We start from the raw sequence: 57671 nt of genomic DNA, 5'->3' as shown, positions 1-57671 counted from the left end.
TCTGGAACCTGCTCACCAGCCACAGCCAGCAAGGCGCCACGCGCCCGGTCAACGAAACCACCTCGCGCCTGCACGCCAGCATCCTGATGTCCGGCCAGTTCGCCGAAGCGCTGTAAGCCACCACTCAGGAGCCGGGCATGGCCACGAAAAGCATCCTCCAGGAAACGCAGCAGATCGAACGGGCCGTGAGCCTGATCCGCCTGGGCGCGCGTCTGCAGGTCCTTGAAAGCGAGACGGATCTTTCCTACGAACGCCTGCTCAAGCTCTACAAGGAAGTCGCAGGCCGTTCGCCGTCCAAGGGACAGTTGCCCTTCTCGACCGACTGGTTCCTGACCTGGCAGCCCAATATCCATTCGTCGCTGTTCCTCAATGTGCACGGTTACCTGTCCAAGACTTCGGACCTGGATGGCATTGATATCGTCATCAAGGCGTACAAGCTTTACAGCGAACAGATTTCCGCCTGCGGCCTGGAGCCGCAACTGTCCATCACCCGCGCGTGGCGCCTGGTGAAGTTCGTGGACAACAAGATGCTGCAGATGACCACCTGCTCGTGCTGCGGTGGCCATTTCGTCACCGAGCCGTACGAGAACGCGCGCCATTTCGTGTGCGGCCTGTGCCGCCCGCCGGCGCGTGCCGGCAAGGGTGCGTCGCTTGGTAACATCCAGATGCAGTAAGGCGTGACACTCAAGTCACCCCCCCTGCACGCCGATAACTAGCTATGTTCGTCATCATCGGTTACCTCGTCGCGATGGGTTGCATCTTCGGTGGATACATCATCCACGGGGGCAACATCATGGTGGTGATCCACGCGCTGCCCACCGAGCTGATGGTGATCGGCGGCGGCGCGCTGGGCGCGTTCATCGTGAACAACCAGCTCAAGGTGATCAAGGCCACGTTCAAGGCCATCCCGGCCGCGCTGAAGGGCTCCAAGTACACGAAGGCGCGCTACATGGAGCTGATGGCGCTGCTCTACGACATCCTGCAGAAGGCCCGCAAGGACGGGCTGATGGCCATCGAAAAGGATGTCGAGTCGCCCCACGAATCGCCGATCTTCCAGAAATACCCGACGGTGGGCAACGACCACCACGTGGTCGAGTTCATGACCGACTACCTGCGCATGATGGTCTCGGGCAACCTGAACGCCCACGAGATCGAGGCGCTGATGGACAGCGAGATCGAGACGCACCACCAGGAGGCGCACGGGCCGGTGGCCGCAGTGGCGCGCGTGGCCGGCGGTCTGCCGGCCTTCGGCATTGTGGCGGCCGTGCTGGGCGTGGTGAACACCATGGGCTCGGTGGGCCAGCCGCCTTCCGTGCTGGGCGCGATGATCGGCTCGGCGCTGGTCGGTACGTTCCTGGGCATTCTTCTTGCCTACGCCGTCGTGGAGCCGCTGGGCGGCCTGATGGAGCAGAAGATGGAAGACGCCGCCAAGGAATTGCAGTGCATCAAGACCACGCTGCTGGCCAGCATGCAGGGCTACAACCCCACCACGGCCATTGAATTCGGCCGCAAGGTACTCTTTTCCACCGAGCGTCCCACGTTCTCCGAACTCGAAGCGCACGTGCGCAAGAAGTGACCGGCCATGGCGACCGCCAAGAAGCTACAGCCCATCATCGTCAAGAAGGTCAAGAAGACCGCGCACGCCGCGCACGGCGGTGCGTGGAAGATCGCCTATGCCGACTTCGTGACGGCCATGATGGCTTTCTTCCTGCTGATGTGGCTGCTGGGTTCCACCACCAAGGGCGAACTGCAGGGCATTGCCTCGTACTTCAATTCGCCGCTGCAGGTGGCGCTGGGTGGCGGCAACGGCGCGGGCAACAGCTCCAGCGTCGTGCCCGGCGGCGGTACGGACTTGACGCGCTCGACCGGCCAGGTGCACAAGACCGACGGCAACGAGAAATCGGCGCGCCGCATCAGTGACGAAGCCGCGCGCGCGGAAGTGGCGCGGCAGGATGCTCGCCGCATCTCGAACCTGCGCCAGAAGATCGAAGTGCTGATCCGCGACAGCCCCAAGCTGTCGGAGTACCGCTCGCAGATCCGCCTGGACGTGACGCCCGACGGCCTGATGGTGCAGATCGTGGACGACCAGAACCGCCCGATGTTCGACACCGGTGCGGCCATGGTGAAACCCTACATGCGCGACATCCTCCACGAGATCGGCACCGCGCTCAACGGCATCGAGAACCGCGTCACGCTGGCCGGGCACACCGACGCCGCGCCCTACGGCAACGGTGTCCGTGGTTACTCGAACTGGGAACTGTCGGCCGACCGTGCGAACGCATCGCGGCGCGAACTGGTGGCCGCCGGCATGCCGGACGACAAGCTCATGCGCGTCGTCGGCCTGGCGGCCAGCGATTTGATCGACCCGGCGCATCCGCTCGCGCCGATCAACCGGCGCATCAGCATCACGGTGATGACGCGTGAAGCCGAGGAACGCCTGATGGGCTTTCCGCGCATGACGCCCAACGCCGCATTGCAGACCCTGGGCGGCCAGCCCATCGCCAACGGTGGCGACGTCGCGCCGCCCGTACCGCAGGCACCCGCCGTGGTACCCGCCGTCACGCCCGCCACGCCGAATGTGGTGGCCGGCGAAGCCGCGCGCAACGCGCCGGCGCCGCTTTCCCGTCCCTGATACCCGAAATAGGGGCTTTGCACCCCTCTTATCGGCCTTTAGCGCGAAGGGCCATTCCCGACAATCGTTGGACATTCACCGCCATTGAGCCATGGAGTCCAACAGTCAAGATCGCCAGTTGCCCGCATCGGCCCGCAAGCTGCTGCAGGCCCGCAAGGACGGGCAGGCCGCGCGTTCGCGCGACCTGTCACACCTGGCAGTTCTCGGCACGGGCGCGATCGGCGTGATGCTGCTGGCGCCCTGGATGATGAACACCTTCCATCAGGGCATCGTCGAGCAGTTCGCGTTCGATGCGACAACACTCGCGCAGCCCGGCGACATGGTCAAGCGCTTGCAGGGCATGGCGATGACCGGCTTGATGATCGCCGCCGCGTTCGCCGCTCTGGTGATCACCGCCGCCATCGTGAGCACCGTGGCCGCCGGCGGCTGGATCGCCAGCACCAAGCCCATCACGCCCGACCTGAACCGCATCAACCCGCTGTCGGGCCTGTCCAACCTTTTCTCCAAGCAGCAACTCGCCAACGTCGTGAAGCTGGTGTTCATGGCCCTCGCCATCGGTGCGCTCGGCTGGGTCTTCGTGTCGAACTCGCTGTCGTCTGTCGCTGCACTGGTGCTGCAGCCGTCGCCGGCAGCCATCCGCCAGCTGGCCGACTGGCTGGTCTCGGGTGTCGGCCTGCTGCTGCTCGTGGTGGTGGCGGCCGCGGTGATCGACGTGCCGCTGCAGCTGTATTTCCACCGCGCGAAACTGCGCATGTCGCACCAGGAACTGAAGCAGGAACACAAGGAATCGGACGGCAACCCGCAGCTCAAGAGCAAGCAGCGCAGCACGCAACGCGAAATCTCCCAGCGCGCCAGCGTGACCGCCGTGCCGCGCGCCGACTTCATCCTGATGAACCCGACCCACTTCGCCGTGGCGCTGCGCTACGACGACCAGACCATGAGCGCGCCGCAGGTCATCTCCAAGGGCGCCGACCTGCTGGCCATGAAGATCCGCGACATCGCGAAGGCGCACGACATCCCCGTCATCCAGTCGCCGATGCTCGCGCGTGCGCTCTACGCCCACGCAGAGATCGACCAGCCGATTCCCACGAGCCTGTACACCGCCGTCGCGCAGGTGCTGGCTTATGTGTACCGCCTGAAGGCCGCGCTGCGCGGCCAGGGCGCCTACCCGGGCGAGCCGCCTGAGACCTTCGTGCCGCCGGAGCTCGATCCGCTCCACAAGAAGATCGCCGCTGCATCGGCTCAAGGAGACGTCGCATGAGCGCGCTGGCTTCCGCACAGCAATGGCTCGGCCGCAACGGCCGGGTGATCGGCGGCATCGCCGCGCCGCTGCTGGTGGTGACCATCCTCGCGCTGATGGTGCTGCCGATTCCGCCGTGGCTGCTGGACGCCTTCTTCACGCTCAACATCGCCGTCGCGCTGATGGTGATGATGGTGGCCGCCTACATGGTGCGCCCGCTCGACTTTGCGGCCTTCCCGTCCGTGCTGCTGCTCACCACGCTGATGCGCCTGTCGCTCAACGTGGCATCCACCCGCGTGGTGCTGCTCGAAGGCCACACCGGCCCGGGCGCGGCCGGCGCGGTGATCGAGGCCTTCGGCCACTTCCTGATCGGCGGCAACTTCGCGGTCGGCCTGATCGTTTTCTCCATCCTCGTCGTCATCAACTTCGTCGTGGTGACCAAGGGCGCGGAGCGCATTGCCGAAGTGTCGGCGCGCTTCACCCTGGACGCGATGCCCGGCAAGCAGATGGCGGTGGATGCCGACCTGAGCGCCGGCAACATCGACGAGAAGGAAGCCCGCAAGCGCCGCTCGGAAATCGGGGAAGAAGCGAACTTCTTCGGCTCGATGGACGGCGCGTCCAAGTTCGTGCGTGGCGATGCGATCGCCGGCATCCTGATCCTGGTGATCTGCATCGTCGGCGGCTTCACCGTGGGCATGCTGCAACACGGCCTGTCGGCCGGCGAAGCCGCCAACAGCTACATCCTGCTGGCCGTGGGTGACGCGCTCGTGGCGCAGATTCCCGGCCTGCTGATCTCGGTCGCCGCGGCCATGGTGATTTCGCGCGTGGGCAAGGAACACGACGTCGGCCGCCAGATCGTCGGCCAGCTGTTCGCCTCGCCGCGCGTGCTGGGCCTCACCGCCGGCATCCTCGCGCTGCTGGGCGTGATTCCCGGCATGCCGCACATCGTCTTCCTGACGATGGCCGCCATCTTCGGCTACGCCGCCTGGTGGCTGCACAAGCGCCCCAAGCCGGACCCGAAGGCCGAAGTGCTGCCCCCGCCCGCTCCCGATGGCGAAGCGAGCTGGAACGATTTGCAGCCGGTGGACCTGCTGGGGCTCGAACTCGGCTACCGCCTCATCACGCTGGTGGACAAGAACCGCCAGGGCGACCTGCTCGCGCGCATCAAGGGCGTGCGCCGCAAGTTCGCGCAGGACGTGGGCTTCCTGCCGCCGGCCGTGCATGTGCGCGACAACCTGGACCTGAAGCCGAGCGGCTACCGCATCACGCTGCGTGGCGTGGTGGTGGGCGACGGCGAAGCTTTCCCCGGCATGTTCATGGCCATCAACCCGGGCGGCATCACCACGCCGCTGATCGGCACGCCCACGCGCGACCCGGCCTTCGACCTGCCCGCCCACTGGATCGAGGAACGCCAGAAGGAAGCCGCGCAGATGGCCGGCTACACCGTGGTCGATTCCGAAACCGTGCTGGCCACGCACCTGTCGCATGTGATGCAGGTGCAGGCCGCGCGCCTGCTCAGCCGCACCGAGACGCAACAACTGGTGGAACACGTCAGCCGCATGGCGCCCAAGCTCATCGAGGAAGTGGTGCCCAAGGTCATCTCGGTCGCGATCTTCCAGAAGGTGCTGCAACTGCTGCTGGAAGAAGGCGTGAACATCCGCGACATGCGCACCATCGTCGAGTCGCTCGCAGAAAACGCACCGACCACGACCGACCCGATCGAACTGGCGCGCCGCGTGCGCATTGCGCTGGCGCCGGCGATCGTGCAGCAGATCTACGGCCCCACGCGCGAACTCGATGTGATCGCCATCGAACCCGGCCTCGAACGCCTGCTGGTACAGGCGCTGGCCAACCCTTCCGGCCCCGCGCTCGATCCGGGTGTTGCCGACCTGCTGTCGCGCAGCGCCGCCGAAGTGGCGATGAAGCAGGAAGAGCGCGGCATGCCCGCCTGCCTGCTGGTGCCCGACGTCATCCGCAATTCCGTCGCCCGCCTCGTGCGGCGTGTCGCCCCGCGCCTGCAGGTGCTGGCGCACAGCGAGATCCCCGAAACCCATTCCATCCGCATTGGCCCCATTCTTAAAGGTGCAGCCACATGAACATCCAGCGCTTTACCGCCCCCACTTCCCGCGAAGCACTCGCCAAGGCGCGTGCCGTCTTCGGCGAAGGCACGCTCATCCTGTCCAACCGTCCCACGACGAACGGCGTCGAAGTCATGGCCACGGGTGAAGAGACGCTGGCTGAACTCGACGCTCAGGCCGCGGCCCAGGAACAGGCCCGCCAGGAAGAAGAAGCGGCGCGCCAGGAAGCCCGCCGCCAGCCCCGCAAGGAAGCGAAGCCCGCACCCGTTTCCACCGCGGCTGCTGTCGCGAAGGACACGGAACAACTGGCGATGAGCACGCTCTCGTTCCAGGACTATGTGCGCGAACGCATGCTGCGCCGCCGCCACGAGGCCATGCAGACCGTGCAGGCCGCAAGTCAGGCAGTGCAGGCACAACTGCTGGCCCCGAAGCAGGCGCAACCCGCCATCCCGGCGGCCTTCCAGTTCGCGCCGCCCATGGATGCCCGCGCCGAACCCCGCGTGGAGCCCCGCGCGGAACCGCGCTTCGAACCCCGCGGCGAACTGCAGATGGATCCCGCGCTCGACATGTTCCCGCGCATCGACCCCAGCCTGCTGCTGCAAGCCGTCCCACCCGAACCCGTGCAGCCCGCGCCCGTGCAAGTTGCACCTGCTGCCCCTGCGCAGGTCGCCCCCGTGCAAGCCGTTGCGCCTGTCGCAGCTCCTGTGGTTGCTCCCGTGGCCGTTGCTGTTGCTGCGCCGGCCGTCGTCGAGCAGCCCGTTGTGCAGGTTGCACCGGTTGCACAACCCGCTCCGGTCGCCCAAGCTATGGTGGCACCGGTCGCCGCAGCCGTCGCTGCAACAGTCGAAACCGCCGCCGAATCCGAAGCCAAGTCGCAGGGCATCGTCGATGAACTGCAGGCCATGAAGGCCATGATCGACGAGCGCTTCAACACACTCGCCTGGCTCGGCGAAACGCGCCAGGACCCGATCCGCGCCAACCTCATGCTCAAGCTGATCCGCGCCGGCTTCTCGCCGACGCTGGCGCGCACGGTGCTCGAGCACCTGCCCGAAGGCACCGCGCCTGCCGCCGCCGTCCGCTGGCTCACCGGCACGCTGCAGCGCAACCTGCGCACCGACGAACCCGGCCACCGCATGCTGGACGAAGGCGGCGTATTCGCCCTCGTCGGCGCGACCGGTGTGGGCAAGACGACCACGGTCGCCAAGCTCGCCGGCCTGTGCGCACGCGAGCACGGCAACGCGAGCGTCGGCCTGATCACGCTGGACACCTGGCGCATCGCCGCGCACGAACAGTTGCGCGCGCATGCAAGGCAGTTCGGCATCGTCGCGCACCAGGCGCATGACCGCGCCGCGCTGCAGGAGTTGCTGAACCTCTTCTCCAATCGCCACATGGTGCTGATCGACACCTCCGGCGTCGCGCCGACCGACCCGCGCATGCGCGGCATGCTCGACACGCTGGACCTGCCCGGCGTGAACCGCGTCGTCGTGCTCAACGCCGGCAGCCATGGCGACACGCTCGACCACGTGCTCTCGTCGTTCAAGGGCAGCGGCACGCAGAACGCGATCCTCTCCAAAATCGACGAGGCCGTGAAGCTCGGCCCGGCGCTGGACACGCTGATCCGCCACCAGTTCGTGCTGCGCGGCGTGACCAACGGCCAGCGCGTGCCGGAAGACTGGAACGCCGCCGACTCGGCCACGCTGATCAGCCAGTCGATGCGCGCACCGGCGCGCTCGGCGTTCGATCCGCGCGCGGCCGACCTCAACTTCTTCTTCTCGCCCGACGACGCAGCCAATGCGCCGCAACGCGCGGAAGCCGCACGGGCCTGAACGGGGACACGTCGATGTACACCCAGAAGGGCCAACTCGACCGCGATGCGATGATCCGGCAGTACGTGCCGCTGGTCCAGCGGCTTGCGCACCACATGATCGCGAAGCTGCCGCCCAACGTGGAGCTCGACGACCTGGTGCAGGTCGGCATGATCGGGCTGGCCGAGGCGCTGTCGCGTTTCGAAGCCAGCCAGGGCGTGCAGTTCGAGACGTTCGCCTCACAACGCATCCGCGGCGCGATGATCGACGAACTGCGTGAAGGCGACTGGATGTCCCGCGGCTCGCGCAAGAGCCAGAAGGACATCGAACACGCGGTGCACCGGCTCGAGCAGAAGCTCGGTCGCCCGCCGATCGAATCGGAAATTGCCGCCGACCTCAAGATGAGCCTGGCCGAATACCAGTCGCTCCTCGGCCGCGTGCGCGGCACTCAACTCGTGTATCTGGAAGACATGGCGAACACCGAGGAGGACGACAGCTTCCTCGACCGCCACGTGGCCGACGCCGAGGCCGACCCGCTAAGCGTGCTGCGCGACCAGCGCCTGCGCCAGGCGCTGGTGCATGCCATCAAGGGCCTGCCCGAGCGCGAGCAGCAGATCATGAGCATGTACTACGAGCGCGACATGAACCTGAAGGAAATCGCGCTCGTGCTCGGCGTCACCGAATCACGCGTGTGCCAGCTGCACAGCCAGTCGATCGCGCGGCTGCGCGCGAAGATGCGCAGCCATTGACAACTAACTCCATGGCCACCAGTAAGGCCATGCCCTGCGCGGCGCCTTTTTCTTCGTGTCCGGATGGTTGGGACGCAGATTGTCAGGGATCTCAAGTTGACCATCCCGCCCTGCGCGGTGGCAAAGATCCGCTTCAGGCCACCAAAAGACTTTTCTCTTTTCGCGGAGAAGTTCGACATCGCTTTCGGCCAGAAAGAGACCCGTCCTGTTGTCATGAAGCTTGACGAAGCCATAGTCGGGACCAGTAAAGTAGAAAGCCCTCCATAGTTCCATCCGGAAGCATTGACCAGGGTTGACTTCCTCGTAGAGGAGCCTGGCATAAACCTTGGGCGAGTAAATATTCCAGGTCAAAACGCAAAGGGCAATACCCACGAAAATTGAGAGCAGGATAACTCCTGCAGATGTTTGTCTGGTCATGTCGATCACCCACTCAGGACAGGGGCTTGGGTTGCGCAGTTGTGGCGCTGAGTGGCAGTTTCAGCTTGATGTCACGTCCCACACGAACGTATGGATCCTCGTCGAGTATCCAGAAAATCTGGCCACTCCCCATGAGGTCCACGACATCGCTTTCACCGAGAAAAGCACCAGTCTTGTTGTCGTACAGCATCACGAAGACATGGTCGATACTGGTGAAATAGAACGCTTGCCATGTTTCAAGGCGGAAGCGTTGGTCGGGGCTCACATCGTCGTAGAGGAACGTGGCGTACGCTTTGGGAGAGAAGACGACCCAGGTTGAGATGCATACGGCGATGCCGAGGAAAATCCCGGCCACCACCTTCCATGTCGTTGATATTCTTCTGATCATGGGATAAGGATCGGTTGGAGATCGCGCGTGGTCCATGTCACATCAGAGTAGACAACAAAGTCGGAGCCTGTCTTGTGATGCGCCTGCCATCGGCGGAAATCGTCGTTGTACACGGGCACAAAGCCGGGGAACTTCGTCGACAGTTGCCCGGGAGAGGTAAGCAGGGCGAAATCCGCTGTTTCGGCTTTGTTCAAGCACCGATCACGACTCCATATTCCGAGAGGAATATGTTTTTCGAAGCGAGTGTCAGTGAAGTCATAGGTGTCGCGCACATACACACCGAGCTTTGCCGGATGAAATGTGGTTCGCCTACTCAGGGGATTGAAGGTCGTGCGCCCCACGACCGCGGCGTGCAGTACCGCCTTACCCAGCGCGCCGTACAGGTCGTCCAGCACATCTGTCTTGGAGCCGATTGATCTGGCGTTCACTTGGCAGACGGCCGCAAGATCGCGTCCAGATGTCAGTCCTCGCCCGAGATCGAACGGCAGCAGTTGCCCGTTCTTCCACCCTGCATCAGTCAATCTAGTCGTCAACAATTCGATGCCTGCAGGCGACGCCCAGTTGCTCACGAGATCCGTGAACGCGGCATGCGTTCGAGGAAATCCGGCAACCCACTCCAGCTTGATGAGCTGATCTTCGTATTGAGCTTGACTCAACTGGCGGGGATCTGACTTCCCTTCGCGGACATCTCTCGGCATCACCCACGCCGGCTGCCTCGCAAACCAGCGCCGCATCATCCTGGCCGACACGGTCCAGCCCATGCGGTCCATCGCACCGGGAATCTCGTCCAGGTGCAGGGCTTTCATCAGGACCTGTTTTCCCTGCGTCTGGCTGTGGTGCGAGGTGACCGAGACAGCCAGCGGTGCCTTGATGCTCATTCCCTGATGCCCATGCGCGTTTGCACGGCGTGGGTCAGTTCGACTTTCCCGGGTGAGCTGCCAAAGGCGTGATCGGAGCGGCCGTCGGCGTCCGATCGTCCGTGATGGATGCCCGCGAGGCTGCTGAACTCGTAGGTAACTTCAGGCATGGGGCGGCCTGAGGTCTGATCCTTGAATTCGAAGTGTTCGTCATACGCGGTTTGTGCCGGGCTCTGGGCCGAGCGAACCGCAGCCGCGCTTGCACCGGGGTTCCCCTCGATGGAAACCGTGAATGTCCTGCAACTGGCGATAAGGCTTGCGCCGCAGGAGGTGCGGGCTCCTTCGTAAGCCATTGGCTTACCGTTGGCTCTTCGATTGTGTGCACCTTCGACTATGGCGTTGACGCCGTGGATCGGACAATCGAAGGAATCGCCCATGCAGGCGACCGGGACACCGTGCACCTTGAATGTCTCGATCCCACTGACAACCCGCCCTCCGTGATCTGACGTATCTCCGAGCCGAATGACTGGAAGCTGCATGACTGACTCCTTACTGATGAAGAGGAGTCAGAGTTTCAATTGAAGAGGAGGCGCGGAAATGTGTGAAGTTGAAACGCGTGGGCTGAGACGTGCCCACGCAAAGCAGCAGCTTTTCGATGTGTTACCGCGCGATCTTCCGCTCGATGCTTTCGACCACGCCCGCGCGCAGCGTGATGATCGTCATGGTCTGCGGATCGCGCGGGTGCGGGAAGTAGGTCCAGGTCTTCACTTCCGGCTGGCCCTTGATGTTGTTCACGAACGCTTCGTGATCGGGCTTGCCGATCTTGTACATGACCTCGCCTTCGGGCGTGCCGCGCGAGATGAATGCGCGGTCCCTGGGATCCACGGCGTGTGCGGCAAGTGAGCCCGCGGCGATGGCGGCGATGAACGACGCGCGGATCAGCGTCTTGATGTGTGGCATTGGAGAACCCCCTTCGACGTGGTGCCGGGCACCTGCGGCCGCCATCCTACCTGACCCCCGCCTGACCCGCCGGATACGCAATTCCACGCATCGCCAAAGGGGTTTTGCGGGCGCACCATACGTATCGGGAGACACCGTTTACTCCTCTTCCCTCCTTGTGTCTCCCGCGTGTCAAAACGCTTTCGCCCTCGCCAGTCGCGAGGGCGTTTTCTTTTCAGTTTTCAGGAACGGAGAAGGAAATCCGGCGAAGGGAAATCAGCTGCGCGCGTCGTAGATGCGCGCCACGTTGCCTCGCGATGCTCCGGCCGGGGCATAGACAGCATTGGCGGACATCGGGGCCTCGGGCAACACGGTGGACAGGGCGCGTTCCACCAGGGCGGAGCGGCGGGCGAGCTGCTCGCGCTGCAGTCCGATCAGGCGCACGGCCTGGTCCAGGCGCTGGGCGAGCGGCCTGGCCAGGTGCATGGCGGAGGGCGATGCGTCCAGCACGTGCGAGAGCGCCAGCGCTGCGTTGCGCAACTGGTGGCTGGCCATCTCGAGTTTTTCGGGTTCGCCGGTTCGCACGGCGTCGCCCACCACTTCGATTTGCTGTTCGACGCGGACCAGCGCCGACTCGGCGTCGGACAGGAGCGTGGAGGACGGAGTTGCAGTCTGGAGTGTCTGTTGCATGGGTTCAGCGTCGGGCGCGACTCAGGATTTCCTGCGCGTTGGCCAGCAGCTTGTCGGCAATCGCATCGGCATCCACCTTGAAGGTGCCGTTGGCAATTTCCTCGCGCACGGCCTGCACGCGTTCGATGTCCACGCCATCGCCGGCGGAGACGGATTCTTCGAGGGAGCGCACCTGGCTCGAGACGGTGACCTTGACCTGGGCAGGCGCGGCTGCACTCGACGCGGGCTGCGGGGTCGCAGCGGCCGGCGAGGCATCCTGTGCCGCCTTTCTGGTGCCGGAAGTCCCGGCCTGGGCAGCGATGTCTGGCAATTGATTGATCTTCATCGCGCTCTCCTGACCCCCAGGACGGGGATCACACCTGTCTATCGACCGTTTCGCTCTCCGACTTTAAATTAATTACATCTCCACCTGTACTGTGCGGGCATCCAGCACGGTACCGGAGGTTATTTTTCCGTTGTCCATGCGCACGCGGACCATCTGGCCGAGCACGCCTGCCGTCAGCGCCTGCCCTTCGGCGGCGATCTGGAACCCGGGGCCGCCCGCCATCACGCGCACCTGCGTGCCAGCAGCGAACATCTGGGGCGGCTTGACCATGGACTGGCGCAGCGGCTGCCCGCCCACCAGCGCGCGGGAAGCGGCCAGGCCCACCCACTGTTCGGTATCGGCCAGCACGGGCGAGTTGTCGGCGGCCCAGTCGGCCTCGACCTGCACGGCGTCGGCCTCGGTCAGCGTCTGGCCGGGCAGCACGTTGTCGCGCAGCACCCAGGCCGGGCCGTAGGCCTTGATGGTGATGGGAAGGAAGACGTTCCAGCGGGCATTGCCATCCACGCAGCGCAGGCCCAGGCGGGTACGGCCCCACAGACGGGTGCCGACGGGGATATGGGGTTCGACCCGCGCACAGGGCGCCAGGCGCAGGCGACTGTCCAGCGCGCCGACCGAGACTTCCATGCGCAGGGGCATGCCAGCGGTCTGCTGGGCGCGGGCCACGGCGTCGTTCAGCCAGCGCTGGGCTTCGGCGTCCAGCTGGAAGCTGCCCGAGCCGTCGTTGGGCATCTGGACCTGCGCCCAGGCGGCGGAGAAGGGAACGGCGAGCGCCACGCACAGCGAGGCCAACCACCTGCGCGCGCGCGCGGATGGCTGGAATGCAGTCGGTGATGTAGGGGCCATGCGATCTCCGCAGGAAAGGTTCGGAATGGGTTGCCGTCGTGGCCGCCAAGGCTTTGCCACGACCAAAACTATAAGGACGGCCAACGCAAGCGAAGCGTGGAACAAGCCGCCAATCACCCCTTTCTTCAGCGTTTAGAAAAGCGCCTGCGTTCCCATAATTTCCTCAAGCCGAAGGCCCCGCTGCCGACTACGGCGACGCCCTCGACACGACGCGACCGAACTGCAAGGAAATTTCGCGATGCTGGACAAGATGACGAACGGACTGGACTTCCACACCAAGGCGCTGGTCTTGCGTGCGGAGCGCCAGCGTGCGCTCGCCAGCAACATCGCGAATGCAGACACGCCCGGCTACAAGGCGCGCGACTTCAACTTCGCCCAGGCATTGAATCAGGCCTCGGGGGGTTCGTCGGTGTCCGCAGGCACCGGCTCCGTACCGCTGGCTGCGCCGCGTTCAGCGTCGCCCACGGCCGGCGCGACCCATCCGCAGCACATGCCCGTTGGCATGGCGGGCGGCGGCGCAGGCTACACGGTTCAGACCGCCGGCTACGCCACACAGGCACAGCCCAGCATGGACAACAACACGGTCGACCTGGACCGCGAGCGCGCCGCGTTCGTGGACAACGCCGTGCGCTACGAAGCCACGCTTCGCTTCATCAACGGCCAGTCCAAGACGCTGCTGGCCGCCATCACCGGCCAGTAAGCGGCCAGGCAAGGAACACCACCATGTCCATGTTCTCCATCTTCGGCATCTCCGGCAGCGCCGTGAGCGCCCAGTCACAACGGCTGAACGTGGTGGCCAGCAACCTGGCCAACGTGGACGCCGTGGCCGGCCCCGATGGCCAGGCCTACAAGGCGCGCCAGGTGGTCTTCCAGACGGTGCCGATCGGCGCCGAGAAGGCCCCGGGCGTGGCAGTGAGCAACATCACCGAAAACCAGGCCGAAGGCCGCCGCATCTACGACCCGAGCAGCCCCATGGCCAACACCGAAGGCTACGTCGTGCACTCGAACGTGAACCCGGTGGAGGAGATGGTCAACATGATCTCGGCCTCGCGCTCCTACCAGAACAACGTCGAAGTGATGAACACCACCAAGAACCTGCTGCTCAAGACGCTGCAGCTGGGCCAGTAAAGGGAGACACGCCATGGCCGCAGTCAACAACGGAACTTCCGCAGCTTCCACGTCCTACGTCTACCAGCCGACGTCGTCGCTCGACTCCAAGTCGGTCAGCGCCACGTCCAGCGACGGCGCGCAGGACCGGTTCCTCAAGCTGCTCGTCGCGCAGTTGAACAACCAGGACCCGATGAACCCGATGGACAACGCCGAGATGACCTCGCAGATCGCGCAGATCAACACGGTCACGGGCATCCAGCAGCTCAACACTACGGTGAAGGACATGGCCTCGCAGTTCGCCTCGCTGCAGATGCTGCAGGGCAGCGCGATGGTGGGCCGTGATGTCATCACCGAAGGCAACATCCTCTCGCGCGACGGCAACACCGCCACCGGCGTGTTCGAGCTCGAGGGCGCGACCACCGGCACCAAGGTGCAGGTCCTCACGCCCGGCGGCGTGGTGCTGGACACCATCCAGCTGGGCGCCAAGACGGCCGGCACGCACACCTTCGACTGGGACGCCACGGCGTATCCAAACACCGAGCTCACCTTCAAGGTCACGGCCAACAACGGCGCCGACACCGTCAAGTCCACCTCGTACATGCAGGACCGTGTGCTGTCCGTGGGCATGGTGGATGGCGCGCTCGCCGTCGAACTCGCCTCGCTGGGCACCGTGAGCTACAGCGCCATCAAGGCCATCCAGTAACCGCATCCTTCGCAGCCACCGCAACGCCATTCCGTCAGGAGCCAATCCATGAGTTTCCAGCAAGCCCTCTCAGGCCTCAACGCAGCAGCCCGCAACCTCGACGTGCTGGGCCACAACATCGCCAACGCCAACACCACCGGCATGAAGGCGCAACGCACGGAATTCCAGGAGGTGTATGCCAGCGCGGCCGGCATCGTCGGCGGCGTGAGTTCGGGCCTGGGCGTGCAGGTGGGCGGTGTGTCGCAGCAGTTCACGCAGGGCAACCTGAGCATCACCGGGAATGACCTGGACCTGGCCATCAACGGCAGCGGCTTCTACCAGCTGCAACTGACCGACGGCAGCACGGCCTACACCCGCGCCGGCGCCTTCAAGCTCGACCGCTCGGGCAACATCGTGGACATCAACGGCTCGCAACTCATGGGCTACACAACGGACGCGGTCGGCAATCGCACGAGCGCCACGCTGATTCCGCTGCAGTTGCCCACGGCCACGCCGATCGCCGCGCGCCAGACCACCACGCTCGAAACCTCGTTCACGCTCGACGCGACCGCCCCCGTGGCCGCCTCCGCCACGCCGCCCACGCCGGTCACCACCTATGGCACCTCGATCACCGCCTTCGACTCGCAGGGCATCGAGGTGCCGGTGGGCATCTACTTCAGCAAGACCGCCAACAACACCTGGGACGTCTACACCAGTGTGAACGGCAGCACGCCCACGCTGCACACCAACGTGACCTTCGCAGCCGACGGTTCGCTCAACGCATCGACCATCCCGCCGCTCACGCTGACCTCGCAGAACGGCTCGTTCAACGTCAACATCGACCTGGGCACCACGACGCAGCTGAACTCCAATTTCGGCGTGGACAAGCTCGAACAGGACGGCTATACGGCCGGCACGCTGACGGGCATCTCCATCGGCGGCAACGGCGTCATCACCGCGACCTATTCGAACGGCCAGACGCAGGCCGCCGGCCAGGTGGCGCTCGCGAACTTCCGCAATGTGCAGGGCCTGGCCACATCCAGTTCCAGCTACTGGAGCGAAACCTTCGAATCCGGCCAGCCGCTGATGGGCGCGCCTGGCGAAGGCCAGTTCGGCGTGCTGCGCTCCGGCACGCTGGAAGAGTCCAACGTCGACATCACCGCCGAGCTCGTGAACATGATGACGGCGCAGCGCGCTTACCAGGCCAATGCGCAGACCATCAAGACGCAGGACCAGGTGATGTCGACCCTGGTCAACCTGCGCTGAACCTGATTAACCGGACCGAGCTGCCATGGACCGCCTGATCTACACCGCGATGACCGGCGCCAACGCCGCCTCCCACAGGCAGGCGGTGCTGGCCAACAACCTCGCCAATGCCTCGAGCAACGGCTTTCGCGCCGAGCTGTCCACGTTCCGCGCGGTGCCGCTGAATGGCGACGGCGCGAGCACGCGCGTGTTCGCGCTCGAAGCCACGGCCGGCCACTCCAGCCTGCCCGGCGCGGTGCAGCGCACGGGTCGCCCGATGGACGCGATGGCCATGGGCAACGCCTGGTTCGCGGTGCAGGGCCTGGACGGCACCGAGTCCTACACGCGCAACGGTTCCTTCGAAGTCACGCCCGAAGGCCAGCTGGTGAACTCCAGCGGCCTGCCGGTGCTGAGCGACGGCGGCGCGCCGATCGACGTGCCGCCCAACGCGAACGTGATCCTCGGCTCCGACGGCCTGATCAGCGCACAGGTCGGCAACCAGCCGGCCACGACGCTCGGCCGCCTCAAGCTCGTGACGCCGACGGCCGACGACCCGCTCAAGCGCGGCGCCGACGGCCTGTTCCGCGCCACCTCCGAAGACCCGCTGCCGCAGGACGCCACCGCGCGCATCCAGACCGGCGCGGTGGAAGGCTCGAACGTGAACCCGGTGGAGACCATGGTCAGCATGATCCAGGCCGCCCGCCAGTTCGAAACCCAGATGCGCCTCATGCAGACCGCAGAGGCCAACGACAAGTCCGCCAGCCAGTTGCTGGGCAACGGCTGATACCCAGGACAGGAAGAACACGCCATGATCAATTCGCTCTGGATCTCCAAGACCGGCATGGAAGCCCAGCAAACGCAGCTGGACGTCATCTCGCACAACCTGGCCAACGTGTCGACCACGGGCTTCAAGCGCGCCAACGCCGTGTTCGAGGATCTGATGTACCAGAACCTTCGCCAGGTCGGCGCCTCGAGCACCGAACAGTCGACGCTGCCCACCGGCCTGCAGCTCGGCCTGGGCGTGCGCACCGTGGCCACCAGCCGCTCGTTCGCGCAGGGCAGCATGCAGCAGACCAACAACAACCTGGACGTGGCCATCAACGGCAACGGCTTCTTCCAGGTGACGATGCCCGACGGCACCATCGGCTACACGCGCGACGGCACCTTCCAGGTGAACGCACAGGGCCAGATGGTGAATTCCTCCGGCCTCGCGGTGGCCAACGGCATCACGGTGCCGGCCGGCGCCAAGAGCCTGTCCATCGCTGCCGACGGCACCGTGTCCGTGACGGTGGCCGGCAGTTCCACGCCGCAGACCGTGGGTACGCTGGCGATGGCGAGCTTCGTCAACCCGGCGGGCCTGGAGCCCAAGGGCCAGAACATCTTCGCGGAGACCGCAGCCTCGGGCCAGCCGAGCGGCGGCACGCCAGGCACCAATGGTCTCGGCGTCATCATGCAGGGCTTCCTGGAAACCTCGAACGTGAACGTGGTGCAGGAACTGGTCACCATGATCCAGACGCAGCGCGCCTACGAGATGAACTCCAAGGCGATCCAGACCTCGGACCAGATGCTGCAGAAGCTCGCGCAACTCTGAGGACGAAGCCGATGTTGTCCTCCGAATCCCTTTCGCGCATCGCCGGCGTCAGCCTGGTGGTCGGCGGCGTCGCGCTGCTCATCACCGGCTGCGAGACGCTCACGCGCACGCCGCAGGTGGATCTGTACAAGCCGGTCGCGACGACTGCACAGGCGCCCGTGCCGGTGCAGCAGGTCGCCACCGGGAGCCTCTACAGCAAGGCCACGTACCGCCCCGCCTTCGAAGACCGCCGCGCGCGCTTCGTCGGCGACACGGTGACCATCACCATCGTCGAGAACGTCACCGCCAAACAGACGCAGACCTCCACCATCGACAAGAGCAGTTCCACCTCGGCTTCGCTCACCGCGGTACCGCTTCTCTCGGCGTCCACGCTCGGCCGCCTGAGCACCGATGCCGGATCGACCAGCGCCTTCGAGGGCAAGGGCGGCACCGAGAGCGCCAACACCTTCACCGGCTCCATCACCGCCACCGTGGTGGAAGTGCTGCCCAATGGCCACCTCGTCGTCACCGGCGAGAAGCAGATCGGCGTGAACCAGAACGTGGACGTGCTGCGCTTTTCCGGCACCATCGACCCGCGCGCCATCCAGGCCAACAGCCTCGTGAGTTCGCAGCAGGTGGCCAACGTGCGCATCGAATCGCGCAGCCGCGGCCAGTCCGGCGAAGTGCAGGCGATGCCCTGGCTCGCCCGCTTCTTCATGACGCTGCTGCCCTTCTGATCATGAACATTCCATCGATCCGCTTCGGCGCATTCCTCCTCCTGCTGGCTTTCCTCGCGCCCGCGCATGCGCTGCGCGTGAAGGAAGTCGCCGCCGTGCAGGGCGTTCGCTCCAACCAGTTGACAGGTTATGGCCTGGTCGTCGGCCTCGATGGCACGGGCGACCAGACCACGCAGATGCCCTACACCACGCAGAGCATCTCCAACTACCTGCAGCAGATGGGCATCTCGCTGCCCGCGGCCAACCTGTCGCAGTTGCAACTGAAGAACGTGGCGGCCGTGATCGTCACCGCGCAACTGCCGCCCTTCGCACAGCCCGGCCAGGTGATCGACGTGAACGTGTCGTCCATCGGCAACGCCAAGTCGCTCAAGGGCGGCACGCTCGTCATGACGCCGCTCAAGGGCGTGGATGGCGAGGTGTATGCGCTCGCTCAGGGCAACATGGTCGTGGGCGGCGCAGGCGCGTCGGCCGGCGGCAGCAAGGTGCAGATCAACCATCTTTCGGCGGGTCGCATTCCCAACGGCGCCCAGGTCGAGCGCTCGGTGCCCACGCCGCTTCAGGAAGGCGAGTTCATCAACCTCGGCCTGAACGCGGTGGACTTCCAGACCGCGCATCGCGTGGCACAGGTCATCAACACGCGGCTGGGCTCGGGCCTTGCGCAGGCGCTGGACGGGCGTACCGTGCAGGTGCGCGCGCCGCTGAACCCGAGCTCGCGCGTGACCTTCATCGCAGCACTCGAAGAGCTGCCGCTCGAAGCGTCGATCCCCGCCGCGAAGGTGGTGATCAATTCGCGCACCGGCTCCATCGTGCTCAACCAGGCGGTGACGCTCGGCCCCTGCGCGATCGCGCACGGCAACCTCTCGGTCACCATCAGTTCGACGCCCGTCATCAGCCAGCCTGCCCCGCTCTCGCGCGGCGAGACGGTGGTGGCCCAGCGCTCGGACATCCAGATCAAGCAGGAGCCCGGGATCATGATCCAGATGGGCAACTCGCCGCAGCTGACCGATGTGGTGCGCGCGCTCAATGCACTGGGCGCGACACCGCAGGACCTGCTGGCGATCCTGCAGGCCATCAAGGCATCCGGCGCGCTCAACGCCGAACTGGAGATCATCTGACATGAGCTCGGCCAGCTTCGCCTCGATCAACGCACAGCTCGGCTCGATGGGCGCGACCTCCGGTGGGCTCGCTGCCGACGGCCGCTCGCTCAACGCGCTCAAGCTCGCGGCGAGCCAGGACGACCCGAAGGCGATCAAGGAAGCAGCCAAGCAGTTCGAATCGCTCTTCATGCGCGAGCTCATCAAGAGCATGCGCGAAGCGACGATGAAGTCCGGGCTGCTGGACAGTTCGGCAGGCGACCTGTCCACCGACATGCTGGACCAGCAACTGTCCGTCACCATGTCGGGTCTGCCCGGCGGCCTGTCGGACGCCATCGCGCAACAGCTCTCGCGCCAGATCGTGCGCCCCAACAACCTGCCCGGCACGAACGGGATGTCCAATGGCATGTCCATCACGCCGACGATCTCGCTGCCGCAGGTCACGCCTTCGGGCGACGGCGCCAATGTGTCGCCCAGCGAGCGGCAGTCCGACTTCGTGCAGAAACACAGCGCCGCCGCGCAGCGCGTGCAGCAGCAAAGCGGCATTCCCGCGAGCTTCATGATCGGCCAGGCCGGCCATGAGACCGGCTGGGGCCGCGGCGAGATCCGCAACAGCGACGGCAGCAATTCGTTCAACCTGTTCGGCATCAAGGCCGGCGGCAGCTGGACCGGCAAGGTCGCCGAGATCACCACCACCGAATACGTGGACGGCGAGCCGCGCAAGGTGACGGCGAAGTTCCGCGCCTATGACTCGTACGAGGATTCCTTCCGCGACTACGCGCGCCTGATCAACGAAAGCCCGCGCTATGCGCAGGCCCGCCAGCAGACCGGCTCGGTGCACGCGTATGCGAACGAGCTGCAGCGCGCCGGCTATGCGACCGACCCGGCCTACGCCTCCAAGCTGAGCCGCGCCATCAACGCCACGCTGCAGGCGCAGCGCACGCAGGCCTGAGCGACAGGACACAAAGCATGAGCGGCCTCCTCAACGTCGGAACCCGCGCGCTGCTGGCGAACCAGACGGCGCTGCAGACGGCCGGCAACAACATCGCCAACGTCAACACGCCGGGCTACTCGCGCCAGAGCGTGACGCTGGAGGCCGTCCTGGGCCAGAACATCGGTGGCGGCTATGTGGGCAAGGGCGTCAACGTCGCCGGCATCGAGCGCACCTACAACAGCTTCCTGACCAGGCAGGCGGCACTCACGCAATCCGTCGCGTCGATGGACGCCACGCGCGCCACGCGCATGCTGCAGCTGGAAGACCTCTTCCCCAGCGGCACCGCAGGCATCGGCTCTTCGCTCAACGACATGCTCAACGGCTTCTCGGACGCCGCGGCTTCGCCCGGCGACCTGACCGCGCGCAGCACGGTGCTGGCCAAAGCCGACGCCCTGGCCATGCGCTTCCGGGATGCATCGCAGCAACTGGACGATCTGGCCACCGGCACGCGCCAGGAACTGGGCGACTCGGTCAAGACCATCAACAGCCTGGCCACGCGCATCGCGACGCTCAACGATCAGATCGCACGTGTCGCATCCGGCACCGCCAGCCCCAACGATTTGCTGGATCAGCGCGACCAGTTGATCCAGGACCTGAACGGCTACGTGCAGACCACGACCGTGCCCGCGGCCGACGGCACGCTGGGCGTGTTCATCGGCAGCCAGCCGCTGGTGCTGGGCACCCGCACGTCCACCGTGTCATTGGCGGGCAACGAATACAACGACCTCTCGCAGCTCAAGCTGTCGATCAACAACGGCGGCCTGAGCGTCTCGCTCGACGAGAACCTGCTGGGCGGCGGATCGGTGGTCGGCCTGCTGCGCTTCAACAACGTGGATCTCGTCGACGGGCGCAACATGCTGGGTCGCATGGCGCTGGCCGTGACCACGGCCATGAACGCGCAGCACCATCTGGGCATCGACCAGGACGGCAATGCCGGCGGCGATTTCTTCACCGCGCAGACGCTCCCGCAAGGGCTGGCCGCCACCAGCAACCTGGGCACGGCCAACGTCAGCGCCGTGGTCGCCGATCCGTCCGCGATGGTGGCATCCAACTACCAGTTGCGTTTCGGCACCGGCGGCGCGGTGGAAATCGTGCGCCTGTCCGATGGCCAGTCGTCGACCTTCGCCAGCATGCCGGCCACGATGGACGGCCTGACGTTCAGCGCCACCGCCGGCGCGCAACCGGGCGACAGTTTCCTGGTCAAGCCTTTCGCGGCAGCAGCCGCCACGATCCAGACGGCCTTCACGTCCGCCCGCGGACTGGCCATCGCCAGCCCGGTGGAAGCGCGCGCCGGCACCGCCAACACGGGCACCGTGACCGTGCAGGGCGTGCAGGCCACTCAGGCCAATGCCAACCTCACCGCCACCGTGACGCTGACCTTCACCGGCGCCGGCACGTTCGACGTGACCGGCGCGGGCACCGGCAACCCCACGGGCGTGACCTACACGGCGGGCCAGCCCATCAGCTACAACGGCTGGGAAGTCACGCTCAAGGGCACGCCGCAGCCGGGCGACACGATCACGGTGCAGCTGTCCACGCCGGGCTTCCGCGCGCTGGACGGCGGCAACGCCACCGCGCTCATGAACCTGCGCGATGCCACGATGTTCGACGGCGCCAGCATGGCCGACGGTTACGCGGGCCTGATCGCGCAGATCGGCATCCGCTCGCAGGGTGTGCAGTACGCCGCGCAGGTGTCAGGCAACATCGCCGCGACCGCTGCGAGCGAGAAGTCCGCCGTGAGCGGCGTCAACCTGGACGAGGAAGCTGCCAAGCTGCTGCAATTCCAGCAGGCCTACCAGGCGTCGGCCAAGATGATCCAGATCGCGCAGAGCATCTTCGACACGCTGATCGACGGCCTCGGCCGATGAGCGCGACGCCATAGAAGAAAGAACCCTCCCGCATGGCCACCAACCTCACCCGCCTCTCCACTGCCGATGCCTACGATGCCGCGCTGCAGCGTTTGTCCACGCGCCAGCAGGAACTCTCCAGGATGCAGGAGAACCTGACGGCCGGCAAGCGCGTGCTGCGCGCGAGCGACGACCCGACAGCGGCCGCACAGGCCGAGCGCGCACGCACGCGCATGAGCCGCATCGCCACCGACCAGCGCGCACTGGACGTGCAGCGCAACGCGCTGTCCACCGCCGAATCGACGCTGGGCAACGCGGGCACGCTGATGCAGAGCCTGCGCGAACTGATCGTGAAGGCGGGCAACACCACCACCTATTCGGCCACCGACCGCGACGCGATGGCGCTGGAAATGCGCGGCCTGCGGGACCAGATCCTCGCGCTGGCCAATGAGAAGGACGGCAACGGCGCCCCGCTGTTCGCCGGCCTGGGCAGCACGGCCGCGCCCTTCGTGGACGCCGCCGGCGGTGTGGTCTTCCAGGGCATCCCCGGACAGGCGGCCGCGACGACGACGACCGTGCCGTCCACGCTGGACGGCTTCGCCACCTGGATGAACGTGCCCACGGGCAACGGCATCGTCACCATCACCCAGGCAGCCGGTACGTCGGCCGTGTGGTCCGACCAGAGCGTGATCGCCGACCCGGGTGCGCTCACCGGGCACGACTACAGCATCCAGTTCACCGTGACGGCGGGCGTCACCACCTACAGCGTGGTGGACAACACCAGCGCGACCACGGTCGTGTCCAACCAGCCTTACGTCGCCGGCAAGGACATCACCTTCGACGGCCTGAAAGTCACGTTGCAGGGCACGCCCGTCAACGGCGATTCGCTGTCCGTCGCGCCCAGCACGCGCAACAGCGTGTTCGACATCATCGACCGCGCCATCGCCATCGTGGACGGCAGCGCCGGCGGCCCGCTGGCGCACGATGTGGCGCGCTCGCTGTCCGAGGTGGACTCGGCGATGTCGCGCCTGCAATCGTCCCGCGCACAGGCTGGCGAGCTGCTCAACCGCGTGGACAACATCACCGACAGCAACAGCGCCCGCACGATCATCCAGGAGTCCGACCGCTCGCGCGCGGAAGACCTGGACATGGTGAAGGGCCTGTCCGACTTCAAGACGCAGGAAACCGCCTATTCCGCGGCCCTGGCGTCTTATGCTCAAATCCAGAAGCTGTCGCTGTTCAACTTCCTGTCCTGATCCGCCTCCGTGGTCCAGTCCGTTCTCGGCTCCATGACGTTGGGGTACCGGCCCCTTTGGAACCGGTCCCGCGAACTCGCGGGGGTACAGCTGTTCGTGCACGACAACCCCGAAACCACGCTCGATTCGCTGCATCTGCTGCGCACGCTGGAAGAACTCTGGTCCGCCGAATCCCCACCGCTGCTCCTGTCGGTCCAGTCACGCGCGCTGTTGTCCAGCCTTCTGGAGCAGGCCCCCGCAGGAGCGCCGTGGTTCGAAGTGCCCGGCGCCTGGGCCTCGAATGACGCCGGCCTGCGCGCCCGGGTGCTGGCCGCCCACAGGCGGGGCCTCAAGATGGTGTGGCGCGACGACGTCCGCCGCCAGCCGCCCCCGGATATCGCCCGCTGCTTCGAGCGACGCCTGCAGAGCCTGCAGACCGACGACACCCTGGCCGCGCTGCAGTCCATCGCGTCGCGGCGCGCCGGCCAGAACAATGCACGGCCCAGCCCGGTGCAGCCGGGGCAGATCTATGAAGGCATTGCCAGCCGTGCGCTGGCCGACCATTGCCTGGACCAGCAGGGCGCCTGGGCGCTCGCGGGCTGGCCGGCCGAAGACGTGCTGCACGCCTACCGCTACCAGGCGCTCCAGCCCTCGCACCGCGTGTGCACGCAGCTGCTGCTGGCCCTGGACACCGAACAACCCATGGAACGGCTGGAGCAGTTGGTCGGTGAAGAGCCCATCCTCGCCTACCGCTTGCTGACCTTCGTGAATTCGGCGGCGCTGGGCCTGCGAACCGGCATCGGCTCCATCCGCCACGCGCTGATGATGATGGGCGTGAACTCGCTCAAGACCTGGCTGGTGGAACAACTGCCCCACGCCAGCACGGATGCCGATCTGCAGCCGGTGCGGGCCGCGCTGGTGCTACGCGCCCGCTTGACGGAGAACCTGATGGACGCCGGCATCGAGGAAGACCTGCGGCGCGAGGTTTACCTGTGCGGGCTGTTCTCGCAACTCGACCTGCTGCTGGACGAACCGCTGCCCACCATCCTGCACCGCCTGCCGCTGTCGGACCGCATCCACTCCGCCACCGTGCTGCACACCGGGCCGTACGCCGGCAGCCTGCAGGTGGCCACTGCGCTGGAATCATCACAGGCCGGCCGCGTGCTGCAGATCGCCGCAGAGCACGAGATGGAAACGGAAGAGGTGAACCGCGCGCTGCTGCGCATGTTGTCGAACATGCGCAGGCCGACCTGACGATCAGTTCGCCGGCTGGTCGTTCGGCGCCGACACCATGGCCAGCCACGAACTGCTCATCGGCTGCGCGAGCGAGACGCGGCGTGCCGAAATCGGCGACTCGAACCACTTGCCATACAGCGTCACCAGCTCGCCCGACTTCGACAGCGAGCGGATCGTGTCGTCGGCCACCTGCTTGAGACCGGGGCGACCCTTGCGCATCATCACGGCGAGCGGCTCGATGTCGGTGCCGGCCAGCGTCACGCGGTTGAAATCCGTCGCCTTGCCGCCGCGACGCAGCACTTCACCCAGGAACACTTCGCCGGAGCCGACATAGGCCGCCGCCCTGCCCTCGGTCAGGTCGAAATAGGCGCGGCCCGCGTTGCGCACCGGCACCACTTCCCCGGCCACGCCGCTTTGTGCGCGCAACCATGATGCCGACGTACTGCCGCCGGCCACCAGCACCTTCTGTCCACCCAGTTGCGACAGTGCCGGAACCGGCTTGGCCTTGAGCGAAATCAGCTGCGCCTGCTCGACGCCATAAGCGACCGAGAAATCGAATTCCCCGGTACGCGCCCGCGTGTGCGACGTCGCACCGCATTCCAGGTCGACGACCTTCTCCCGCACCAGCAAGGCACGGGTGTTGATGGTGACGGTGTTGTAGCGCACGCGCAGGTCGGGCCGCTTCAGCGCCGTGCGCAGGTTCTGCGCGATGCGGTTGCAGATGTCCACCGAATAGCCCTTGGGCATGCCGTCCTGGTCGACGAATGCGAAAGGCAATGCGTCCTCGCGGACCCCGATCACGATCTCGCCGGCCTGGGCGATTTCCTGGAGGTCGGCGGACAGTGGCGCGGTCGACTGGGCCGATGCGGCGGCGACTGCGGACATGAAGACAGCGGCCAGCGACGCGCGCAGCCAGCGGGATTGGGTTTTTGCGATGGACAACATGTAAAGGATAGTAAGCGCCAGAAAAGAATCCGGGAAGTCTTGAAGAGAAAAGGTGAGCAAAGCAGTTACAAATTCGGATAATCGAACCCATCATGACTGCATCACCATCAAAAAAACTGCGTGTCTACTTGGTGGAGGACGATGTCGAGTTGCGGGAAGAGACGCTTTTCAGCCTCACCACGCTCGGCTTCGACGCCCACGGATTCGGCAACGCCACTGATTTCTACAAGGCCCAGGCCACCCGTCCCTGCGATGTGGCGGTGATCGACGTGGGGCTGCCGGGAGAAGACGGCTTCGCCATCGCGGCACACCTGCGCAACGGCAGCCAGGTCGGCATCGTGATGCTGACGGCGCGCGGCACGCTCCAGGACAAGCTGCACGGCCTGCAGCAGGGCGCGGACGCGTACCTCGTGAAGCCGGTCCACATGCTCGAACTCACTGCCGTGCTGCACAGCGTGACGCGGCGCATCACCGCGGCCGTCGACGCGACCCCCACCCCCTCCGACGAACCCTCGGGCTGGCAGCTCCTCGACGGCGGCTGGATCCTGAGCGATCCGCATGGCCAGACGATCCCGCTCACCACTTCCGAGCGTGCGTTCATGCAGTGCCTGTTCGAACGCATGGACACGCCGGTCAGCCGGGACCGGCTCATCATTGCCATGGGCGGCGATGCATACGACTTCGACCCCCATCGCATCGACTCGCTGGCCAGCCGCCTGCGCCGCAAGGCCGCCAATGCCGGCATCGCGCTGACCCTGCGCGCCGTGCGCGGCGCGGGCTACATCTTTCACGACATCGTCACGCCCAAGCGGCCGGAAATCTGACCCTCAAAATGTCGAAAGAAGGTCGCAAGACCGGCAAAAAGTCACGCTCGCCCACCCGTCCGTGAGGAATTGTGAGGAACGAAGAGGTAACTCACATGTTTGTAACGCGATTCTCAAGCCAAAATGTGAGTTGCAGTAACAAACCCGAGGTGGGATTCCCGTGTCTAGTACCCGTTCCGGACTCCCGCGCCGCCTGAAGCCGCGCGCACATCATTTCCCCCTTGAAGCCCGTCAACTGTTCGACGGCGCAGCCTTCGTCGAGGCCGCCAGCGCCGACGCGCCCGGCGCGCCTGCAGAAGTACCGCCGGAGGCCGCGGCCGATCACGGCGCAGCAGCGCCGGACGCGCACCCCGTCACGACACAACAGGACGTCGGCCCGGCGCACACGGAAACACCGCCCGTCCAGGTGTACGTGGTGGACGGGAGCGTGGCCGACCGGGAATCACTGGTCGCCAGCCTGCCCGCCGGCAGCCAGGTCATCGTGCTGGCGACCGATCGGTCAGGCACGGCGCAGATCGCCGAAGCGCTCGCCGGCCAAAGCAACATCGGCGCGCTGCACATCCTGAGCCACGGCACTGCCGAAGGCATCGTGCTGGGCAACCAGACGCTCGACGCGGCCACGCTGAGCGCCGCGCAGGCAGACCTCGACCGCATCGGCAGCGCACTCACCGCCGACGGCGACATCCTGCTCTACGGCTGCGACGTGGCCGCGAGCGACACCGCATTCATCGACCGACTGGCCACGCTGACGCAGGCCGATGTGGCCGCGTCGACCGACGCAACGGGCCATGCCGCGCGCGGCGGCAACTGGACGCTCGAGGCCTCGAGCGGCAGCATCGAGGCCACGGCGTTCGCCGCGATGGGCTACGACGCTTTGCTGGCCGCGCCGACCGTCAACGCGCCGGGCGCCGCCTACACCGTGGTCGAACCCAGCAGCATCAATGCGCCGGGCGCCAGCAGCGTGAACTTCAGCGGCTGGAGCCTTGCCGACGACGGCGCGGGCAACGTCACCGTGACCGTGCTGGTGGACAGCAATGGCGACCTGCTCGGCGACACGACGGTGGGCTCGCTCACCGTCGGCGGCGTCGGTGCCGGCGCAGGCACGCTCACCTTCACCGGCTCTGCCGCGGCGGCGGACGCCTGGCTCAAGAGCATCGTCTTCACGGCCTCGGACACCGAGCTCGGCGTGACGGCGGCCACGGCGACCATCCGCGTGACCGTCACCGACTCCGAAGCCACGCCGCTGTCCACGACGCGCACGCTGGGCGTGACCGTGACGCCGTCGAACGATCCCGTGTCGGTGGCCAACAACAGCCAGAACGTGGACGAGATCGTCAACACGGTCATCACCCCCGCCACGCTGGCGGCCATCGATGCCGAACTCGCACTCGGCACGCAGACGCCTGCGCAGATCATCTTCGGCGTGACGGGCCTGCCCCAACACGGCTACCTGATGCGCGACGGCACCCGGCTGGGCGTCGATTCGATCTTCACCTACCAGGACGTGCTCGACGGCAAGATCGTCTACGTGCACACCGCCACCGGCGCCGACCAGAACACGGCCGACGGCTTCTCGATCCGCGTGAACGACGGCGCCACGCCGACCGCACAGTCCGACACGGCGACCATCACGCTGAACATCACGCCCGTCAACCAGGGGCCGAGCGTCAGCGGCTCCGGCGTCATCCTCGAAGGCCAGCCGGCCAACGCGCTGGACGCGTCGAACAACCCGATCTCCGTCGTGGGCAACCTCATCGTGGCCGACGGCGGCGGTGACGACGACCTGTCCACGCTGATGGTGCGCCTGACCAGCCTGCCGACCGACGGCACGCTGTTCTTCACCGGCACGGCCATCGTCAACGGCGTGACGATGAACTTCACGAACGAGGCGATCACGCTCGCCTATGTGACGACGGGCACGGGCTTCCAGTTCTCCTACGCCGCGCGCGGCGGGCTCACCTACGGCAACACCGGCAACCGCGACGGCGACGGCAACCCCGCCACCGATTACGCCTACACCGACGGCTTCGGCGTCACGGTGACCGATGGCGGGGGCGGCACCGGCGTCGGTGCTTCGGCGTCGACCACCATCTCGCTGACCGTCCAGCCGGTAAACGACGACCCGGTGTGGGACGAAGGCTCCACACGTTCGGCGACGGTGACGGACAACGTCAGCTACACCGTGACGCTGACCGACACGATGCTCAATGCCTCCGATGTCGATTCGGGCGAAGAGCGGATGACCTTCGTCATCACGAGCGACACCACGCGCGGCGTCATCCTGCTCAATGGCGAGATCCTGCCGCTGGGCGGCAGCTTCACGCTGGACGACGTGCGCAACGGCCGTGTCGAATACGTGCAGGTGTCCGGGGCCGGCCCGGGCGAGTTCGACCAGTTCTCCTTCTCGCTGGTGGACAACTCGGTCAGCATCCGCTGGAACGCCGACGGCACGAGCATCGAGCGGCTGGGCGGTGTCTACGTGGACGGCGGCACGCCGGGCAATTTCGCCGATGACGCACTGCGCGTCTTCACCTTCGACATCGGCCTGCTGGAAACACCTGCGGGCAACGGCGGCGCCTTCCCGGACCGCGACCTCACGGTCACCGACGTCAGCTCCAATTTCGCCGGCACCGACAACCTCAACGAAACGCGCGGTGGCGGACTGGTCGAGGGCGGCTCGATCCTGCTGACGGGCAACACAGGTCCCGGCGACGCGGGCCTGCACTACTCGGTGGGCAACATCCCGGCCAACCAGACGGTCTACACCATCCTCGGCTTCGAAGGCGGGTCCGCCGCCGGCTGGAACGGCACGCTCGAACGCTTCACCGGCGGCAGCTGGGTGGCGATGAACGTGTACGACACCTTCACCCAGGACGACCTGGACAACAGCCGCGTGCGTTACACGCACGACGGCGGCGAGGACTTCGAATCGAGCGTGCGCCTGTCGGCATCGGCCGGCGTGAACATCGGCGGCGCGGTCGACCGCTGGGAGACGGAGTTCAAGTTCTTCGTCACCCCCGCCAACGACGCGCCGGTGATCGTGGGCTCATCGTCCTCCGTCATTCCCGAAGGCGGCACGGCCTACATCACCACCGGGCAACTGGGCATCTCGGACGCCGACGACGCGACCAGCGAGGCTTACTACGAAGCCGGCACCACGCTGGCCGGTGGCGGCGACAACTTCGCATACAACAACGATGCAACCGGCCCCGATGCCTTGCGCTTCGTGGTCTCCACACTGCCCACGGGCGGCACCCTGCAGTACTCGCTGGACGGCGGCAGTTCGTGGCAGAACGTGGTGGCAGGGGTGACCGTCATCCCCGCGAACGTGCTGACAGGCAACGCAGGCACCACCGGCCTGCGCTTCGTGAGCAGCGGCGACGAAACGCGCACGACCAGCTTCGACGTGTCGGCGCTCGACCGCTGGGACGCATCGTCCGGCACGGCCACGGTGACGATCCAGATCACCAACGTGAACGACGCGCCGCGCATCGCCACCGACCCGACGCAGGCCGACCCCGGCGCGCTGCCGGGCGAACCGGCGGGCACCGCCGTGAACGAGCCGCTGATCATTCCCGAAGGCACGCGCACGCAGATCACCACCGCGTTCCTGTCGGCCTACGACCCCGACAGCACCACCGCGCAGGTGCAGTTCCGCATCACCGGCACGCCGACCGAAGGCACGCTGCTGTACTCGACCGACGGCGTGACCTTCCGCCTGCTCGGCGTGGGCTCGTCGTTCACGCAGGCCGACGTGATGGCCGGGCGCGTCTACTACCAGCATGCGGGTGGCGAATCGGCGCCGGCCACCTACCCGGGCACGCCGAACGACAAATTCACTTTCACCATCTCCGATGGCGACAAGGAACAGAACAACAACGAGTTCTGGATCTACACGACCGAGACCAACGATGCACCGACCGTGTCGGTCTCCGGCCCGACCACGATCCACCTGGACAACGCCGGCGGGGCCGACCCGGTCGGCGGCTTCTCGGTGGGCGACGTGGACATCGCGGATGGCAACACCGACGTGATGCAGGTCGTCGTGCGCCTGCTGCAGGACGGTGGTACGCCGTTCACCGCAGCGCAGTACACCGGCGTGACGCTGGCGGCCTCCGTCGCAGGCGGCGGCGTTGCAACGGGGGGCACCAACGACTACCTCGTACTGCGCGGCACGCGCGAGCAGATCAACGATGCGTTGGAAACGCTGACCGTGACTTTCTCGAGCGACCGCGATGCGGCCTACCGCGTCCAGGTGATCGCCGACGATCGCGTGCGCGATGCCGGCACCGGCGCGCTGGTGGACAGCGTGCCCGGCGGTGCGGTCGACGCCACGGCCAACGGCGGCGCAAACAACCAGAACGGCGGTTCGCCCGCACTCGTGCCGAACACCGACGGCTTCAACTGGTACGGCGACGGCGCAGGCAGCGTGGGCAGCACCGGCATACCCCCGGGCATGGCCGGCAACATCGGTGCCAACACCGTGCGTGTGTTCGCCTCGTCGGAGAACGACGTGCCGACCTTCACCGGCCCACCCGATCTCGAGGTCTATGAAGACCAGAGCCTGTTCATCGGCGGCAACTTCACCATCGGTGACGCGGAGTCCGAGGCCTTCGGCACCTCGGTGTCCGTGAGCTTCAGCATTCCCGTCGGCCAGGGCACGCTGTCCATCGGCGCGCTCGGCGGCGTGACGGTGGATTCGTCCGTGGTCGGCGGCAACCAGGTGCTCACGCTCACCGGTCGCGCCGACCTGATCGAAAGCCTGGTCACCAACCCGGCGAGCGGCCTGCGCTATACAACGCCGGCGGGCGGCAACATCGATTACAACGGCACCGGCACGTCCGGCAGCGTCACGCTGACGGTGCAATTCAACGAAGGCGCATCGGCCATCGGCGACGCGCCCGGCGGCGGCGCGAGTGTCCCCAATGTCGTCGCACCGCTGGTGATCCCCATCACCATCGTGCCGGTCAATGACGCACCCACGGTCTCGGCCGGTTCCGGCGCACAACCCCTCGTGGGCACCACGCCGGTCGGCGGCTTCGTCGTCGGCGACGTGGACATCAACGGCGACATCGACGCCGACCCCGGCACGCTGGACGTGGCGGCGGGCGAGACCGACTTCGTGCAGGTCACCGTGCGCATCCTCGACGACGCGACGGGCAACCCGCTGGTGGCGGGCGACTACGTGGACATGACCGATCCGCTCGCGCCCGTGGACAACATCGTCATCAGCTCGTCGGCACCCGGCAACGGCGGCGTCACCGTGGACACCACCTTCGACGGCACCGGCAGCGCGCTCGTGATCCGCGGCACGCTGGCCGAGGTGAACGCCTACCTCGCCGGCCTGCAGGTGAAGATCGAAGGCCCACTGGCCAACATCGACGCCAATTACCGCGTGCAGGTGATCGCCGACGACCGCGTGCGCGACCGCACGACCGGTGCGCTCGGCGTCACGGCCAACGGCGGCGACAACCCGGCGACGGGTGGCGGCGTGCAGTTGCCGTCCACCGGCGAAATCGATCCCTATCTGACCGCCGGCATTCCCGCGCCGCTGGCGCCCAACGTGAACGTGGCGCAGCGCATCGTGTTCCCCACGACCCTCAACGACCCGGGGCAGGTCACCGTGCCCGGCACGCTGGTCGTGGATGAAGGCTCGGCCACCGTCACGCTCAATGGCACCATCGGCAACATCACGCTGTTCGACCCGGACGCCGGCGTGGCGAACACCATGACCGCCACGGTGTCGGTGCCCACAGGCTTCACGTTCAACAGCGTGGGCGGCACGGCGGCCGTCACCGGTGTCGGCACAGGCACCGTCGTGCTCACCGGTTCGCAGGACCAGATCAACGCCTCGCTCAAGGCGATGGTCATCAACCTGCCCGACGAACCCGATGCGCCCACGCCCAGCGACTGGAACGGCAGCTTCGACGTCACCATCGTCTACGACGACAAGGGCAACACGGGCGTGCGCCCCGACGTGCTGGGCGGCGACAGCAACGACCCGACCAGCGCCAACGGTGACTACGAGTACACCGACACGGCACCCGGCAGCACCGACAACGCACTGACCACCACGCGCGTGTTCACCATCACCGTGAACGCAGTGAACGATGCGCCACAACTGGCCAACCCGCTGGACACCGTCGTCACCATCGTGCCGTCACAGGCCGACCGGCCCGCCGACGCAGGTGGCCAGTCCGTCAACACGCTGTTCGCCGGCCAGTACGCGGACCCGCTGGACCCGATCACCGGCGGCTCGGCCAGCAACACCTTCCATGGCGTGGCGGTTGTCGGCCCGGCTGCCAATCCGGCCGAAGGCGCGTGGGAATACCAGATCGACGGCACCGGCCCCTGGATCGCCGTCGGCAGCCGCACCGATGCCAATGCGCTGGTGCTCGATGGCAACGACCGCCTGCGCTTCGTGCCAGCCGGCGACTTCAACGGCACGCCCGCACCGCTCACCGTGCGCCTCGTGGAAACCGGCGACGGCGGCAACAGCACCGTCGCGCCCACGGGCGGCACCACGCTGAACATCGCCGGCGCAACCGGCGGTACGTCGCGCTACAGCACCGGCACGCTCACGCTGACCACCAGCGTCGCGCCGCTCTCGCTCACCGTCACCGACGGCAACGGCGGCGGCACGACGGGCGAGGCCACCGTGTACGAGCAAGGTCTCACGGACGGTGGCGGCAGCCAGACGGCGACCGGCACCTTCGTGCTGAACGTGCCCGACGGCATCGACCGCATCACCGTCGGCGGCACGGACATCACGCTGGGCCAGCTCACCGGCCTGCCGGGCACACCGCTTGCGCCCATCGCCACGCCGATGGGCACCATCACCATCACCAGCTACGACCCGGCGACCGGCACCGTGGGCTACCGCTACACGCTCATCACGCCGCAGACGCATGGCGTGCCCGAAGTGACGAAAGCGATTGCCGTCTCTGTCACCGATACGGACGGCGACACCGTGGGCGGCACCGTCACCGTGCTGGTGATCGACGATTCGCCGGCCGCCAACGACGACCGCGCGAGCGTGCAGCTCGGTGGGCCGAGCGCGACGGTCGGCGGCAACGTGCTCACCGGCGGTGGCGCGGGCGATGTGGCCGACCGGCCCGGCGCGGACGGACCGACCACCGTGACGGCACTCGCAGGCGGCATCGTGGGCACGCCGCTGCCGGCCACCTACGGCACGCTCACGCTCAACGCCGACGGCAGCTACAGCTTCGCGGTGAACACCGAGCACCCCGCGGTGAAGGACCTCTACACCGGCCAGACGCTGGTGGAAACCTTCACCTACACCATCACCGATGCGGACGGCGACACCAGCACCGCGACGCTGACCATCACCATCCTCGGCCCGGACAACCGGATGCCGCCGATCATCTTCCCGGGCCTGGACCAGTTCGATCCGCCGGTGATCTACCAGCCGTTCGAGCCTGCCGTGTTCGTGCAGCTCTCCGTGGCCGAATCGGCGCAGCTGATCCAGTCGCTCTCCGCACAGATCGGCGACGGTCAGGGCATCGAGTTCGGCGCGGAAATCCAGAGCGAGCTGCTGGCCATCGACCAGGACATGACGAACACGCAGCACGTGAGCCGCGACGGTGTCGCCTTCAGCAAGCAACTGCTCGCCGAAGGCCAGAGCCGCGCGCGTGGCCTGGGCAACAGCATGGTGGTCGGCGCGTCCACGCTGTTCGACGACTTCTCGCCGTTCGGCCCGAACCCGGTAAACGCCGGCGAGGAAACGGCGCAGACGGCCGATGCCGGCACGGCGGGCCAGCCGGTGCAGGCCGCTGACGCATCCGGCGCGGACACCGATGCCGGTGGCACAGCGCAGCGGGACGCGTTCATTGCCGACCTCGAAGCCCTGCAGGCCGAGGCACAGGCCAGCATCGCCGCGCCGCGCGGAGCCACGCCGTTCTCCGAGCAACTCGCTGCGATGGCGGGCCGGCAAGGCTCGGTCAAGGACATGAGCCTGGCCGCCGCTACCCAGAAGGCCCGCCCCGTGAAAGTTCCTCAGGCCGTGAGCCATACCTGAGCACGCATCCGATTGAATGAATCAGAGAAGTAACAACACATGACGTCGATCACACGCAACTCCGTTCACCTCCTGTCCCACCCGCGCCCCGCATTCAAGCCCGCGCGGATCACCATGGGCGCGACCGTGGCCGTGGCACTCTTCCTCGCAGGCTGCGGCACGGTCAAGCCCGAGAAGATCCCCGCCTCCGAAGTCGCCAGCCGCGCACAGGCCGACCAGGAGCGCATCTACCGCGCGCAGGACCCGCTGCGCGGACCGGTGACGTTCTCGACCGCACTGGCCCGTGCGCTCAAGTACAACCTGGACTACCGCCTCAAGCTGATGGAGAGCGCACTCTCGCGCGGCCTGCTGGATGTGGCCAACATGGACCTCATGCCCAGGCTCGTGGTCGAAGCCGGCTACTCGTCGCGCAACAACGATTCGGGCGGCACCAGCATCGGCATCGAAGACCGCGTGGTGAGCCTGCGCCCCTCGACGTCGGAAGAGCGCTCGCACTACTACAACCGCGCCACGCTGTCGTGGAACGCGCTGGACTTCGGCATCGGCTACTACCGCTCCAAACAGGCAGCGGACGAATTCAACATCGCCGAGGAACGCCGGCGCAAGATCCTGCACAACATCGTGCAGGACGTGCGCAACGCCTACTGGCGCGCGGTGAGCGCGCAGCAACTGCTGGGCGAAGCCGACGCGCTGCTCGTGCGCATCCGCGATGCGCAGGCCAAGTCGCAGGAAGCCGAGCGTGCCGGCGTGTTGCCGCCCGCGCAGGCGCTGTCGTACCAGCGCGCACTGCTGGACGCGATGACGCTCGTGAACGTGAAGCGCCAGGAAATGGAATTCGCCAAGCGCGAACTCGCCGCGCTGATGAGCGTGACGCCCGGCACCGACTTCCAGCTGGCGGATCACATGGAAGACCGCCTGGCATCCGTGCCGGTCAATGTGGGCGAGCTCGAGCAGCTCGCGCTGGAAAACCGCCCCGAGCTGCGCGAGGAAGACTACAAGGCACGCATCGGCATCAATGAAGCGAAGAAGCAGATCGCCGCGCTGTTCCCCAGCCTGAACTTCTACGCGGGCGGCCGCTACGACTCCAACGAGTACATGTACAACAACAGCTGGTCGGAAGCGGGCGTGAACCTCTCGGTCAACCTGATCCGCCTGCTGGACTACCCGACCATCGAGCGCACCAACGAAGCACGCAAGAAGGCCGACGAGGCACGACGCCTCGCGTTGACCATGGCCGTGATCACGCAGGTGCGCGTGTCGGTGGAGCGCTACAAACTCTCCGTGCTCGACTACGAGCTCGCCGCCGAGTCGACGCGCGTGGACCAGCGCCTGGCCAGTGTTTCGCGCGCGGGCAGCCTCAACAAGCTGGAAAGCGAACTCGAAGCGCTGCGCACCGACTCGCGCGCGATCGTCTCGCGCTTCCAGCTGGCATCGGCCTATGCGGCCACGCAGGCAGCGTATGGCCGCATCATGAATTCGGTGGGCATCGACCTGCTGCCCGACGAAGTGGCCGGCACCGATGTGCCCACGCTGGCCAAGGCGATCGAAGCCAGCCTGGTCACGGGTGAACGCGATGCGTTCCTGATCCCGGCCGTCGAGCAGACGCAACCGCTGGCCCTGGCGATCCAGGTGTCCGACCTGCCGCCCGGCATCGACCGCGCGGTGGTGCAGGGCATCGTCGAGCGCGTGGTCACGCGCAATGGCCTCGAAGTGAAACCCATCGGGGCGCCACTCACGCTCACGCTGCAGTTCCGCCGTCTGGAGTCCCGCGCCACGGCGCGCGCGCAGTGGCAGATATTGCTGACCACACCGGGCCAGCCTGCACCCGTGCTGTCGCAGGCCTACACCAGCTTCCTGCCGGCCGACGTGCCCCAGCGTTCGGTCAATGCCTTCGCGGAAGCAGCCACGCTCTCCGTGGTGTCGGACCTGCGCAAAGCCGCCATCGCAGGCGGCACGCAGTGATGGCGGTGCGAATCGTGGCCGCAGCGGCGCTGTCGCTGGCGGCAATCGTCGCGCAGGCACAGGCGCAGGTACAGACGCCGACGCAAACGCAAGCCGCATCTGGCGCACCCGCAGCACCGGGCAAGGTGCGCTTCCTCGTCGTCGCCAGCAACGAAAGCGCGCTCTCGGCCGTGATTCCCGGCCGCATCGCCAGCGTGCCCGTGGGCCTGGGCGATGCGGTACGCGCGGGCCAGGTCGTCGCCTCGCTCGACTGCGGTGAGACGCAGGCCCGGCGCGACGCCGCCAGGGCCGAACTCACCGCAGCACGGTTGCAGCACGAAGCCAAGATGAAGCTGCAGGGCCTGCAGTCCGCCGCCGAAGTGGAGGTGGAACTCGCCGCCGCCAACGTGGACCGCGCGGCCAGCCAGATCCGCATCTTCGAAGCGCAGATCGCGCAATGCGTGTTCGTCGCGCCGTTCAGCGGCCGCGTGGCGCGCGTGCATGTGAAGGTGGGCCAGGGCGTGAATGCCGGTGCACCGGTGATGGACCTTGTCGGCTCCGGCCCGCTCAAGGCCCGGATGAACGTGCCTTCGGCATGGCTGGCCTGGCTGAAGAACGGCAGCAAGCTCAACGCCACCGTGGACGAGACCGGCGCGCAGTACCCGGTGCAGATCACGCGCGTGTCGGCCCGCGCCGACGCGGTGAGCCAGACGGTGGAAGTGGAAGCCGCCTTCACCGGCCGCACACCCCATGTGCTGCCCGGCATGAGTGGACAGGCGCAGCCCGTGCAGTAAGCTGCGCCAGTGAACCCGGACCTCTTCCAGACGCTGGTCGCCAAGATCCACGCGGCGCGCACCGCCGCCGAACTGTCGTTCGTGCTGTGCAACGACACGCTCGCGCTCGTGCCCTACCAGCAGGCCGCTCTGGTGAGCTTCACGGGTGCGGCGCGTGCACGGCTCGTGGGCCACTCGGGCCTGGCCGACGTCGATGCCGACTCGCCGTATGCGCTGTGGCTTGCGCAGGTCGCAAGACACCTGCAGTCCGCACTGGCCGCATTGCCCGACAGCGCGCGCGTGATGGGGGTGTCCGCCTCCACCCTGCCCCCATCGCTCGCCGCGGCCTGGGCCGACTGGTTGCCCGCACACGCCCTCGCCCTCGGCCTTTCGGGGCCCGATGGCGAACTGCGTGCGGTGCTGCTGCTCGCGCGTGCCGAGCCCTGGCCCGGGGAAATCGCGCCCGGCTCGCCCGAGTCCTGGCTGCTGCAGGCAACGGGCGTCTACGGTCACGCCTGGTGGGCCATGGCCGCACGGCGGCCTGCGTTCTCCGCGGCGCTGTCCGCCTTGTCCACCGGCAAGATCGCGCGCCGTGTGCTGGCGGCCGTCCTGCTCCTGCTGCTGATTCCCGTGCGCGAATACGCGCTCGTGCCTGCCGAGGTGGTGTCCAATCGCACGGAAGTCATCGCCTCGCCGCGCGACGGCGTGATCCGCCAGATGACGGTGAAGCCCAACACGCCGGTCAAGGCAGGGCAGGTGATCGCCGAGCTGGACGACACCACGCTCTACAACCGCATGTCGGTCGCGCAGGCGTCGCTCGCGAGTGCGCGAACCGAACTGCACCAGGCCTCGCAACGCGCCATCGAAGCGCAGGGCGCCAAGGCCGAACTGGGCCTGGCCGATGGCCGCGTGAAGGAGCGCGAGGTGGAAGTGCAATCCCTCTCGCGCGAGATGGAACGGCTGCAGATCAAGGCGCCGTCGGCCGGCGTGTTCGTCTATTCCAACCCCGACGACTGGGCGGGCCGCCCGGTGCAGACCGGTGAGCGCGTGGGCCTGCTGGCCGACCCTGCCACCCTCGGCCTGCAGGCCTGGGCTCCGGTGGCCGAAGCCGTGAACCTCGCGCCCGGCGCGCCGATCACGCTGTTCCTGCGCGTCGCGCCGCTCAGTCCGGTGTCTGCGCAACTCGACTATGCGAGCTACCAGGTCGTCGAGTCGCCGCAAGGCGTGGCGAGCTACCAGTTGCGCGGCACGCTCAGCGAAGCGTCGGACAAGGCGCGCATCGGCTTGCGCGGTACCGCACGCATCGCGGGCGACTGGACGGTGCTGGGCTACCTGCTGCTGCGCCGGCCCCTCGCGGCCGCCCGGGAGTGGTGCGGATGCTGAGCAGCGCCGCAGCATCCTGGCCCGCGCTGCGGCAGGAACTGCAGTTGCACGAGGCCGGCACCAACCGCGACGGCTCGCCCGCCTGGCACGTGGCAGACCCGGTGCGCAACCTGTTCTTCCGCATCGGCTGGCTCGAATTCGAGACCCTGCGCCGCTGGCACATGGGCGATGCGCGCGCCATCGCGCAGGACATCGCGGCCCGTACCACGCTGGCGGCCGAAGAAGGCGACGTGAAGCAGTTCGTCGATTTCCTGCAACAACAGAAGCTGGTGCGTCAAAGCGCCGCGCCGCCGAAGCAACCGCGCGCGGGCTGGAAGTGGCTGCTGGACAACTACCTGTTCATCCGCATCCCGCTGGTGCGGCCCGAGCCTTTCCTGCGCCGCCTGTTGCCCTGGGTGGACTGGCTGTTCTCGCGCTGGTTCCTGCTGCTCACGCTGTTTGCGGGTGCGACGGGCGTGGTGCTCGCCGCGCGCCAGTGGGACACGGTGCAGGCCAACCTGGCCGGTGCGATGACCTGGGACGGCGTGACGGGCTTTGCCGCCGCGCTCATCGTCTCCAAGCTCATCCACGAGATGGGGCATGCGCTCGTTTCCACACGGCACGGCGTGCGCGTGGGCCACATGGGCGTGGCCTTCCTCGTGCTCTGGCCCATGCCCTACACCGACACCGGCGAAAGCTGGAAGCTGGCCGACGCGAAGCACCGCTTCCGCATCGCATCGGCCGGCATCGCGAGCGAGCTGATGCTGGCCGCCTGGTGCACGCTGCTGTGGGCGCTCGCGCCCGACGGCAACCTGCGCAACGCGTTCTTCTTCCTGGCCACCACGGCCTGGGTGCTGACGGTGGCGGTGAACGCCAGCCCCTTCATGCGCTTCGACGGCTACTTCATGCTGTCCGACCTGCTGGACTACCCCGGCATGCACGAGCGCGCAGGCCGCTGGGCCAAGCGCTTCGTGCGGCACACGCTGCTGGGCCTGGACGAACCGGCGCCCGAAGCGCAGACGCCGGGTTTCCGCCGCTTCCTGATCGGCTTCGCGCTGGCGACCTGGGTGTACCGGCTGGTGCTGTTCCTGGGCATCGCGCTGCTCGTGTACCACGCGTTCTTCAAGGCACTCGGCATCTTCCTGCTGTTCGTGGAACTGGCCGTGTTCATCGGGCGGCCGGTCGCCAGAGAGGTGGGCCACTGGTGGCGGCACCGGCGCGAGGTGCCCCGCCAGCGCCTGTACGCCGGCGTGGCCGCCGTGCTCGCGGGCCTTGCCATCGTGCTGGTGCCCTGGTCATCCACCATCCATGGCAGCGGCGTGCTGCGCGCGGGGCTGGAGCAGCCGTTGTATGCGCCCTTCCCCGCGCAGTTGCGCGAGATCCGTTTCGCCAACGGCGATGTGGTCAGCGCCGGCGACGTGATCGCCATCCTCGACGAGCCCGCGCAGGTGAACGAGCGTGACAAGGCCCGCGCACTCGAAGCCGCCTACCAGCGTACGGCGCGCGGCGCGCTGGCCGAGGAGTCCGATGGCGCGGCGAAGCAGGCCGTGGCCGAGCAGTTTGCCGCCCGCTGGGAGGCCGAGCGCATCGCGCGTGATGCCGAACTCGACCGCCTGCGCCTTGTGGCCCAGCACGAAGGCCGCCTGCGCGACGTGGACCCGGCGCTGCATGCCGGCAGCTGGGTGAACGTGCACACGCCCATCGCCTGGCTGGTGGACGAGAAACGCTGGCGCGTGGAAGCGCTGGTGACGGAGAAGGATGCGCTGCGCCTCATGACCGGCAAACCCGTGCGCGTCTACCTGCAGGGCACGCAACACGCCTCGCATGCGCCTATGGCGGGCAACATCGTTGCCATCGACAGCAGCCCCGTGCAGAAGCTGCCGCACCTGTTGCTCGCGCAGAACCACGGCGGCCCCATTGCGCTCGCCCCCGGCGGCCAACCGGCGGCGCTGCGCCCTGCGGACGCCCTCTACCGGGTGCTGATCGAGACGGAAAGCGCCGCAGATCCGGCCCTGAGCCCGGCTGTCAGGCTCGTCCACGTGCAATTCGAGGGCGAAAGCACGAGCCTGGCGAAACAATGGGCCGCCGCAGCGATATCGGTGCTCATCCAGCAGGCCGATTTCTGAGAAGAAATCCACACCCCGGGCACCGGATCATGAACAATCATTTCCTGACTGATAACAAACATTGCAGGCAGCATTAACAACTGTTGCCGGCACCCACAAGCAAGCGACCCGTCTCCAGAATCCGTTCCATGCCAACGCACACACCAGTGCAAGGGCTCAACCCAAAAGGATGGAAACCATGAACCGGATCAACCCTGTCTCGAAGCAAGTCGCTTTCAACCGCGCGCTCAAGGCCGCATTCCTGTCTGCTGGCGTCCTGCTGGCTTGCGCCCCCGCCGCCCACGCCGTGACGGCCACCACGACCTTCCAGGTCACCGCATCGGTCGTCAAGGCCTGTCTGGTGACCACGCCCCCCACGCTCGGCTTCGGTACGTACGACCCGAACTCGTCCACGCCGCTGAACAGCACGACCACGTTCTACGTGACCTGCACCTCCGGCACGCCCTACTCCATCGGCATGAGCCCCGGCGTCTCCAGCGGCGCTTCGGTGACGACCCGCCGCATGACCAGCGCCTCGGCCGCCGCCGGCAGCAACACGCTGTCCTACGGCCTGTACAAGGACGCTGCCCACACCGTGAACTGGGACAACAGCACCGCCGCCACCGGCTACTCCGGCAACGGCACCGCCCAGCCCCTGACGGTCTACGGGCAAATCCCGGTAAACCAGTACACCGCCGCGCCCGCCACTGATTACACTGACACGATCACGCTGACCCTGACGTACTGATCAGTAAAGGGGGGACATGAATCCCGGATCCGTATCGCGTTTCGTACTGGCCTGCGCGCTTTCCGCCGGATTTCTGCCGGCCGGGGCGCTTGCCGCCAGCATGCACGTCGCCCCCCTGCGGCTGGACCTCGGCCCGCAGCGGCCCGTGGCCTCGATGGTCATCGGCAACCCGGAGCAGGAAGAGTTCGCCGTGCAGGCCGAAGTCGTCGCCTGGACGCAGGAGAACGGGCGTGACGTCTACACGCCCACGCGCGACGCGCTGATCAACCCGTCCATCTTCCGCATTCCCGCCGGTGGCCAGCAGATCGTGCGCGTCGGCCTGCAGGTGGGCACCGACGCGAAAGAGCGCAGCTACCGCGTCTTCGTGCGCCAGTTGCCGCAGGAGCGCGGCCCCGGCCAGGCCACCGGGCTGCAGACGCTGCTGCGCATCGGCATCCCCGTGTTCGTCGCCCCCGCGCAACCGGCTGAAGCCGCCGAGTGGCGGCTGGTTGCCAGTCCCACGGGCGGCTGGGACATCGCGCTGGAAAACAAGGGCAACACGCACATCCAGATCACGAGCCTTGTGGTGCGCCGCGAGAACGGTGAGGAGCTGGTGCGCCGCAGCCTCTCGCATTACGTGCTGCCCGGCAGCACCATGCCCATCGTGCTGGACAAGTCGACGCTGCCCGCGCTGGCGGCTGACACGCCGCTGCGCATCGAAGCCGTCGCCGCCGGGGACCGCGCGCTCCCGCCCATCGTCCTGCGCGTACCCAATGCGCCGCCGGCTGCGCGTTAACCCATGGAGCTGCCTCGGCTGGCTCATCGCGCACCCGGTGCTGGCGCAGGCGGCCGGCGGGGTGGCATCGCCTCCCGAGCGACCGATTCTCCTGGCCGCGCTCAGCTCCGCGCCAGCCAGCGCCGCGGCGAATGCCGATGACGGCGAAATGGCTTTCCTCGAAGTGCGCATCAACGGCCTGCTGCAGGACGCGCCGCGCCCGTTGCTGCGTCTGGGTGCCTACCTGCTCGTCACCGCCGCAGACCTGAAGACGTGGCGGCTCGTGATCCCGGGCGAGCCCACGCTGCGCAGGAACGGCACGGACCTCTACGACCTGCGCGCGCTCGCGGGGGCACGCATCTCGATCGACGAGATCACCCAGACGGTCGACCTGCAACTCTCGCACGAGGCCTTCGAAACCAGTGTCGGCGCGGCTCGCGGCATCGAGCGGCCGCCGGTGTTCCCTTCGGTGTTCGGCACCTTCATGAATTACGACATCGTGATGCAACAGGACCGCGACGGCACGCGCCTCTCGGGCCTGTTCGATGCCACGGCATCGGCCGACTGGGGCACGCTGGGTACCAACCTGCTCGCCGGCCAGTCGGGTTTCGGCGGCCGCGGCAACGGCGCCGTGCGGCTGGACAGTTCGTATGTGCGCGATGACCCGGACCGCCTGCGCCGCCTGACCGTCGGTGACTCGATCACGCAGTCAGCGCCCTGGTCCACGCCCATCCGCTTCGGCGGTGTGCAGTTCGGCACGCGCTTCGGGCTGCAACCGGGCTACATCACCTATCCGCTGCCCACGCTGCGCGGCGGTTCGGCCATCCCCTCGTCGGTGGAGGTCTACATCGACAACGTGATGCGCTATCAGCAGCCGATCCCGGCCGGCCCGTTCGCCATCAACAACGTGCCCGTACTCTCGGGCGCCGGGGAAATGCGTTTCACCGTGACCGACGCGCTGGGCGTTCGCCGCTCCGTGACGACGCCCTATTACGTGAGCGCCAACCTGCTGCGCTCGGGCCTGTCGGACTATTCCATCGAGGCCGGCTGGACGCGCCTGCGCTACGGCGAGCGCAGCTTCGACTACGGCGATCCGTTCGTCTCGGGCAGCTGGCGGCGCGGCCTGACCGACAGGTTGACGGTGGACCTGCGCGCAGAAGCCGCCGCCCACAGCCGCACGGCGGGTGCCGGCCTCACCTGGATCTGGGGCTCCATCGGCGAGTTCTCGCTGCACGGCGCGGCCAGCGGTGGCCAGCGGCCGGACAACTCCGCAGCCGTGCCTGCGAGCGTGCCGATGCTCGATGGCAGTGGCCGGCTCGTGCGCGCGTCGTACACACGCAGCAGCAAGGACTGGAATTTCTCGGTGATGCGCCAGGTCGCCAGCCGCAACTTCACGCAGATCGGCTGGCAGGACGACTTCGCGCACATCAACCGCCAGACACAGGTGTTCGCCGGCCGCTCACTCGGGCCGCGCTACGGCTCGGTGGGGGCGAGCTACACGCAACTGGGCTACAGCACGGGCGACCGCATCGTCGTCACCTCGGCCAACTGGTCCATCGGCATCGGCGCGACGTCATCGCTTTCGACCTACATCGCGCGAACACGGCAGAACAGCGGGCAATCGACCACGTCGGTCGGCCTCACCTTCAGCATGGTGCTGGACGCGAACCGCAGCGCGTCGGTGTCGATGCAGCGCTCCGACAACCAGCGACCCTCGGTGCAGGCCGAATTCGTGCAATTGCCCCCGGGTGACCTGGGCCTGGGCTATCGGGTGCGCGCATCGCGCGGCGACACCGAGCGCGCGGAGGCCGGTGTGGAATGGCGTACGCGCTGGGGCATCGTGTCGGCCGACGCAGCCGCTGTGCGCGGAGAAACGGCGACGCGCCTTCGCGCCAGCGGTTCGGTGGGCCTGGCCGACGGCATGCTGTTCACCTCACGCTCGTCCAACGAGGCCTTTGCACTGGTTACCGTCGAAGGCTCGCCGGGCATCACGATCTACCGCGAGAACCAGCCGTGGGCCGTGACCAACGACAGCGGCCGCGCCATCGTGCCGGGCCTGCGCGCCTACGGCACCAACTACCTCAGCATCGATGCGGGCGACCTGCCGATCGAGGCGACGCTGCGGCGCGACAGCATGCAGGTGGTGCCACGCTACCGGTCCATCGCCGATGTGCGCTTCGATCTTTCGTACGACCTCGTCGTCAACGCGACCGTGCAACTGGCCGACGGCACACCGCTGCCACCGGGCATCGACGTGGTGGGTGCCGACCGCAAGGAACCGCTGCTCACCGGCTACGGCGGCGCGATATCGATCGCCGGGCCGCGCTCGGGCGAAGTCTTCGAAGCGCGCTGGCGCGGGCAACGCTGCCGCTTCGCACTGGGCGCCATCGATCCCAAGGCCAAACTGCCATCGCTCGGGCCGTACACCTGCGAGATCGTCCGCAACACATTGCCCGGTTCGACCTTGCCGGCACCTACTTCCTCATCACCGCCATGAACGCAAGCCAACTCAAACCCTTCGCCGCGTGCTGCACGATGGCCGTCGCAGCGATGACCTTCGCACCCGCCGCGCACGCCGGCTGCACCGGCATCGGCCTGTTCAGTTGCAGCGCAACGGTGAGCGTGCCGCTGCCGCTGTCCTTCGGCAACTACAACCCGGCCTCGTCCAAGTCCGGCGCGACAGACATCTCGGTCACCGGCACGCTGTACGGCATCGGTATCCTCGTCACGTTCTCCTACAGCATCAGCCTGAGCGCGGGCGCCAACAGCACCATCGCCAACCGCGTGCTCAATGGCCCGGGCACGCCGCTGGCCTACAACCTCTACACCAGCGACAACTACCAGACCGTATGGGGCAACGACGGCCGCAGCGACAGCTACTCGGCCGTGGCCGCCGCATTGGGCGCATCGGCCACGCGCACTTACACGGTGTATGGACTCATCCCGGCGGGCCAATACGTGGCAGCGGGCGGCTACAGCAACACCATCACCGTGTCGGTGGTGTATTGACACCCGCGTGGTTCACCGCATCACGTTTTCGGGTGGTCTGTCGTTCCAGCTGGGGCGAATCATCAGCAAGCAGGTGAAAACCGGAATGCTGGTGACGCTGGACAGGGGTTAAGGCCGGCTGACCATCTCCGGCATGCGGTGTGCCAGTACCGGACCCCATTCATTTCCGGAAAGCCAGGTCTGCAGGTCGCCGTCAGCGGGCCGGATGGCCTGCACACAGCGCCAGACCAGGCACAGCATGCAAGACAGCAAGGGCGGGCCGGACTGCCCCGCGCGCGACAGGATCGGGCCCAGCGTCGGCATGCCGGTGCCCAGCATCACCACCGCATCCACATCGGCGCCAGCGCCGGACGACAGCGTGTCCAGCGTGGCTGACGCAGCAGACGCAGGCATCGAGTAGATCGGGTGGAACTGCGCGGAATCCGGCGCTGCCGTCGCGACGTCACAGACCTCGAATCCGTGCGACTCCCAGTACACCACGCTCCTGTCGGTGAGCGTCTGCGGATAAGGCGACGACAGCGCGATACGGCGCGCGCCGATCTCGTGCAGCGCATCGACGACGGCCGTGGCGGCCGTGACGGCGGGCACGCCGTGGCGCTGCGACAGCCCATCGAGCGTGCGCGCCTCGTTGTCCTTGCCGGCGATGTAAGAAGCTCCCGTGCACGCGAACGCGAGCGCGGAGATGGGCGCGTTCGCGAACTGCTCACACGCCTCGCCGTAGCGCGCGAAGTAATCGACGAGCCGCGTCTCGATGGTCTTCTTGTCGCTCATCAGGCGTGCGTTGATCGTCGAGTAACCCGGCGGCAGCAGGATGCTGAACTCGGGCTCGACAGTGGTGTTGGCCTGCGGCGTGAGGATGCCGATCAGGCCTTTCGGTCCGTATTCGATGGCCACGTGCTTACTCAATCTGGATGTTGGCGGCCTTGATGACCGGGCCCCAGCGATCGGTCTCGCTGCGCAGGAAGGCGCCGAACTCCTTGCGGCCCACACCCATGGGCGTCATGCCGAGTTCGATGAGTCGTGCCTGCACGTCGGGCGCGGTGATGATGCGCGTGATCTCCGTTTCCAGTCGATCGACGACGGGTTGCGGCGTCTTCGCCGGCATGGAGATGCCGAACCAGGCTTCACCGATTACGCCAGGCACCACCTCGTTCATGGTGGGCACGTCCGGGAACAGCGGGCTGCGCTTCGCACCGGTGACGGCGAGCACGCGCACCTTGCCGGCTCTGGCCTGCGCACCTGCGGTCGGCAGGCCATCGAACAGCGCGTCGATCTGCCCGCCCAGCAGGTCAACGGTTGCGGGGCCTGTGCCCTTGTAGGCGATGTGCGTCATCGGCGCATTGGCCATCTGCTTGAGCATTTCACCGGTCAGGAAGCCGGCCGAACCGACACCCGCCGACGAGTAGTTCAGCGTGCCCGGTTTCGCTTTGGCGATCTGCACGAATTCGGCAAACGTCTTCATCGGGTTTTCGGTACGGACGACAAAGGCGTTGGGGAAGGTGCCGATCAGCGCGATGTGCGTGAAGTCATCGATCGGCTTGTACGGCATGCTCGATCGCAGGAAGGGCGCCGTGGTGACGGCAGAGCCGTTGGTCATCACGAGCGTGTAGCCATCAGCGGGCGACTTCACGCCGACGTCTGTGCCGAGCACGGAACCTGCGCCCGGCTTGTTCTCGACGACCACTGAACCCTTCAGCGCGTCGCCGAGCTTCTGTGCCATCAACCGGCCGATGACGTCGGTCGCGCCGCCCGGCGCGAACGGCACGATCAGGCGAACGGGACGCGACGGATAGGCTTCTTGCGCGAAGGCTGTGGACGATGCGCCGAAGGCAGTGACCGCGGCAAGGGCAGTGAGCGTCAGCCCGGCGAATGCGCCGCACCGGGACATGAGGGACAGGCTTTTCATGAGGCATCCTTTGTTTCGGAGGGGGTGGATGGAGAGGTTGAAGGCAGAGCGGCAGGCGCTGGCACGCGGTCGCTGAAGAGGACACCACCACGCGACCGCATGGACTTGGCGCTCTCGATCAGTTGCACGGTGACGGTATCTTCGGGAACACCGAGGCTGGCGCTGGCGCCATCGGTCAGCGCGCGGACCAATGCCCGCTTCTGGTCGAGCGTGCGGCCTTCGAACATATAGACGAATATTTCGGGCATCGATCGGTCCTTTGCTGGTTTGATTAATGTCTTATCAATCAGACAATCTGGTGCATGCAACTTGCGCGCCAGCGTCTGTCATTCGTAGGCAGCCGCCTCCTTGAGCAGCTCGGGCGTTCCGATCAGCGCGTTGATCTGCTGGAAATCGAACATGCCGTCCTTCATTGCACGCGTGCTGCCGTCCGTCTTCAATTGGCGGTAGTACTGCTGCAGGGCGTGCGCCAACGCACGCGCGGCGCCGCCAGGAAAGATGGCAATGCGAAAACCACGCTCGCCGAGTTGTGCCGCACTTTCTACCGGTGTGGCACCACCTTCCACCATGTTGGCCAGCAGGGGCACGCGGTGTGCGAAGCGCGCGCAGGCGGCGTCCATTTCGGCGGGCGATCTCAGGGCTTCGATGAACAGTGCATCGACACCGCAGGCCAGGTAGGCTTCGGCGCGTTCGAACGCTGCGTCCAGGCCTTCGACGGCCACCGCATCGGTGCGTGCCAGCACCAGCGTGGAGCCGAACCTGCGCGCATCCAGGGCGGCGCGCAGCTTGCCGCACATCTCCTGCACGGGCACGAGCGACTTGCCTGCCAAGTGACCGCAGCGTTTGGGAAACGCCTGGTCCTCGAGCTGGATCATGGCGGCACCGGCGCGCTCGAATGCGCGCACGGTGCGCTGCGTGTTCACCGCATTGCCGAAGCCGGTGTCTGCATCGACGATCAGCGGCAGCGCCACGCGCTCGGCCACGAGGCTGATCGTGGACTCCACTTCGCTCGCGGTGACCAGACCGACATCGGGTCGCCCCAGACGTGTGTAGGCAATGGATGCACCCGAAAGGTACAAAGCCTCGAAGCCGGCCTGCTCCGCGAGGAGCGCGCTGAAAGCGTCGTACACGCCGGGCGCGAGCAGCACGCGTTCTTCGGCAAGCCGGGCGCGCAGTGTTTGAGAAGACGCAGTCATGCGCGCGCTCTGATGAGTGCCGTGAACTCGCCGCAATCCATCACTTCGCAGACAGACTTCAGGTCGGCCAGTGCCGCGTCGTGCGCTGCCTGGCTGGACACGGCGCAACCGTCACCCAGCACCAGCGTACGGTACTCGCGCATGTGCGCGTCGCGCGCGGTACTCGCAACGCCACCGCTGGTGACGATGCCGCACACCGCGACCGTGTCGATGCCCGCATGGCGCAGCACCCAGTCGAGCTGAGTGTTGAAGAACGCCGAGTACGCGACCTTGCACACCGTCACATCGATCAGCGGCGCGATGCGCGCAACGAATTGCTGACCACGGCTGCCCGGCGCGAAGTCTCCGCGACGAAGGAAGGGGCGCAGGCTGTGCAGATGCGGGGCGATCATCGGCTCGCCCGCCGTATCCGGCCAGAGCGTGAACTGGCTGCCCGTCACCATGCCCGCCGCTTCGCGCAACGATCGCGCTACCTCGGCAACGCGATCAGGCAGGGCAAGTGCTGCTTCAGGCCGCGCGCCGCCGCGCGCATAGGCGCCATCGTCGGCCAGAAAGTCGTTCTGCAGATCCACGACGATCAGCGCCGTGCGGCGCGGGTTGATGGGAGCGGAATTCATTTCGGCTTTCATGAAGAAACCATGGCAACGGATTCGGACTGCACCGGTTTCGCCCGCGCACGCAGGACGTTGACCAGCCCTCCGGCCTGCGCCATCTCCAGCAGGAACGGCGGAATGTTTTCGCAGGCGAGGACGTCGCCATCGGGCGCGACGACAACTGGCGCGGTGCGGATCTCGGTGGTGACGTGCATGCCGTCCAGCAGCTCGTGCGCACGGGGGCAGGTCAGCAGCAGCAGCCCCACGTTGAAAGCATTGCGGAAGAAAAGCCCACCGTACGAAGGCGCGATCACGGCGGCAATGCACAGTTGCACCAGCACTTGGGCCGCCTGCTCGCGCGAGGATCCGATGCCGAAACCGGGGCCCGCCACGATTACGTCGCCCGGCTTCACGTTCGCTGCGAACTCGGGGCGCACGCGCTCGAGGCAATGCGGGGCAATGCCCTCGACGCCGAGTTTCATGTAGGCACCGGGCGCGAGCACATCGGTGTCGATGTCGGCACCCAACGCCCAGACGCGATGCAGCCGCTTCATGCGAGCACCTCGCGAGGATCTGCGATGCGGCCGCGCAGCGCCGATGCGGCCACCGTCGCGGGCGAGGCGAGATAGACATCCACCGCTTCGCCGCCCATGCGGCCGCGGAAGTTGCGTGCCGTGCTCGAGATCACCGTCGCGCCGTCCGGAATGGAGCCACCGTAGCCCGCGCAGGCACCACACCCGGTGGACAACACCTGCGCGCCCGCGTCACGCAGCGCAGCCATCCAGCCCCGCGCTTCCGCTTCGGCCTGGTCCTGTACGCTGGCCGGTGCAACGACGAGCTGCACGCCTGCGGCGATCGTGCGCCCGCGCAGCACGCGCGCCGCCGCCGCAAGATCCTCCAGCTTGGCGCCCGTGCAGGCACCGATGTAGGCCACGTGGATGCCGACGTCGCCGAATCGGTCCACGTCCGCCACATTCGAAGGGCTGTGCGGCGCTGCGACCTGGGGGCCGAGTTCATCGGCATTGAATTCATGCCGCTCGTCGCAGGCCTCGTCGTCACTGCACCAGAGACCTTGCTCGGGCGCGGCGGCACCCGTCCTTGCCAGCCATTCGTGCGTCACTTCATCGGCTTCGATGAGGCCCGTCTGGGCCCCGAGTTCCGCACTCATGTTGGTCAGCGTCATGCGGTCCTGCATGTCGAGCGCACGCACCGCCGATCCGCCATATTCGACGGCCTGGTAGCGGCCGCCGTTCATGCCGAATCTGCCGATCATGTGCAGCATCATGTCCTTGGCATGCACACCGGGCTGCAGCCTGCCGTCCCAATGCATGCGAATGGTGCGCGGTACACGCAGCCAGATTTCTCCCGTCACGAGCACGCCCAGCATCTCGGTGCTGCCGATGCCGAACATGTAGCTGCCGAACGCGCCGCCCGTTGTGGAGTGCGAATCGCCACCCACGCAGAACAGTCCCGGTCGCAGATGGCCCCGCTGCGGCAGGACCACGTGACAGATGCCGATGCTGTCGTACACGTGCGGCAGCGCCTGATCCCGCGCCCAGTCGCGCGCGATGCGCACGATGCGGCGCGCGTCGTCGTCGCGCTCGGGCACGTAATGGTCCATGACCAGCACCACGCGGTCGCGGTTCCAGATGGAGGCGCCCAGGTCTTCCAGCAACGGCTTGAGCCGACGCGGGCCGCTGGAGTCGTGGAACATCGCCAGATCGACGCGGCAGGTGACGATCTCTCCGGCGTCCACACGGGTTCGTCCCGCCGCACGCGCGATGAGTTTCTCTGCCAGCGTCTGCGCGTCGGGTGCGCGCAGTGACTTGCCAGCCGCACCGGTTGCTGCGACTTCACGCATGCGCCACTCGCGGCTCACCGGGGGCAGGGGTCGTCGACGCTTCAGCCGGCTCACGGCCCAGCAGCTTGTCCACCAGCGACTTCGGGTCGGCATGCATTGCATTTCCGCGCCACCCCACATGACCGTCAGGGCGGACCAGGACGAAGTCGCGCTCGTACAGCGCACGGATCGCAGGGTCCTCGATGCGCCGCACCGAAAGCGCGACGCGGTACCGGCCGAACGCAAGCGACAGCGCTTCGATGTCCGCCATGCGGCCCTTGGCATCGGCGACGACCAGTGTCCAGTCCCGGCCGAACCAGTCGAGCGTGCTCGGTGCGCTGTTGTCGTGCCGATCGGTCAGCCACGCGTGAGGTGCGCGCATGCCCGGCCATGTGCCGGGCACCACCTGGGCCGGATCGTCCGGCGGCTCGGGTGAGCCGTCGTAGTCGATGACTGGCGAATCAACATAGCGGTAGCCGAGATGTGTTCCGGCAGAACTGAACTGGCGGCTCATCCAGCGGATCTTCTGCGCCAGTTCGGCCCGGGCGATGTCGCCTGCCGGAGAGTCTTCGTCAATGTTCTCCGGCGTTTCGGACATCACGAGGTCGATCTTGTCGGAGTTGTTGGCGGAGATGACGCTGTTGCGAACGGCGATCGGCTTGCGCTCGAGTTCGTAGCTGCCCAGCAGCTTCTCACCGCCCTCGCCGTTGACGACATGCGCGAGCTTCCACGCGAGATCCACCGCATCGCCGATGCCGGTGTTCATGCCGACACCACCGGTGGGTGCGAAGAGATGTGCCGCATCGCCAGCAAGGAACACGCGTCCCCCGGCGTGCTGTCCCGGCTGCTCGGCTGCGCGCCAGCGCTTGGCAACCGACTGATGGTGGTGCCAGTGCTGCACGCCACGCAACTCGAAGTCGAACGGCTTGCCGACGGCGCGGAACAGGATTTCCTTCGGATCGAGGTTCTCAGTTGAACGGTCGGAGTCGAGGAAGTAGTACTGGAAGCTCCAGAGTTCCCGGCCATCGACCGCCGTGAACACGCCAAAGCTGTCGGGCGAAAAGACGAAGTAGAGATTCCCGAGCCCCTTGCCATGCACCTCGAGGAAATCGCGCGAGCGGAAGAAGAAGCTCACATTGGCCCGCATCGCGCCGCGCCCCGCATAACGGATGCCCAGAGAACGGCGCACGGGACTGCCGCCACCGTCGCAGGCCACCATGTAGCGTGCGCGAATCGTCTGCTGCTCGCCGGTCGCCACGTCAACGCTCTGCGCCGTCACGCCGTCCGCGTCCTGCGCGAAGCCTTCGAAGCGCCAGCCCAGCCGCAGGTCTGCAAGGGGCAGACCACGCACGAACTCCCACAGCACAGGCTCCAGCGCCTGCTGCCCGATCTGCGTCTTGTAATACGGCGACCAGCCCAGTTCGCGCACCTTCGCCACCAGCTCCGGTGGCCGCGCCATCGTCTCGGCGATCGACGGCGACGCCACACGATAGAGCTCACGTCCCGCCAGGCGCGTCGAGAAGGTGATGAAGTAGCGGTTGTCACGCGGCAGCGCGGCGTCGTAGATGCGGTCCGTGATGCCCCAGCGGCGGAAATGCTCCATGGAGCGGGCGCCCAGCAACGTGGCCTTGGGGTGTTCCGTGGGAACGGTGCGCTCTTCCAGCACCACGCAGCGCACACCGCGCTGGGCCAGCTCACCCGCCAGTGCGGTGCCCACCGGGCCCGCGCCAACCACCAATACGTCGGTTTCGATCATTGCAACTCCTGCTACCGGGCATGCAGCGAAACGCGTGCCAGAACCGGTTGGGTGCAACGATCCTAAATCTGTCTTAATGTATTGTCAATAATACATTTATGCTTCAGTCGGCAGCCCAGACCTGTGTCGTCACCGGGCCACGAGCAGGCAGTTGCATGCGGTACTCGTAGCGATCGGGCCGATACAGCCCCAGCAGCATCTGCACCGGTGCGCCGCTCTTGTCGCGCACGACGCGGCGGACCGCCAACAATGCACTTCCCACCTGCACGTCCAGATGCGCGGCCACGCGGGAGTCGGCAAGCTCGGCACCCAGGGATTGCTGCACGTCGCCGATCTTCACGCCGCTTTCCTCCAGCAGGCTCAGCATCGGCTTCTTCTCCAGCTCCTTGCGTCCGAGATGGCCGGCCAGTGCATGCGGGATGTAGGTGGTGATGAAAGACATCGGTGCGCCACGATGGCTTCGTACACGAACAGCCTTCTGCACCGGCGTCTCCGGCGCGATCTGCAGCACGCGGGCCACGTCGGCAGGGCAGGCGATCGTCGAGACCTCGACCACCTTCACCGAGGTACGCAGGCCCAGCGCAATGATGTTTTCGAGCAGGCCCGAGATGTCGGTCTTGGCGGCCGAAGCAGGTGCGCCCGCGCCCTTGCTTCGTGCAGGCTGCACCGCACGGGTGCCCCGCCCACGCTCACGTTCGATGAGCCCTTCCGACTTGAGCTCGTCCATGGCACGCCGCAGCGTGACGCGCGACACCTGATAGGTTTCGGCCAGCTGGTGCTCACCGGGGAATGCATCGGCGAACCGCCCTTCCAGAATCTGTTCGCGCAGCACCAGATAGATCTGGTGGTATTTCGGAACCACTGAATTGCCGGATGCCATGAATCGCCTTGAATACAAAAAGCGGATGGTACTGCTTGTCGGAACAACCAGACATTTCCCGATCCGCTGCGCCAAAAAGAAAAGGCGCCCCGCAGGGCGCCTTTTCCGCAAGCACGAGGCAGATCAGTTCTGCTTCAGCTTGAACGCCACCACGTAGTCACCGCGGTCCGGCGACTGGCGCGAACCGCCGGCTGCCATCACCACGTACTGCTGCTTCGACTTGGGCGAGACGTACGTCATCGGCGTGGCCTGACCGCCGACGGGCAGGCGCCCCTTCCACAATTCCTTGCCGGTGAGCGTGTCGTAGGCGCGCAGGTAGTAGTCCTGCGTGCCGCCGTAGAACGTCAGGCCACCGGCGGTGGTGATTGGGCCGCCCAGCGTGGGCATGCCCAGCGGTACCGGCACGCCGGCCTTCACGCCCTTGACGACCGCGTCTTCCACGGTGCCTGCGGGACGCTGCCAGACGATCTGCTTCGTCTTGAGGTCGATGCCGGTCATCGTGCCCCATGCAGGCGCGTGGCACGGGATGCCCAGCGGCGAGTTGAAGGCCTGCTGGGTGATGCCGTAAGGCGTGCCATCCTGCGGGTGCAAGCCGACGCCATGACCGGCCGTCACCTGCTTCGTGTCCACCTGTGCACGCGGCACGAGCTTCACGAGTTGCGGCATGCGGATGTCGTTCACGATGAGCACACCGTTGTGTTCGTCGATGGACGCGCTGCCCCAGTTCATACCGCCGTAGTAACCGGGGTAGATCAGGCTGGGCGTGGTGGTGGGCGGCGTGAAGTCACCTTCATAACGCAGTTGCTTGAACGCGATGCGGCAGGCCAGCTGGTCGAACCAGGTGGCGCCCCACATGCGCGCTTCCGACAACGGCTCGGCGCCGATGGCGGGCATGCCGACCGAATACGGTTGCGTCTTCGCGGTCCAGTCGCCTTCCTGCGCGCCTTGCGGCACGGGCTTTTCCTGCACCTCGGCGATCGGCTTGCCGTCGCGGCGGTCAAGCATGAAGATCTGGCCGCGCTTGGTGATCTGGATCAGCGCAGGCGTCTTGCCGCCCTTGCCGTCCGGCACGTCATACAGCGCGGGTTGCGCTGGCACGTCGTAGTCCCAGATGTCGTGGTGCACGGTCTGGAACTTCCATTTCTCGCGGCCGGTCGCGATCTCCACCGCGACGACCGATGCGGAATATTCCTCCGACGCCTTGGAGCGCTGCGCACCCCAGAAGTCCGGCGGGTTGTTGCCGGTGGGCAGGTAGATCAGGCCCAGGTCTTCGTCGAACGCAGGCGTGGACCACACGTTGGGCGTGCTGCGTGTATAGCTCTGGCCTTCGGGCGGCAGCTTGGTGATGGCGGGGTTCCCGGCATCCCAGGCCCAGACGAGTTCGCCGGTGTCGGCGCTGAACGCGCGCACGACGCCCGAGGGTTCGTCGATGGAGCGGCCGTCGAACACCCAGCCGCCGACGATGATGAGGTTCTTCACCACCGTGGGCATCGAGGTCTGGAAGTAGTACATCGGCTTCACTTCACCCATGCCTTGCTTCAGATCGACGGTGCCGTTGTTGCCGAAGCCGGCGCAGGGTTCGCCGGTCTTCGCGTCGAGCTGGATCATGCGTGCGTCCACCGTCGTCAGCACGATGCGTTGCGCACATTGCTCCGACGGCGCGGGTGCGGGTAGATCGCCGATGCGCGTGGTCACCGAAGCCGGTTCGTAGAAGCCCACGCCGCGGCAGCGGTTCCAGATCTTCGCGTCGGCCTTCGGGTCGAAGGTCCACTTCTGTTCGCCGGTGTCGGCGTCGAGTGCGAACACGCGGTTCTTCGGCGTGCAGACGTACACCGTGTCGCCGATCTGCGTGGGCGTGTTCTGGTTTTCCGAACCCGGGCCGGCGATGTCGCCGGTGCGGAAGGTCCAAGCCACCTCGAGGTTGCCGACGTTGTCGCGGTTGATCTGCGTGAACGGCGCGTAGCGCGTGCCGTGCGGCGTGCGGCCGTAGTACTGCCAGCGCGATTCACCTTCCGCAGCAGGCGCGGGACCGGCTGACGCAACCGCCGGGCCTTCGATCACGCCGTGCGGCACGAACATCGCTGCGCCGCCTGCGATGGCCAGGACGGCCATCAGGCCCGCGAGGCCGAAGGCCGGGCCACGCGCACGGCCCGGCTGCAGCCACGGCCACAGCAGGAATGCGAACAGCGCGAGCACCAGCACCGGCGCGACGCGCGGCACCAGCGGCCAGAAGTCGAGGCCGACTTCGGCCAGCGACCAGACCAGCGTGCCGATGAACACGGCCAGATAGACCCACAGGCCCGCATCGCGGCGCAGGCCGTAGAGCACGCCGCTCGCGACGAGCGCGACACCGGCGATCAGGTAATACCAGGAACCACCCAGCATCGCCAGGCGGACACCACCGAGGGCCAGTGCGGCCCCCACCAGCGCCAGCACGACGCCGAAGAGCACCAGGGCCCAGCGGCCTCCGGGTCCGTTTGCTTTGGACGAACGATCACTCATGACTACTTCTTTCCTTTCACACGAAAACCTGTTGTTTGTTTTCTTCAGAGCCTTGCTCAGAACCGGTAGGAGGCCGTGACACCCGTGGTCCAGGTGCGGCCGGGCGCGCTTTCGTAGAAGCGGCCGTTGCCCTCGTTGACGATGACCGAGCCGGCGTAGGTGCGGTCGGTGGCGTTGTCCACGCGCGCGAATGCTGTGAGGTTCCAGCGCGGCGAGGGCTTGATGACGTAACCGACGTGCAACGCGAGCGTGGTGTAGCCCTGCGCCGATTCGCTGTTCGCGTCGTTCACGAAGATGCGGCCGACGCTGCGCACTTCGGCGCCCGCGCGCAAACCTTCGGGCGGCGCCCGGTCGAGGCTGACCTGGACGATGTTGCGCGCGATGCCGGGTATGCGGTTGCCCGCCGGTGTGCAGGTGACGCCGCAAAACCCGTCGCGGTAGGTTGCATCGAGCCAGGTGTAGGCGGCCTGCGCGACCCAGTGGCCGGCGAAGCGCGTGTTCCAGCCGAGCTCCAGACCCTCACGTAATGTGCGGCCTGCATTCTGGAAAGTGGAGCGGCCGCCGAGGTTGGTGGCGGTGACGATCTCGTCCTCTGTCTGCGTCCGGAAGACTGCCGCCGTCAGAAGGCCGCCTGCGACGTGCCGCTTCGCGCCGACTTCGACGCTGGTGTTCAGCGAAGGCTGCAATGCGAAGTTGAGGCCGGAGGTTCCGTCGGGCCGGTACGAGAGCTCGTTGAACGTGGGCGTCTCGAAGCCGCGGCCTGCCGTGCCGTAGAAGCTCAGCGCGTCGCTGGCCTGGTAGCGCAATGCGGCGACCGGCAGGTACTTCGCGTAGTCGGCAGAACCGCTGTCGTTGCCATTGCCGGGGGCGATGTAGTGGTCTGTCGATTCGAACTTCACCGAGCTGCGTCGCACGCCGGCTTCGAAGCTCCAGCGGTCGGCGAACTGCCAGCGCGTCTGCACATACGGATCGAGGTTGCGCACGCGGTTGCTTTCGTCGCGCCGCAGCTTGCCTTGCACACCCAGCGTGGCACCGACGAAATTCTCGTAGCCGCGACGTGCTTCATCCAGTGTGTCGAAAGCAAGCCCTCCCATCAGCTCGACCGGCCGGCCGGAGAGTTGCGTGCGGTGTGTCCAGCGCGCGTCGAGCCCGGCGTAGTCACGCGCCAGATCGATCACGCCGCCCGCATGCGTCGGGTTCGCCTGCGGCGCCGTGGGAATCGCCTGGAACTGCACCGTTTCGCGCTGGCCGTAATAGACCATCACGCGCAGGTCATTGTGTGCATCGATGCGGCGGTCCCACACGAGGCCGCCCTGCGCCTGGTCCACCGTCTTGCGCGTGTTGAACTGCGCGGCCTGCGGCGTCGCCTGCTGCGGGTTGGCGGCGAACTGCGCGGTGCTGAGCCCCAGCGGATCCTGCGCTGACAGGCGCACGGAGTTGAAGACGAAGGTGAGCCGGTTGTCTTCGGACACTTGCAGGCCCAGCTTGCCGTTGGTCGTGTCGCGCGTGGCGGCGCTGTGGTCGCGGTAGCCATCGGTCTCGAAGCGGCTGGTGGACAGAAGCCAGTCCACCTTGCCCGTGCTGCCGCTGCCCTTGAGGCTGTAGCGGCGCAGTCCGTCGCTGCCGACGGCAAAGCCAACAGTGAGCAGCGGCGCGCCTTCGCCCGTTTCCGTGAACACCTGCATCACGCCTCCGGACGAATTGCCGTAAAGCGACGAGAACGGCCCCCGCAGGATTTCCACGCGTTCGATGGAGCCGATGTCGATGTTGGAGCTCTGGCCTTGTC

Annotated in this window: 50 protein-coding genes (2 of these 50 running past the window's edge); 30 read left to right on the top strand and 20 right to left on the bottom strand. The window is 66.8% G+C overall.

The window, feature by feature from the left end; genetic code table 11:
- From flhD to ACO2Q9_RS11845, 8 genes are all read left to right on the top strand, one after another.
- A protein-coding gene (gene flhD, locus ACO2Q9_RS11880; protein WP_423311564.1) for a flagellar transcriptional regulator FlhD crosses the window boundary here: on the top strand, positions 1 to 116 show its final stretch. It extends 220 nt beyond the left edge of the window; the window shows 116 of its 336 coding nt (coding positions 221-336); the start codon falls outside the window, past its left edge; it ends in the stop codon at positions 114 to 116.
- Between the two features lie 21 nt (positions 117 to 137).
- Entirely contained in the window at positions 138 to 674 is a 537-nt protein-coding gene (flhC, locus tag ACO2Q9_RS11875) for a flagellar transcriptional regulator FlhC (protein ID WP_423311562.1), read from the top strand.
- Between the two features lie 44 nt (positions 675 to 718).
- Complete coding sequence (gene motA, locus ACO2Q9_RS11870; protein ID WP_423311560.1) at positions 719 to 1576, top strand: flagellar motor stator protein MotA; 858 nt, start codon at positions 719 to 721, stop codon at positions 1574 to 1576.
- Between the two features lie 6 nt (positions 1577 to 1582).
- Positions 1583 to 2632, top strand: a complete 1050-nt coding sequence (motB, locus tag ACO2Q9_RS11865) for a flagellar motor protein MotB (RefSeq protein ID WP_423311558.1) — start codon at positions 1583 to 1585, stop codon at positions 2630 to 2632.
- Positions 2633 to 2723: 91 nt separating this feature from the next.
- Positions 2724 to 3893: an EscU/YscU/HrcU family type III secretion system export apparatus switch protein gene (locus ACO2Q9_RS11860; protein WP_423311556.1), complete on the top strand. Its 1170-nt coding sequence runs from the start codon at positions 2724 to 2726 to the stop codon at positions 3891 to 3893.
- Entirely contained in the window at positions 3890 to 5968 is a 2079-nt protein-coding gene (flhA, locus tag ACO2Q9_RS11855; RefSeq protein WP_423311554.1) for a flagellar biosynthesis protein FlhA, read from the top strand. The genes ACO2Q9_RS11860 and flhA overlap by 4 nt, the downstream gene beginning before the upstream one ends.
- Entirely contained in the window at positions 5965 to 7776 is a 1812-nt protein-coding gene (gene flhF, locus ACO2Q9_RS11850) for a flagellar biosynthesis protein FlhF (RefSeq protein ID WP_423311552.1), read from the top strand. Before flhA ends, flhF begins: the two co-directional genes overlap by 4 nt.
- Positions 7777 to 7790: 14 nt before the next feature.
- The gene (locus ACO2Q9_RS11845; RefSeq protein ID WP_423311550.1) at positions 7791 to 8504 is read left to right on the top strand and encodes an RNA polymerase sigma factor FliA; all 714 of its coding nucleotides are present in this window, start codon (positions 7791 to 7793) and stop codon (positions 8502 to 8504) included.
- A gap of 3 nt (positions 8505 to 8507) precedes the next feature.
- On the opposite strand, the gene ACO2Q9_RS11840 is transcribed toward ACO2Q9_RS11845, so the two are convergent.
- The 8 genes from ACO2Q9_RS11840 to flgA form a co-directional block, all read right to left on the bottom strand.
- Positions 8508 to 8921 (bottom strand): hypothetical protein, encoded by a 414-nt coding sequence (locus tag ACO2Q9_RS11840; RefSeq protein ID WP_423311548.1) that lies wholly within the window; start codon positions 8919 to 8921, stop codon positions 8508 to 8510.
- A gap of 13 nt (positions 8922 to 8934) precedes the next feature.
- The gene (locus ACO2Q9_RS11835; protein WP_423311546.1) at positions 8935 to 9309 is read right to left on the bottom strand and encodes a hypothetical protein; all 375 of its coding nucleotides are present in this window, start codon (positions 9307 to 9309) and stop codon (positions 8935 to 8937) included.
- Positions 9306 to 10187 (bottom strand): DUF6402 family protein, encoded by an 882-nt coding sequence (locus tag ACO2Q9_RS11830; protein ID WP_423311544.1) that lies wholly within the window; start codon positions 10185 to 10187, stop codon positions 9306 to 9308. Before ACO2Q9_RS11830 ends, ACO2Q9_RS11835 begins: the two co-directional genes overlap by 4 nt.
- Positions 10184 to 10705, bottom strand: coding sequence for a PAAR domain-containing protein (locus ACO2Q9_RS11825; protein WP_423311542.1), 522 nt, complete (start codon positions 10703 to 10705; stop codon positions 10184 to 10186). Before ACO2Q9_RS11825 ends, ACO2Q9_RS11830 begins: the two co-directional genes overlap by 4 nt.
- A gap of 121 nt (positions 10706 to 10826) precedes the next feature.
- A complete protein-coding gene (locus tag ACO2Q9_RS11820; RefSeq protein ID WP_423311540.1) occupies positions 10827 to 11126 on the bottom strand; it encodes a hypothetical protein in 300 nt (99 codons plus the stop codon).
- Positions 11127 to 11381: 255 nt separating this feature from the next.
- Positions 11382 to 11795 carry a hypothetical protein gene (locus tag ACO2Q9_RS11815; protein ID WP_423311538.1) on the bottom strand — a complete coding sequence of 138 codons (414 nt, stop codon included), beginning with the start codon at positions 11793 to 11795 and terminating at the stop codon, positions 11382 to 11384.
- 4 nt (positions 11796 to 11799) lie between these two features.
- Positions 11800 to 12120, bottom strand: coding sequence for a flagellar biosynthesis anti-sigma factor FlgM (gene flgM, locus ACO2Q9_RS11810; protein WP_423311536.1), 321 nt, complete (start codon positions 12118 to 12120; stop codon positions 11800 to 11802).
- Between the two features lie 72 nt (positions 12121 to 12192).
- A complete protein-coding gene (flgA, locus tag ACO2Q9_RS11805) occupies positions 12193 to 12963 on the bottom strand; it encodes a flagellar basal body P-ring formation chaperone FlgA (RefSeq protein ID WP_423311534.1) in 771 nt (256 codons plus the stop codon).
- A gap of 238 nt (positions 12964 to 13201) precedes the next feature.
- Between flgA and flgB the strand changes: the two genes are divergently transcribed.
- The 12 genes from flgB to ACO2Q9_RS11745 are packed head-to-tail and all read left to right on the top strand — an operon-like array spanning position 13202 to position 24731.
- On the top strand, positions 13202 to 13663 hold the full coding sequence (gene flgB / locus ACO2Q9_RS11800; protein ID WP_423311532.1) for a flagellar basal body rod protein FlgB: 462 nt from the start codon (positions 13202 to 13204) through the stop codon (positions 13661 to 13663).
- Positions 13664 to 13686: 23 nt separating this feature from the next.
- On the top strand, positions 13687 to 14091 hold the full coding sequence (gene flgC / locus ACO2Q9_RS11795; protein ID WP_423311528.1) for a flagellar basal body rod protein FlgC: 405 nt from the start codon (positions 13687 to 13689) through the stop codon (positions 14089 to 14091).
- 13 nt (positions 14092 to 14104) lie between these two features.
- Positions 14105 to 14776 carry a flagellar hook assembly protein FlgD gene (locus tag ACO2Q9_RS11790; protein WP_423311526.1) on the top strand — a complete coding sequence of 224 codons (672 nt, stop codon included), beginning with the start codon at positions 14105 to 14107 and terminating at the stop codon, positions 14774 to 14776.
- A gap of 48 nt (positions 14777 to 14824) precedes the next feature.
- Positions 14825 to 16021: a flagellar hook protein FlgE gene (gene flgE / locus ACO2Q9_RS11785; protein WP_423311524.1), complete on the top strand. Its 1197-nt coding sequence runs from the start codon at positions 14825 to 14827 to the stop codon at positions 16019 to 16021.
- 25 nt (positions 16022 to 16046) lie between these two features.
- Positions 16047 to 16784 (top strand): flagellar basal body rod protein FlgF, encoded by a 738-nt coding sequence (locus tag ACO2Q9_RS11780; RefSeq protein ID WP_423311522.1) that lies wholly within the window; start codon positions 16047 to 16049, stop codon positions 16782 to 16784.
- A gap of 24 nt (positions 16785 to 16808) precedes the next feature.
- Complete coding sequence (flgG, locus tag ACO2Q9_RS11775) at positions 16809 to 17591, top strand: flagellar basal-body rod protein FlgG (protein ID WP_423311520.1); 783 nt, start codon at positions 16809 to 16811, stop codon at positions 17589 to 17591.
- Between the two features lie 11 nt (positions 17592 to 17602).
- Positions 17603 to 18307: a flagellar basal body L-ring protein FlgH gene (locus ACO2Q9_RS11770; protein ID WP_423311518.1), complete on the top strand. Its 705-nt coding sequence runs from the start codon at positions 17603 to 17605 to the stop codon at positions 18305 to 18307.
- 2 nt (positions 18308 to 18309) lie between these two features.
- Positions 18310 to 19422 (top strand): flagellar basal body P-ring protein FlgI, encoded by a 1113-nt coding sequence (locus ACO2Q9_RS11765; protein ID WP_423311516.1) that lies wholly within the window; start codon positions 18310 to 18312, stop codon positions 19420 to 19422.
- Position 19423: 1 nt separating this feature from the next.
- Positions 19424 to 20353 (top strand): flagellar assembly peptidoglycan hydrolase FlgJ, encoded by a 930-nt coding sequence (gene flgJ / locus ACO2Q9_RS11760; RefSeq protein ID WP_423311514.1) that lies wholly within the window; start codon positions 19424 to 19426, stop codon positions 20351 to 20353.
- Positions 20354 to 20370: 17 nt separating this feature from the next.
- Positions 20371 to 22263, top strand: a complete 1893-nt coding sequence (gene flgK, locus ACO2Q9_RS11755; protein ID WP_423311512.1) for a flagellar hook-associated protein FlgK — start codon at positions 20371 to 20373, stop codon at positions 22261 to 22263.
- A gap of 32 nt (positions 22264 to 22295) precedes the next feature.
- Positions 22296 to 23498 carry a flagellar hook-associated protein FlgL gene (gene flgL, locus ACO2Q9_RS11750; protein WP_423311510.1) on the top strand — a complete coding sequence of 401 codons (1203 nt, stop codon included), beginning with the start codon at positions 22296 to 22298 and terminating at the stop codon, positions 23496 to 23498.
- Between the two features lie 9 nt (positions 23499 to 23507).
- The gene (locus ACO2Q9_RS11745) at positions 23508 to 24731 is read left to right on the top strand and encodes an HDOD domain-containing protein (protein WP_423311508.1); all 1224 of its coding nucleotides are present in this window, start codon (positions 23508 to 23510) and stop codon (positions 24729 to 24731) included.
- A gap of 3 nt (positions 24732 to 24734) precedes the next feature.
- Here the strand turns inward: ACO2Q9_RS11745 and ACO2Q9_RS11740 are convergent, their stop codons facing one another.
- The gene (locus ACO2Q9_RS11740) at positions 24735 to 25658 is read right to left on the bottom strand and encodes a transporter substrate-binding domain-containing protein (protein WP_423311506.1); all 924 of its coding nucleotides are present in this window, start codon (positions 25656 to 25658) and stop codon (positions 24735 to 24737) included.
- A gap of 92 nt (positions 25659 to 25750) precedes the next feature.
- Here ACO2Q9_RS11740 and ACO2Q9_RS11735 point away from each other — a divergent pair, with 92 nt between their 5' ends.
- From ACO2Q9_RS11735 to ACO2Q9_RS11690, 10 genes are all read left to right on the top strand, one after another.
- Positions 25751 to 26482, top strand: coding sequence for a response regulator transcription factor (locus ACO2Q9_RS11735; RefSeq protein WP_423311504.1), 732 nt, complete (start codon positions 25751 to 25753; stop codon positions 26480 to 26482).
- A gap of 160 nt (positions 26483 to 26642) precedes the next feature.
- Positions 26643 to 34520 (top strand): DUF4347 domain-containing protein, encoded by a 7878-nt coding sequence (locus ACO2Q9_RS11730; RefSeq protein ID WP_423311502.1) that lies wholly within the window; start codon positions 26643 to 26645, stop codon positions 34518 to 34520.
- Between the two features lie 39 nt (positions 34521 to 34559).
- Entirely contained in the window at positions 34560 to 36482 is a 1923-nt protein-coding gene (locus tag ACO2Q9_RS11725; protein ID WP_423311499.1) for a TolC family protein, read from the top strand.
- Entirely contained in the window at positions 36482 to 37255 is a 774-nt protein-coding gene (locus ACO2Q9_RS11720; protein ID WP_423311497.1) for an efflux RND transporter periplasmic adaptor subunit, read from the top strand. Before ACO2Q9_RS11725 ends, ACO2Q9_RS11720 begins: the two co-directional genes overlap by 1 nt.
- A 9-nt stretch (positions 37256 to 37264) precedes the next feature.
- Positions 37265 to 38617, top strand: a complete 1353-nt coding sequence (locus ACO2Q9_RS11715) for an efflux RND transporter periplasmic adaptor subunit (RefSeq protein ID WP_423311495.1) — start codon at positions 37265 to 37267, stop codon at positions 38615 to 38617.
- Positions 38611 to 40722 (top strand): HlyD family efflux transporter periplasmic adaptor subunit, encoded by a 2112-nt coding sequence (locus ACO2Q9_RS11710; RefSeq protein ID WP_423311493.1) that lies wholly within the window; start codon positions 38611 to 38613, stop codon positions 40720 to 40722. Before ACO2Q9_RS11715 ends, ACO2Q9_RS11710 begins: the two co-directional genes overlap by 7 nt.
- Positions 40723 to 40900: 178 nt before the next feature.
- Complete coding sequence (locus tag ACO2Q9_RS11705; RefSeq protein WP_423311491.1) at positions 40901 to 41449, top strand: Csu type fimbrial protein; 549 nt, start codon at positions 40901 to 40903, stop codon at positions 41447 to 41449.
- A gap of 16 nt (positions 41450 to 41465) precedes the next feature.
- Positions 41466 to 42224, top strand: a complete 759-nt coding sequence (locus ACO2Q9_RS11700) for a fimbrial biogenesis chaperone (RefSeq protein WP_423311489.1) — start codon at positions 41466 to 41468, stop codon at positions 42222 to 42224.
- Entirely contained in the window at positions 42202 to 44700 is a 2499-nt protein-coding gene (locus ACO2Q9_RS11695) for a fimbria/pilus outer membrane usher protein (protein WP_423311487.1), read from the top strand. Before ACO2Q9_RS11700 ends, ACO2Q9_RS11695 begins: the two co-directional genes overlap by 23 nt.
- On the top strand, positions 44697 to 45212 hold the full coding sequence (locus ACO2Q9_RS11690; RefSeq protein WP_423311485.1) for a spore coat protein U domain-containing protein: 516 nt from the start codon (positions 44697 to 44699) through the stop codon (positions 45210 to 45212). Before ACO2Q9_RS11695 ends, ACO2Q9_RS11690 begins: the two co-directional genes overlap by 4 nt.
- A gap of 108 nt (positions 45213 to 45320) precedes the next feature.
- Here the strand turns inward: ACO2Q9_RS11690 and ACO2Q9_RS11685 are convergent, their stop codons facing one another.
- The 11 genes from ACO2Q9_RS11685 to ACO2Q9_RS11635 form a co-directional block, all read right to left on the bottom strand.
- Positions 45321 to 46106: a maleate cis-trans isomerase family protein gene (locus tag ACO2Q9_RS11685; protein WP_423311483.1), complete on the bottom strand. Its 786-nt coding sequence runs from the start codon at positions 46104 to 46106 to the stop codon at positions 45321 to 45323.
- Positions 46107 to 46110: 4 nt separating this feature from the next.
- A complete protein-coding gene (locus ACO2Q9_RS11680) occupies positions 46111 to 47118 on the bottom strand; it encodes a Bug family tripartite tricarboxylate transporter substrate binding protein (RefSeq protein WP_423311481.1) in 1008 nt (335 codons plus the stop codon).
- On the bottom strand, positions 47115 to 47426 hold the full coding sequence (locus tag ACO2Q9_RS11675; RefSeq protein WP_423311479.1) for a tautomerase family protein: 312 nt from the start codon (positions 47424 to 47426) through the stop codon (positions 47115 to 47117). Before ACO2Q9_RS11675 ends, ACO2Q9_RS11680 begins: the two co-directional genes overlap by 4 nt.
- An 18-nt stretch (positions 47427 to 47444) precedes the next feature.
- Positions 47445 to 48314 (bottom strand): isocitrate lyase/PEP mutase family protein, encoded by an 870-nt coding sequence (locus ACO2Q9_RS11670; protein ID WP_423311477.1) that lies wholly within the window; start codon positions 48312 to 48314, stop codon positions 47445 to 47447.
- Positions 48311 to 48931, bottom strand: a complete 621-nt coding sequence (locus tag ACO2Q9_RS11665; RefSeq protein ID WP_423311475.1) for a cysteine hydrolase family protein — start codon at positions 48929 to 48931, stop codon at positions 48311 to 48313. The genes ACO2Q9_RS11670 and ACO2Q9_RS11665 overlap by 4 nt, the downstream gene beginning before the upstream one ends.
- An 8-nt stretch (positions 48932 to 48939) precedes the next feature.
- Positions 48940 to 49461, bottom strand: a complete 522-nt coding sequence (locus tag ACO2Q9_RS11660) for a 3-isopropylmalate dehydratase (protein WP_423311473.1) — start codon at positions 49459 to 49461, stop codon at positions 48940 to 48942.
- Positions 49458 to 50768: an aconitase/3-isopropylmalate dehydratase large subunit family protein gene (locus ACO2Q9_RS11655; protein ID WP_423311471.1), complete on the bottom strand. Its 1311-nt coding sequence runs from the start codon at positions 50766 to 50768 to the stop codon at positions 49458 to 49460. The genes ACO2Q9_RS11660 and ACO2Q9_RS11655 overlap by 4 nt, the downstream gene beginning before the upstream one ends.
- Positions 50761 to 52503, bottom strand: coding sequence for an FAD-dependent oxidoreductase (locus ACO2Q9_RS11650; RefSeq protein ID WP_423311469.1), 1743 nt, complete (start codon positions 52501 to 52503; stop codon positions 50761 to 50763). Before ACO2Q9_RS11650 ends, ACO2Q9_RS11655 begins: the two co-directional genes overlap by 8 nt.
- A 103-nt stretch (positions 52504 to 52606) precedes the next feature.
- A complete protein-coding gene (locus tag ACO2Q9_RS11645) occupies positions 52607 to 53383 on the bottom strand; it encodes a GntR family transcriptional regulator (protein WP_423311467.1) in 777 nt (258 codons plus the stop codon).
- 123 nt (positions 53384 to 53506) lie between these two features.
- Complete coding sequence (locus ACO2Q9_RS11640) at positions 53507 to 55885, bottom strand: membrane-bound PQQ-dependent dehydrogenase, glucose/quinate/shikimate family (RefSeq protein WP_423311465.1); 2379 nt, start codon at positions 55883 to 55885, stop codon at positions 53507 to 53509.
- Between the two features lie 56 nt (positions 55886 to 55941).
- Positions 55942 to 57671, bottom strand: the 3' portion of a protein-coding gene (locus ACO2Q9_RS11635) for a TonB-dependent receptor domain-containing protein (RefSeq protein ID WP_423311463.1). 349 nt of this gene lie beyond the right edge of the window; 1730 of the gene's 2079 nt are visible here — the last part of the coding sequence; its start codon lies off the right edge, out of view — the gene reads right to left on this strand; the stop codon is at positions 55942 to 55944.

Origin of the sequence: Variovorax sp. VNK109 (assembly GCF_049445855.1) — a bacterium.
GTDB lineage: Bacteria > Pseudomonadota > Gammaproteobacteria > Burkholderiales > Burkholderiaceae_C > JAGOCV01.
Note: the sequence above shows the minus strand (reverse complement) of the source record. Positions and strands in the feature narration are given on the sequence as shown.

Excerpts from the sequence above, each read along its gene's own strand:
- flhC (WP_423311562.1), top strand. The coding sequence starts at position 138 with ATGGCCACGAAAAGCATCCTCCAGGAAACGCAGCAGATCGAACGGGCC.
- motA (WP_423311560.1), top strand. The coding sequence starts at position 719 with ATGTTCGTCATCATCGGTTACCTCGTCGCGATGGGTTGCATCTTCGGT.
- motB (WP_423311558.1), top strand. The coding sequence starts at position 1,583 with ATGGCGACCGCCAAGAAGCTACAGCCCATCATCGTCAAGAAGGTCAAG.
- ACO2Q9_RS11860 (WP_423311556.1), top strand. The coding sequence starts at position 2,724 with ATGGAGTCCAACAGTCAAGATCGCCAGTTGCCCGCATCGGCCCGCAAG.
- flhA (WP_423311554.1), top strand. The coding sequence starts at position 3,890 with ATGAGCGCGCTGGCTTCCGCACAGCAATGGCTCGGCCGCAACGGCCGG.
- flhF (WP_423311552.1), top strand. The coding sequence starts at position 5,965 with ATGAACATCCAGCGCTTTACCGCCCCCACTTCCCGCGAAGCACTCGCC.
- ACO2Q9_RS11845 (WP_423311550.1), top strand. The coding sequence starts at position 7,791 with ATGTACACCCAGAAGGGCCAACTCGACCGCGATGCGATGATCCGGCAG.
- ACO2Q9_RS11840 (WP_423311548.1), bottom strand. The coding sequence starts at position 8,921 with ATGACCAGACAAACATCTGCAGGAGTTATCCTGCTCTCAATTTTCGTG.
- ACO2Q9_RS11835 (WP_423311546.1), bottom strand. The coding sequence starts at position 9,309 with ATGATCAGAAGAATATCAACGACATGGAAGGTGGTGGCCGGGATTTTC.
- ACO2Q9_RS11830 (WP_423311544.1), bottom strand. The coding sequence starts at position 10,187 with ATGAGCATCAAGGCACCGCTGGCTGTCTCGGTCACCTCGCACCACAGC.
- ACO2Q9_RS11825 (WP_423311542.1), bottom strand. The coding sequence starts at position 10,705 with ATGCAGCTTCCAGTCATTCGGCTCGGAGATACGTCAGATCACGGAGGG.
- ACO2Q9_RS11820 (WP_423311540.1), bottom strand. The coding sequence starts at position 11,126 with ATGCCACACATCAAGACGCTGATCCGCGCGTCGTTCATCGCCGCCATC.
- ACO2Q9_RS11815 (WP_423311538.1), bottom strand. The coding sequence starts at position 11,795 with ATGCAACAGACACTCCAGACTGCAACTCCGTCCTCCACGCTCCTGTCC.
- flgM (WP_423311536.1), bottom strand. The coding sequence starts at position 12,120 with ATGAAGATCAATCAATTGCCAGACATCGCTGCCCAGGCCGGGACTTCC.
- flgA (WP_423311534.1), bottom strand. The coding sequence starts at position 12,963 with ATGGCCCCTACATCACCGACTGCATTCCAGCCATCCGCGCGCGCGCGC.
- flgB (WP_423311532.1), top strand. The coding sequence starts at position 13,202 with ATGCTGGACAAGATGACGAACGGACTGGACTTCCACACCAAGGCGCTG.
- flgC (WP_423311528.1), top strand. The coding sequence starts at position 13,687 with ATGTCCATGTTCTCCATCTTCGGCATCTCCGGCAGCGCCGTGAGCGCC.
- ACO2Q9_RS11790 (WP_423311526.1), top strand. The coding sequence starts at position 14,105 with ATGGCCGCAGTCAACAACGGAACTTCCGCAGCTTCCACGTCCTACGTC.
- flgE (WP_423311524.1), top strand. The coding sequence starts at position 14,825 with ATGAGTTTCCAGCAAGCCCTCTCAGGCCTCAACGCAGCAGCCCGCAAC.
- ACO2Q9_RS11780 (WP_423311522.1), top strand. The coding sequence starts at position 16,047 with ATGGACCGCCTGATCTACACCGCGATGACCGGCGCCAACGCCGCCTCC.
- flgG (WP_423311520.1), top strand. The coding sequence starts at position 16,809 with ATGATCAATTCGCTCTGGATCTCCAAGACCGGCATGGAAGCCCAGCAA.
- ACO2Q9_RS11770 (WP_423311518.1), top strand. The coding sequence starts at position 17,603 with ATGTTGTCCTCCGAATCCCTTTCGCGCATCGCCGGCGTCAGCCTGGTG.
- ACO2Q9_RS11765 (WP_423311516.1), top strand. The coding sequence starts at position 18,310 with ATGAACATTCCATCGATCCGCTTCGGCGCATTCCTCCTCCTGCTGGCT.
- flgJ (WP_423311514.1), top strand. The coding sequence starts at position 19,424 with ATGAGCTCGGCCAGCTTCGCCTCGATCAACGCACAGCTCGGCTCGATG.
- flgK (WP_423311512.1), top strand. The coding sequence starts at position 20,371 with ATGAGCGGCCTCCTCAACGTCGGAACCCGCGCGCTGCTGGCGAACCAG.
- flgL (WP_423311510.1), top strand. The coding sequence starts at position 22,296 with ATGGCCACCAACCTCACCCGCCTCTCCACTGCCGATGCCTACGATGCC.
- ACO2Q9_RS11740 (WP_423311506.1), bottom strand. The coding sequence starts at position 25,658 with ATGTTGTCCATCGCAAAAACCCAATCCCGCTGGCTGCGCGCGTCGCTG.
- ACO2Q9_RS11735 (WP_423311504.1), top strand. The coding sequence starts at position 25,751 with ATGACTGCATCACCATCAAAAAAACTGCGTGTCTACTTGGTGGAGGAC.
- ACO2Q9_RS11725 (WP_423311499.1), top strand. The coding sequence starts at position 34,560 with ATGACGTCGATCACACGCAACTCCGTTCACCTCCTGTCCCACCCGCGC.
- ACO2Q9_RS11720 (WP_423311497.1), top strand. The coding sequence starts at position 36,482 with ATGGCGGTGCGAATCGTGGCCGCAGCGGCGCTGTCGCTGGCGGCAATC.
- ACO2Q9_RS11710 (WP_423311493.1), top strand. The coding sequence starts at position 38,611 with ATGCTGAGCAGCGCCGCAGCATCCTGGCCCGCGCTGCGGCAGGAACTG.
- ACO2Q9_RS11705 (WP_423311491.1), top strand. The coding sequence starts at position 40,901 with ATGAACCGGATCAACCCTGTCTCGAAGCAAGTCGCTTTCAACCGCGCG.
- ACO2Q9_RS11700 (WP_423311489.1), top strand. The coding sequence starts at position 41,466 with ATGAATCCCGGATCCGTATCGCGTTTCGTACTGGCCTGCGCGCTTTCC.
- ACO2Q9_RS11695 (WP_423311487.1), top strand. The coding sequence starts at position 42,202 with ATGCGCCGCCGGCTGCGCGTTAACCCATGGAGCTGCCTCGGCTGGCTC.
- ACO2Q9_RS11690 (WP_423311485.1), top strand. The coding sequence starts at position 44,697 with ATGAACGCAAGCCAACTCAAACCCTTCGCCGCGTGCTGCACGATGGCC.
- ACO2Q9_RS11680 (WP_423311481.1), bottom strand. The coding sequence starts at position 47,118 with ATGAAAAGCCTGTCCCTCATGTCCCGGTGCGGCGCATTCGCCGGGCTG.
- ACO2Q9_RS11670 (WP_423311477.1), bottom strand. The coding sequence starts at position 48,314 with ATGACTGCGTCTTCTCAAACACTGCGCGCCCGGCTTGCCGAAGAACGC.
- ACO2Q9_RS11665 (WP_423311475.1), bottom strand. The coding sequence starts at position 48,931 with ATGAATTCCGCTCCCATCAACCCGCGCCGCACGGCGCTGATCGTCGTG.
- ACO2Q9_RS11660 (WP_423311473.1), bottom strand. The coding sequence starts at position 49,461 with ATGAAGCGGCTGCATCGCGTCTGGGCGTTGGGTGCCGACATCGACACC.
- ACO2Q9_RS11655 (WP_423311471.1), bottom strand. The coding sequence starts at position 50,768 with ATGCGTGAAGTCGCAGCAACCGGTGCGGCTGGCAAGTCACTGCGCGCA.
- ACO2Q9_RS11650 (WP_423311469.1), bottom strand. The coding sequence starts at position 52,503 with ATGATCGAAACCGACGTATTGGTGGTTGGCGCGGGCCCGGTGGGCACC.
- ACO2Q9_RS11645 (WP_423311467.1), bottom strand. The coding sequence starts at position 53,383 with ATGGCATCCGGCAATTCAGTGGTTCCGAAATACCACCAGATCTATCTG.
- ACO2Q9_RS11640 (WP_423311465.1), bottom strand. The coding sequence starts at position 55,885 with ATGAGTGATCGTTCGTCCAAAGCAAACGGACCCGGAGGCCGCTGGGCC.